Below are 56,612 nucleotides of genomic sequence, written 5' to 3' on the forward strand. Positions count from 1 at the left end.
GTATCCCCAACAACCTGGTGCCCTTCATCGCCCAGGTGGCCGTGGGACGCCGCGACAAGCTCATGGTGTTCGGCGGGGACTACGAAACCCCTGACGGCACCTGCCTGCGGGACTACATCCACGTCGTCGACCTCGCCGAAGGCCACGTGGCAGCCCTCAACCACGTCGCGGACCGCTCAGGCGTCTACCGCTGGAACCTTGGCTCCGGGAAGGGCTCCTCCGTGCTGGAGGTCCTGCGGTCCTTCGAGAAGGCCGTGGGCCAGCCCATCCCGTACGAGATCACCGGACGCCGCGCGGGAGACCTTCCGGCGTTCTGGGCCGACGCCACCTCCGCCCTGGCCGACCTGAGCTGGTCCACCACCAAGACGGTGGACCAGATGTGCGAGGACCACTGGCGCTGGCAGAAGAACAACCCCCTGGGTTACAAGTCTTAGCATCGATTGCTCCGTAACGGCCCTTTAGGACGCTCAAAACGGCCGTTACGGAGCAATCGATGAGAGTACGACGGCGGCCGGTCACCTTCGCGGAGAAGGTGACCGGCCGCCGTCGTTATTCAGGGAGAGCCGGTGGGGATCTAGCGGACCGGGTAATCGCGCTCGGGCTCGCCGATGTACAGCTGGCGCGGGCGGCCGATCTTGGTGTTCGGGTCGCTGATCATTTCACGCCACTGGGCGATCCAGCCCGGCAGGCGGCCGATCGCGAACAGCACGGTGAACATCTTCTCCGGGAAGCCCATAGCCTTGTAAATCAGGCCGGTGTAGAAGTCCACGTTCGGGTAGAGCTTGCGCTGGATGAAGTAGTCATCGTTCAGCGCTTTCTCTTCCAGGCGCATGGCGATCTCGAGCAGTTCGTCGTTGCCGCCGAGCTTGCTGAGGATCTCGTGGGCCGTGGCCTTGACGATCTTCGCGCGCGGATCGTAGTTCTTGTAGACGCGGTGTCCGAAGCCCATGAGGCGGACGCCGTCTTCCTTGTTCTTGACCTTCTCCATGTAGTCCTCGGGCTTGGTGCCGTCGGCCTGGATCTGGCGGAGCATCTTCAGCACTGCCTCGTTGGCGCCGCCGTGGGCGGGGCCGAAGAGGGCGTTGATGCCGGCCGACACGGATGCGAAGAGGTTGGCGTTGGAGGAGCCCACCAGGCGCACGGTGGAGGTGGAACAGTTCTGCTCGTGGTCGGCGTGCAGGATCAGGAGGAGATCCAGCGCCTTGGCGATGACCGGGTCCACTTCGTACTGCTCGGCGGGAAGGCCGAAGCTCAGGCGCAGGAAGTTCTCCACGAGGTTGTGGGAGTTGTCTGGGTACAGCATGGGCTGGCCGATGCTCTTCTTCAGGGCGTAGGCGGCGATGACCGGCATCTTGGCGAGCAGCCGGTACGTGGAGACCTCGACCTGCTCGGCGTTGAAGGGGTCCAGCGAGTCCTGGTAGAACGTGGACAGCGCCGACACGGCCGAGGACAGCACGGGCATCGGGTGGGCGTCACGCGGGAAGCCGCTGAAGAAGCCCTTGAGCTCCTCGTGCAGCAGGGTGTGGTGACGGATGCGCTGGTCGAAGGCTTCCAGCTCGGTGGGGCTGGGCAGGTTGCCGTAGATCAGCAGGTACGAAACCTCGAGGAAGCTGGAGTGCTGTGCCAGCTGCTCGATGGGGTACCCGCGGTAACGCAGGATGCCCGCATCACCGTCGATGTAGGTGATAGCGGAAGTGGTTGCTGCGGTGTTCATGAAGCCGGGGTCAAAGGTGACTGCGCCCGTCTGCTTGAGCAGCTTGGAAACGTCGTAGCCTTCGTTTCCTTCAACAACCTGGATGCGCGGGAGCTTGAGCTCGCCTCCTGCATGGTGCAGGGTTGCGCTGTTGGTCTCAGTCATGGAGTCCCCTTCATGAGGCGCGTGGGCCTCTGTCGAAAGCTTGATCCAACATCCGGTGAGCCGTGGCAGTGACCCTGTTCATCCAGGAATCCAACACCCGGGCTGCCTTCTTGTAGAAAGCCACCATTGATAGTCACTTAAAAAGTACCGCCCGATTGCGGGTGTCACTAATCGGAGGCGTGCGAAACCCCCGTAAAATGCCGCCTTTGTGGTGCGAGTCACATGATTGTTACGGCGTCGTGGCCAGTCTGGCCACTGCGGCGTCAATCCGTTCATCCGTGCCCGTCAATGCGACACGCACAAACCCGTTGCCGGCCTCGCCGTAAAAGACGCCCGGCCCCACAACGATGCCTCGCTCAGCAAGCCGGGCCACGGTGTCCCAGGTGCTCTCTCCGGCGGTGGACCAAAGGTACAGTCCGGCGTCGGAATCCCTAATCTCCAGCCCAAAGCCCTGCAAAGCCGGCACCAAGCGCTCCCGGCGTCCGCGGTACAGGTCCTTCTGGGCCTGGACGTGGGTGCCGTCGCCCAACGCAACCCGCATTGCTTCCTGCACCGGGTAGGGGACGATCATGCCGGCATGCTTGCGGCTGTTGACGAGGTTGGCCATGATGGCCGGGTCACCGGCCACAAACGCTGCGCGGTAACCTGCCACGTTGGACTGCTTGCTCAGCGAGTACACGGCCAGAAGGCCCTCGTGGGACCCGCCGGAAACGCGCGGATCCAGGATGCTGGGCACGGGCTCGCCGCCGCGCTGTGCGTCCCACGCGCCCCACCCGAGTTCGGCGTAGCACTCGTCCGAGGCCACCACGGCGCCCAGTTCGCGGGCCTGCGCCACAATCGCTTTGAGGGACTCAACATCCCTGACGCTTCCCGTGGGGTTGCCCGGGGAGTTTACCCAGATCAGCCGCACGCGTGCGCGGGTGGCATCGTCCAACTCGTCGAGGTGGTCGGTAGCGACAGAGGTGACGCCGGCGAAAGTAGCCCCGATGTCATAGGTGGGGTAGGCAACCTTGGGGCGGACGACGACGTCGCCCGGCTTCAGCCCGAGCAGGAGCGGCAGCCACGCCACCAGTTCCTTGGAGCCCACGGTGGGCATAACGTTCTTAGGGTCCAGGCCGGGGACACCGCGGCGCCGCTCGAACCACGCCACAATGGCTTCCCGCAACGGAACGGTGCCGTGGACCGTGGGGTATCCCGGGGCGTCCGCGGCGGCCCTGAGGGCATCCTGGATCACAGCGGGAGTGGGGTCGACGGGCGTGCCGATCGACAGGTTCACGGCCCCGCCAGGGTGCTCAGAGGCTTTGGCCAGGTACGGTGCCATGGCCTCCCACGGGTAGTCGGGCAGGCTCAGGCCAAAGCTGTTCACGGCTGCGGTCAACGCGATGCCCGGCTCAGCGGTCTTGGTTCTGCAGCGGCAGGGCGGCGATCATCGGGTGGTCCTTGCCCGTGTTGCCCACCTTGGCGGCGCCACCGGGCGAGCCCAGGTCATCGAAGAATTCGACGTTGGCCTTGTAGTAGTCAGCCCACTCTTCGGGAGTGTCATCCTCGTAGTAGATGGCCTCCACCGGGCATACCGGCTCGCAGGCACCACAGTCGACACACTCATCGGGGTGGATGTACAAGGAACGCTCACCCTCATAGATGCAGTCAACGGGGCATTCCTCGATACATGCCTTGTCCTTGACATCTACACACGGCTGCGCGATTACGTACGTCACGTCCCTTGCCTCTCCACGATATTTCCCGGCAGTGGCCGGCACTTGAATCCGGCACCGGCCGGACTATTGACTTCTGAGCCTATTATCTCCCAGCCCGTCCACGCGAACCTAGCCGGCCGCCTTAGTATGAACTGGTGAGTCCCGCCCAGCCTACGCCCCGAGAATTTCTGGCCACCGCCGCGCCCGGAACACGGGTTGTAGTCCGTTACCGGATCGACGGCGGCCTGACGGACGCCCTGGGGGATCTGGTGGCCACTGACGACGGCGGCTGCACAGTCCGCACGCGGAAGGCCGACGTCGTGATCCCCTTGGACTTAGTGGTGGCCGCCAAGGAAGTGCCACCGGCGCCGGAGCGGCGCCCCGCCCGCGTCCGCAACTGACGCTTTCCTGACACAAAAGAAACTGCCGGCACGACGGCGGGGTTCCCGCCTGCCGTACCGGCAGCTTCAGTGACGTGCTATTCAGGACTAGGCCTTGGCGCGTGCCCGTGTGGACTTGGCGCGTTCGCTGGCGTCCAGGATGAGCTTCCGGATCCGGATGGACTCCGGGGTCACCTCGACGCACTCGTCTTCGCGGGCGAATTCCAAGGATTCTTCCAGAGTCAGGTTGCGCGGCGGCGTCATGTTCTCGAAGGTGTCCGAGGACGCCGCACGCATGTTGGTGAGCTGCTTTTCCCTGGTGATGTTCACGTCCATGTCATCGGCGCGTGAGTTCTCGCCAACGATCATGCCTTCGTAAACCTCGGAGGTGGGCTGCACGAAGAATGACATGCGTTCCTGGAGCTTGATCATCGCGAACGGGGTGACCACGCCAGAGCGGTCGGCCACGATCGAACCGTTGGTGCGGTACTCGATGGGGCCGGCCCACGGCTCGTAGCCCTCGGCGATGGAGGAAGCAATGCCGGCACCGCGGGTGTCGGTGAGGAACTTGGTGCGGAAGCCGATCAGGCCACGGGCCGGAACGATGAACTCCATGCGGCACCAGCCGGTGCCGTGGTTGGCCATGTTGGTCATGCGGCCCTTGCGGGCTGCCATCAGCTGGGTGACGGCACCGAGGTACTCTTCCGGCACGTCGATGGTCATGTGTTCCATCGGCTCGTGGATCTTGCCGTCGACGGTCTTGGTGACAACCTGCGGCTTGCCGACAGTCAGTTCGAAGCCTTCACGTCGCATCTGCTCAACCAGGATGGCCAGCGCCAGCTCGCCACGGCCCTGGACTTCCCAGGCGTCGGGACGCTCGGTGGGAAGAACCTTGATGGAGACGTTACCGATCAGTTCCTTGTCCAGGCGGTCCTTGACCTGGCGGGCCGTGACCTTCGCACCCTTGACCCGGCCGGCCAGCGGCGAGGTGTTGATACCGATGGTCATGGAGATCGCGGGATCGTCCACGGTGATCAGCGGCAGCGGCTGCGGGTTGTCAACATCAGTCAGGGTCTCACCAATGGTGATTTCCTCGATACCGGCAACGGCGACGATTTCGCCCGGACCTGCAGACTCGGTGGGAACACGGTCCAGCGCCTTGGTGGCCAGCAGTTCGGTGATCTTGACGTTCTTGAGCTCTCCGTTGGCGCGGGCCCAGGCAACGGTCTGGCCCTTGCGCAGGGTGCCGTTGTAGATGCGCAGCAACGCGAGGCGGCCCAGGAACGGGGAGGCGTCCAGGTTGGTCACGTGTGCCTGGAGGACACCGTTCGGGTTGTACGTCGGGGCCGGGATGTGCTCGATGATGGTCTTGAACAGCGGCTCAAGGTCCTCGTTGTCCGGAGCGGAGCCGTCGGCGGGCTGGTCCAGGGACGCGCGGCCCACCCTCGCTGCTGCGTAGACAACCGGAACTTCAAGGATCTTGTCCAGGTCCAGGTCCGGAACTTCGTCGGCGAGGTCCGAGGCGAGGCCCAGGAGGAGGTCCATCGACTCGTGGACAACTTCCTCGATGCGGGCGTCGGGGCGGTCGGTCTTGTTGACGAGGAGGATCACCGGCAGGTGCGCGGCCAGGGCCTTGCGCAGCACGAAGCGGGTCTGGGGCAGCGGGCCCTCGGAGGCGTCAACGAGGAGTACAACGCCGTCCACCATGGACAGGCCGCGCTCTACTTCGCCGCCGAAGTCGGCGTGGCCGGGGGTGTCGATGACGTTGATGGTGATGGTTTCACCGTTGGAGGACGGTCCGTTGTAGGCCACGGTGGTGTTCTTGGCCAGGATGGTGATGCCCTTTTCGCGCTCCAGGTCACCAGAGTCCATGACGCGGTCTTCGAGGTGGTTGTGTTCGGCAAAGGAGTTGGTCTGCTTGAGCATGGCGTCGACCAGAGTGGTCTTGCCGTGGTCAACGTGGGCCACGATCGCGACGTTGCGGAGGTCACTGCGTGATGCAGTGGCTACCGCGGTGTTGGTGGTGGTTTCAGACATGCGTGATTGCTCGATTCAGTGGTGAAGTCAGCTGTTGTATCGCGACATTTCCAACCGGAACGCACGACGGATTAGCCCAATAACACAGGGCTCCTTCCCTCATTCTAAACGCTGAGCCTATTGTTGGCCTAAAAATCTTGGACCGACCCAGTCCCGCCGGGATGGAAATCCTGCGCGCCACAGCTTCAGAAGTGACCAAACTCACTGGATTTTTGTGACTTGATGCCCCATCATTGCTGTGATAAGCACAGCAAGCCCGGAGAACCACTGATGCGAAAAGCCTCGGCTCTGACCCGCTTTGTCGCCTCTGGAATCGCGGTAGCCGCGCTCTTGGGCGGCTGCGGACAGACCCCCCAAGCCAGCCCGGGTTCCGGCGTGCCATCCCCGGCGCAGGCGGCCGCGGCCGGTGCCTACCAGGCCCGCGGTGGCGATCCGATCGGCCTGCCTCCCGGTTCTGTGTACCGCAACCCGGCCAGCGGCCGTGACGAGGTGGTGGTGCCGGACATGCGGCACACTGCCCTCCTCATCGGCGATTCCCAATCCGAGCCCCCTGACGGCTGGCCGCGTCTTGGCCTTGCCGCCGTTGGGTACAAGGTCCACTTCTGCGGTCTCGGCGGAACGGGATTCGTGGCGTCCAACGGCAAGACGGGCAACTACATCGACGCCTTGCAGCGCGGTGACTGGAAGCTGCCGTACGGGACGCCCGCGCTGATCGTCATCCAGGGCGGCGGCAACGACGCCGCGCGCGGCGCTACCGATGCCCAGATCGTGGCCAACGCCGACCGGCTGATCGACGCACTGAAGGACCGCTACCCAGGCGCCAGGATGGCCATGATCGGCACCCTCGCCCGCGGCGCCAACTACGGCGGCGGGCGCAGGACGCAAGTGGACACGCTGCTGGGCACGGTGGCGGCCCGGCACGGCATGCCTTTTGTGGGCGTGGGCGACTGGCTGTCGAAATACAACCTCGCGAAGAACCTGGCAGATGCCGTCCACATGGATGCCGCAGGCCGCAGGTCACTGGGCGGGCTGCTTGAAGCCAGGCTTAGGCAGCTGGGGCTCGAAAGCCCCCCGCTGGGCGTCACAGTCCCGGTGGCAGCCTCCGCACCCACCCCAGCGGACTGATCAGTCTCTTAAAGGATGGAGCCGGCGCCCTGAAGGCACCGGCTCCATCCTTAGCCCGGGATACAGCGGTCTGATCAGGCCACTTCGGGCGGAAGCATCAGCTTCGCACCGGGAATGGCATTGAGCAGCGCTTTGGTGTACTCCTGCTGAGGGGACTCGAAGACATCGTCCGTGGAACCGGTCTCCACCAGCTTGCCCTTTTCCATCACACAGACGTGGTCGGCAATCTGCCGCACCACAGCCAGGTCATGGGTGATAAAGAGGTAGGTCAGCCCGAGGTTGGCCTGCAGGTCCGCGAGCAGGTTCAGCACCTGCGCCTGGACCAGCACGTCCAGCGCGGACACAGCTTCGTCGCAGATGATCACCTCGGGGTCCAGAGCCAGAGCACGCGCAATGGCGACGCGCTGCCGCTGGCCTCCGGAGAGCTCGTTCGGGAACCGCTGCATGCTTGACTGCGGCAGCGCCACCTGGTCGAGAAGCTCGCGGACCTTCTTCTCCCGGCTCGCTTTGTCGCCGATCCTGTGGACGCGCAACGGCTCCTCGATGGTACGGAAGATGTTGTACATCGGATCCAGCGAGCCGTAAGGATCCTGGAAAATGGGCTGCACCCGCCGTCTGAACTTGAAAAGTTCAGACGCCTTCAGCAACGACGTGTCGACGCCGTCGAAAAGGATCTTCCCATCGGTAGGCTTTTCGAGCTGAAGCACCATTTTTGCCACGGTGGACTTGCCCGAGCCGGACTCCCCCACGATAGCGGTGGTGGTACCCCTTTTGACATCGAAGCTCACCCCGTCAACGGCCGCGAAGTCCGTCGTTTTCCCCAGCCCCTGGCGGAGCTTGTAGACCTTGCGCAGGTCCTGGATCTGCAGGACGTTGTCCGCGGCAGCTGCCTCCGCAGCAGGTGCCAGCAGGTCTGACGCTTCGAGACCCTGCTCCTTGGCGACCTGGATCCTTCGGCTCGCCAATGACGGCGCAGACTCAACCAGCCGCTTGGTATACGGGTGCTGGGGGTTCTGGAGCAACGCCAGCGAAGGACCAGCCTCCACCACCTGCCCCCGGTACATCACCACAACTTTGTCCGCCCGTTCTGCGGCCAGCCCCAGGTCATGGGTGATCAGCAGGACTGCTGTACCCAGGTCCGTGGTCATGGTGTCCAGATGATCCAGGATCTGCCGCTGGACCGTGACGTCCAGTGCCGACGTCGGCTCATCCGCGATCAGCAGGCGCGGCTGGCAGGACAGCCCGATGGCAATGAGGGCGCGCTGGCGCATACCGCCGGAGAACTCATGCGGATACTGCTTGGCGCGCCGGTGGGCATCCGGCAGTCCCGCCTCGGACAGCACTTGGGCGATATCATCCGGTCCACTGGGCCGGCCGTTGGCGCGGAGGGTTTCCTTGACCTGGTAGCCGATTTTCCAGACCGGGTTCAGGTTGGACATCGGGTCCTGCGGGACCATGCCGATCGTATTGCCCCGCAGCTCGATCATCCGCTGCTCCGTGGCGTGGGCAATGTCCTCGCCGTCGAGCAGGATCTGCCCGGCGGAAACGCGGCCGTTGTTGGGCAGCAGGCCGATGGCAGCGAGTGCCGTCGTCGACTTGCCCGAGCCCGACTCCCCCACGATAGCCACTGTTTCGCCCGGCATGATGGTGAGGTGCGCGTTGCGGACGGCCTGGACTTCACCGCTGCCGGTGGTGAACGTGATGGCCAGGTCACGGATTTCCAGCAGCGGCTTCACTCCCGCATGCCCGGCCTCATCGATGTGGATTTCTGGAGTAGTCATCTCTTTCTCTCTCATCGCTGCCGGCTCTTGGGATCGAGGGCGTCACGTACCGCGTCGCCGAGCATAATGAAGCTCAGAACGGTAATGGAAAGCGCCGCCGCCGGATAGAGCATGATTTCCGGCCTGGTTCGAATGGAAGCCTGTGCACCTGCGATGTCGTTGCCCCAGGACATGATGCTCTGCGGCAGGCCGATGCCCAGGAAGGACAGGGTGGCTTCTGCGACGATGAAGACGCCCAGTTCCAGGGTGGCCAGGACGATAATCGGGGCCAGGGCGTTAGGGAGGACGTGGCGGACCAGCGCCCCAAACTTCGAAACGCCCAGTGAGCGGGCGGCCGTCACAAAGTCGGCATTGCGCACTTCAATGACCGCGCCGCGCGTGATGCGTGCCATCTGCGGCCATGCCAGCAGCGAAATGACAAACACGACGCTCCAAACGCTCTTGTTTTCACGGAAAAAGGGCAACTGGGTGATCACCAGTGCACCAAGAATCAGGGGCAGCGCAAAGAAGACGTCGCCAAGGCGGGCAAGCACGGCATCGATCCAGCCGCCGTAGTAGCCCGCAAGGGCTCCAACGGTCACACCGATAACCAGGACGCAGAGCACGGAGAGCAGACCCACTGAAAGCGAAGCCTGGGTTCCGTGGACGACGCGGGAATAGATGTCGCAGCCCTGGAAAGTGAATCCGAAGGGATGCCCGTCCGTGGGCCCGCCTTCCGAGTTGGCCAGTACGCAGCCGTCGTTCGGAGCGACTGAGGAAAAAAGGCCCGGGAACAGCGCCACCACAGCAAGTGCCACGATGAGCAGCGCCGAAATAATGAACAGCGGGCGACGGCGAAGCTTGCGCCAGGCGTCCGACCAAAGACTCAGCGGTGCCTGGTCAGTCTTGACGGTGTCGGTTGCCAGCAACGGAGTTTCGTCGATGGGCGCCACAAAGTGGCTGTTATTACTGGTCATAACGGATCCTCGGGTCAAGCCAGGCATACAGGAGATCAACGAGCAGGTTGGCCACCACGAAGACCAGCACCAGGACACTGACGATGGAGACGATAGTGGGGCCTTCGCTGCGCAGGACGGCCTGGTAGAGCTTGTTGCCGACTCCGGGGACGTTGAAGATGCCCTCGGTCACGATCGCACCGCCCATCAGACCGCCAAGGTTTGCGCCCAGGTACGTCACCACCGGAATCAACGAGTTACGCAGGATGTGTGCAATGACCACCCGCGGCCGTGACAGGCCTTTCGCGGTGGCAGTTCGCACGTAGTCGGCATTCATGTTTTCGCTGACCGAGGCGCGGGTCAGGCGGAGAACATAGGCAAACGACACCAGGCCCAGGACCACTGCCGGAAGCAGCAGGCTGCCCCAATCGGCGTTGGCGCCAACGGTGGGTTTCGCCCACCCGAGTTGTACGCCAAAGACGAGCTGAAAAACGAAACCCAGAACGAACGTGGGGACCGCTATGACAACCAGCGAAACTACCAGGACGGTGGAGTCAAACCAGCCGCCACGGCGGAGACCGGCGAAGACGCCGAAGGCTACGCCGAAGATTGCCTGGATGGCCAGTGCTTCAACGGCAAGCATTGCCGTCACTGGGAAGACCCTCGCCAAGCTTGCCGCGATGGGCTGGCCGGTGAAGTCGTTGCCGAGGTTGAAGGTGAAGAGGTTCCGCAGGAAGAGTCCGTACTGGACCCAGAAAGGTTCGTCCAGGTGGTATTGGCTGCGCAGGGTGTCGATGACTGCCTGCGGGGGCTGACGGTCTCCGAAGAGCGCCGCAATGGGATCGCCGGGAAGGGCGAAGACCATGTAATAGACCAAAAGAGTGGTGCCAATGAAGACGGGGATCACTTGGAGGAGTCGTCGCAGAATGAAGCGGACCACCGGATCACCAGCCTTCCGGATGCGAAGAGAGGTGTTTCATTTGTGCCTTCCTGCCGTGCAGGACAATGGGGGCCCGGCGTTGTGCCGGACCCCCATTCGCCTGGCGGCAAGTTAGATCCTGGAGACTACTTGGCCGTGATGTTGTAGTAGAGGATTCCGCCATTCCAGCCGGTTTCGGCCTTCACAACGTTTTCGCTCCACACGATCGGCTTTGCCTGGTCCCAGAGCGGCAGTCCGGGCAGGTCCTCGAAGAGGATCTCCTGGGCCTGGTTGAACTTGTCGTTCGCCGCATCCGTGGTCTTGGCGGCAAGTCCTTCCTGGAGCAGCTTGTCGAACTCGGGGTTCGAGTACTTCTCGTAGTTGGAGGATGCGCCCGTTGCCCAGACCGGTCCGAGGAAGTTGTAGAGCGACGGGTAGTCGCCCTGCCAGCCGGCGCGGCTCAGGCCCGGGAGGGACTGGGACTTGCGCAGGTTCAGTACTTCCGCGAACTTGGCGAAGGGCTGGATTTCGGCCTGGATGCCGAGGTTGTTCTTGAAGCCGTTGGCCACGGCGTCGATCCATTCCTTGTTGCCACCATCGGTGTTGGAGGCAATCTGCAGCGGCTTGGAGGCGTCGTACGGCTGGATCTTGTCAGCCTGGGCCCACAGGTCCTTGGCCTTGGCAGCATCGAACGTGAGGATTTCGCTGCCCTTAAGGTCTTCCTTGAAGCCATCGATGACCGGCGGGGCGAAGGCCTTGGCCGGGGTGCGGGTGCCGTTGAAGACCACCTTGGCGATCTCTTCGCGGTTGATGGCGTAGGACAGTGCCTGGCGGCGCAGCTTACCGGCTTCACCCTGGAAGTTCGGGTTGTAACCCGGGATGTTCAGGGTGGAGTTGGTGGCCACGGCCTTGGTGGCGTTGCGGTCCTGGAAGTCCGTGACGTAGGTCTTCAGTGCGTTGGACGGCAGTACGTCGGTGACGTCCAGGTTGTTGCCCTGAAGGTCCGTGTATGCGGGGCCCGGATCGGTGTAGAACTTGAAGGTCACGCCGCCGTTCTTCGATTCGCGGGGACCGCTGTAGTCAGCGTTCTTGACGAGGGAGATCGACTGGTCGTGTACCCAGGAACCGGTCTTTTCGAACTTGTACGGACCGTTGCCTACCGGGTTTTCGCCGAAGGCCTTCGGATCCGCCAGCGCTGCGGACGGCAGCGGGAAGAAGGCTGAGTAGCCAAGGCGGAGCGACCAGTCGGCTTCCGGCTGTGCCAGCTTCACCGTGAGGGTCGAATCGTCTGTTGCCGTCAGACCTGACATCGTTTCGGCGGTGGGCGCCGGCGTGGTGGTGGTCTTGCCATCAGCCGCTTTTTCGGTGGTCACGGCCGAGACATCTGCATAGCCCGCGATGGACTCGAAGAAGAACCCGTTGTTCTGCAGGTTCTTGGAGTTCGCGGCGAAGTTCCAGGAATCAACGAACGTCTTGGCGGTGATCGCTTCGCCGTTCGTGAACTTCTGGCCCTGCTTGACCTTGATGGTCCAGTTCTGGGCGTCAGGCGACTCAATGGACTCTGCAAGCGAGTTGACCGGCTTGCCGTCGGCGTCGTAGCTGCGAAGGCCTTCGAAGAGCAGCTCGACAACGCGGCCGCCGTAAACTTCGTTCGTATTTGCCGGTAGCAAGGCGTTCTGTGGTTCGTTGCTGTACGCGGTGATCACCTTGTTGGGATCGCCGGCCGACTGGCTGGCACCATCATTGCTGCCGCCTCCAGCGCCGCAGCCTGTCAGGGCAAGGGCAGCGATCGCCACCATGCCGAGTGCTTTGGAAGTGCGCGTGAAACGCATTCCGCCTCCTATGAGTTGTGGGAGATATTCAGGGGAAATCTTTTGCTCCCCGGCAGGCTCGTCACAGGTTCTCACTGTGACGTGGCCTACATATACGAGTAGCCTAACCGCACAAAGTCCAAATACTGGTACTCCGTTGCCAAACCGTAACCAGTTAATCGTTAATAACTAGCCGGTACCCGGAAGTTGCGCAAGTCACATGTTACTCGCTGGTAGGGGATGCCGCGAATCAAGGACGGGGGCGGGCTCCCACAACGGCGACAAGCCCCCAGGAGGGCCTATTTCAGGCGCCACTCCCACACATTCCACCAAAGGCCCAAAGGGCCTGAGCTGGGCTTGATACCCGTCACGCGGCTGCTGAAAGCCACGGTTCCAGTGGTCTGGTAAAGCGGTAGGCCGTAGGCGCTTCCCCACACGCGTTTGTCGATGTCAGCCAACAGTTCGTCCTGCTTTGCAAGGTCCGTAGTGCCGGACAGTTGCTCCATGGCTTTGTCTGCGTCGCCGTCGGAAAATCCGTTGAAGTTGCTGCCGCCACCGGTTTTAAAGATCTGCGGGACGCGGCTGACGCCGACCCCGGGTCCGATGGAACCGAGGATGGCGGCGTCGTAGCTGCCGCCGCCGAGCGCTTTCGCCCAGTCCGAGCTGCCGAGGCCCGCATCTTCAACGGTGAATCCGGCGAGGCGGGCGGAGTCGCGGATCAGGGAGAAGGCCCGCACGCGGTTGGGGTTGTCCCGGTTGTACAGAATGCGGACCGTCGGGGCAGCATTCCGCAGTTTCGACTTCGCGCCTTGTATGTCCACGTCGGAGTATTCGGCCGAACCGTTGCTCTTCACGGCGTCCGGATACTTCGGATGGGGTGGCAGGAAGACGTGTGAATCCAGGGGTTTCGCGTCGGCGACAAATCCGCCCACCACGTCATCCACGATCTCCTGGCGCGGAACGGTCTTCAGAAACGCTTCCCGGACATCCTTGTCCGCGAACGGTCCCGAAAAGTTGAGATCTAGGTGGTCGTAGCCGGACTGGCTGAAGCGCTGGACGGTATTGCCCTGCTCCACCAGTCCGTCGAAGAGGCTTTCGGTGCCGGCAGAGGGCTGCGGCGCAATGATGTCCGCCTGGCCGTTCCTCAGCGCGGCAATGGCGGTAGAGGCGGCACCGGCGAACCGTACGGTGACGTCATCGAGGTAGGGCTCCGGGCCCCAGACATAGTCCCTGTTCCGGACCAGCCGGATCGAGGAGTCCGGAACGATGTCCCGGACGATGTAGGGGCCGCTGGAAAGGTACATGGCCGGGTCATCCGGAAGCGTCTTGGTGTCGAAACCTGAGTTCCAGAAGTCGCTGACCCGCTTCAGCGGGGCGTTGACCGAGGGCCGGGCGGTGTCGCCCCGGGGAGAGTCCTTGATCAGGTCCACGAGGTCGTTTTCGTCATTGAGGCCGCTTTTGGCGGCGACAACATGGGCGGGGAGCCCAACGTCGAACGCCACTTCCCAATCAGCGTATGGCGAGGCGTATTCCAGCGTGATGGAACGCCCGTCACTGCCGGTCTCCGGAAGTGCGGTGGCCGCCAGGCCGCTCTTGTCAGCTGCAGTCGAAAAATACGTAGTCCCGGTCCCCGCCTGGGGTTCAGCGTTGTCGAAGTAGCCCGAGCCGGCGGCCCAGGACAGGAGGAGGTCGCCGACGTCGATGGCTTCGCCGTCGGACCATTTCACACCCTCATTGACGGTGTACTTCACCTTCAGCGGCTTGTCGGAGATCTTCTCGATCCGGCCAAATTTCTCGTTCCGGACCACCTTCTCGGTGTCATCCACGTAGTAGAACCCGGAATGGGTGATGTGGCCGATCTTGGTGTTGATGTCCGTGTTTCCGTCGGCACTGAACGGGTTGAAGGACGTGAAGGCATTCACCTCGGCCACGGTTACGCTGCCGCCGCGGTTCGTCTCACCAACCACCACCGGAGGCGCTCCCCCCGAAGCGGAGCACCCCGAGATAACCAGCGCCGCAGCGACGGCCCCGGTGATGACCTGAATCAGACGCATCAGGGGCATGCCGTCTCCTTTGCCTGTCGGGAATCAGACGTTGAAGCGGAACTCCACTACATCGCCGTCAGCCATCACGTACTCTTTGCCTTCGATGCGTACCTTGCCACGGGACTTGGCTTCAGCCATGGAACCGGCCTCGATGAGGTCATGGAAGGAAACCACTTCAGCCTTGATGAAGCCACGCTGGAAGTCGCTGTGGATGACGCCTGCTGCCTGCGGCGCGGTGTCGCCCTGGTGGATGGTCCAGGCGCGTGTTTCCTTCGGACCGGCCGTGAGGTACGTCTGGAGGCCCAGGGTGTGGAAGCCGACGCGTGCCAGTTGGTCGAGGCCGGACTCGTCCTGGCCGTTCATTTCCAGCATTTCGCGCGCTTCCTCCTCGTCCAGCTCCACAAGGTCGGATTCGAGCTTCGCGTCCAGGAAGATGGCGTCCGCCGGGGCCACCATGGCCCGCAGCTCGTCCTGCTTCTCCGGGCTGCCCAGGATGCCTTCGTCGGAATTGAAGACGTAGATGAACGGCTTCGCGGTCAGGAGGCTGAGCTCCTTGAGGTACTCCATCTCCAGCTTGTCGCTCTTGATCGAGGAGAAGACCGTGTCCCCGCGTTCCAGGACCGCCTGCGCAGCCTTGATGGCTGCCAGTTCGGCAGCTTCCCGCTTCTTGATCTTGACTTCTTTTTCGATCCGGGGAATGGCATTTTCGATGGTCTGAAGGTCAGCCAGGATCAGCTCGGTGTTGATGGTTTCCATGTCCGAGCGCGGATCCACTTTGCCGTCGACGTGGATGACGTCGGGATCATCAAACACCCGGACCACCTGGGCAATGGCCTCGGCCTCACGGATGTTGGCAAGGAACTTGTTGCCCAGACCTTCGCCCTCCGATGCACCCTTCACGATGCCGGCGATGTCCACGAAGGACACCGGAGCGGGCAGGAGGCGCTGCGAGCCAAAGATGTCAGCGAGCTGCTGGAGCCGGGGATCCGGCAAGTTCACGACGCCGACATTGGGTTCGATGGTAGCGAACGGATAGTTCGCAGCCAGCACCTGGTTCCGGGTCAGTGCGTTGAAAAGAGTTGATTTGCCGACGTTGGGCAGTCCGACGATGCCAATAGTAAGAGCCACGAGCATTGATTCTACCGGTTGCCGGACGCTTGGGCCCCAGGCGGTCCCCCGCAGTGTCGGCACATGCTGGAACGCCTGGTCGAATATGTCGGTTCCGTAAATTGTCACAGGGTCATGCCACAGTGTGGATATGGATGCTTTAGCCCTGATTCTTGCCCTGTTGATGCTGCTGGTGGGTGCCGTCGCCGGCGCCGCCGCCACCTACTTTTCCCTTCGCCGGCACAGTCGTGCCCTGGAGGAGGACTTCGACGCCGTCTCGTCGCGGCTTTCCGAGGTCAGCGCCCAGTTCGCCGCCGCGGACGCAGAGCGCCGCCTGCTCTCCCTGCAGAACCGGGAGCTCGGCGAGTCCCGCAACCAGGACGGGAGCGTCCTCCGGGCACTCGCCCCGGTGGCGGAGAAGCTGACCGCGGTGCAGCAGCAGGTGGCACTTCTGGAACGCGACCGCCTGGAACAGTACGGCCAGCTGGCGCAACAACTCCAGGAGGCCAGGCTGTCTGACGCGCAGCTGATCCGGTCCACGCACGCCCTCGAGTCAGCGTTGCGCTCCAACAGTGCTCGTGGACAGTGGGGCGAAGTTCAATTGCGCCGCGTGGTTGAGGCATCGGGCATGCTCAAGCACGTGGATTTCCTGGAGCAGGTCCACAGTGCCGGGGCCGACTCAGCGGTTCGTCCCGACCTCGTCGTCCAGCTGCCGGGCCAGAAGCAGCTGGTGGTGGACGCAAAGGTTCCGTTGTCCTCTTACCTGGAGGCCCAGGAGCTGGGTGCGCGTCAGGACTCGGGTACAACCGGGAGTCCCGGCAGCCAGCAATCCCTGCTGACCGCCCACGCCAAGGCGCTGCGGGCCCACGTGGACTCGCTCAGCAACAAGAAGTACTGGGACATCCCCGGAAACTCCCCCGAGCTGGTGATCTGCTTCCTGCCAGCCGAATCGATCCTGGCCGCCGCCCTGACGGCCGATGCGACCCTGTTGGACCACGCGCTTTCCAGGAATGTGGTTCTTGCCTCGCCCAGTACGCTGCTCGCAGTGCTCAAATCGGTGGCTTTCACGTGGCGCCAGGATGTGCTGACGGACAGCGCGCGGGAACTGTTCGACCTCGCCCGCCAGCTGTACGAACGCATGGGAACGCTCGGCGAAAACGTGGGCAAGCTGGGTTCGTCCCTGAAGTCCTCGGTGGACCGGTATAACGCCCTGATCGGCACCCTGGAAGCGCGGATCCTGCCCACCGCACGGAAGCTCAATGCCATGGATGAATCCGGGCTGCTCACCCCGCCGGCACTCGAGGTCACGCCGCGTACGCTGGCGGCCCCGGAGTTTCAGCAGGACGAAGCCGCCGCCTGACTTTGCCGGAGACTGGTCATTTGCGGGAGCGGCGGCCGCCGAGCGCCCGGCTGACGTCTCCGGCTTCCTTCAGGGTTGCGCGGAGTTCCTTAGGCAACGAGAAAAGGAGGTCTTCTTCGGCCGTGACAACTTCTTCCACGGAGCCATAGCCGTAGTCGGCCAGCAGGCGCAGGACGTCCGTGACCAAGATCTCCGGCACAGAAGCCCCTGATGTGACTCCGACCGTTGCCACGCCTTCAAACCACGCCTCGTCCACTTCGTTGGCGAAGTCCACGCGGTAGGAGGCCTTGGCACCGTACTCCAGCGCGACTTCCACCAGGCGGACCGAGTTCGAGGAGTTGGCCGATCCCACCACAATGACCAGGTCAGCCTGGGGGGAGATCTTCTTGATGGCCACCTGACGGTTGGTGGTGGCGTAGCAGATGTCGTCGCTGGGCGGATCCTGCAGGGTGGGGAATCGATCCTTCAGCAGGCGGACTGTTTCCATGGTCTCGTCCACGCTGAGGGTGGTCTGGGACAGCCAGATGACCTTCTCCGGATCCCTGACGGTTACCTTGTCCACTTCATGGGGACCGTTAATGATCTGGATGTGCTCCGGGGCCTCGCCTGCGGTCCCTTCAACCTCTTCGTGACCGTCGTGGCCGATCAGCAGGATGTCGAAGTCGTCCTTGGCGAACCTCACGGCTTCCTTATGAACCTTCGTCACCAACGGGCAGGTGGCATCAATGGTGCGCAGCCCGCGGTCTTCGGCTGACTGGACAACGGCCGGGGATACGCCGTGGGCGGAAAAGATCACCAGGGCGCCTTCCGGGACCTCATCCGTCTCATCGACGAAGATGGCTCCCTGTGCCTCCAGCGAGCTCACCACGTGGACGTTGTGCACGATCTGCTTCCGGACGTAAACCGGCGGACCGTAGTGTTCCAAGGCCTTCTCGACGGCGATCACGGCTCGGTCCACACCGGCGCAATAGCCGCGGGGCGCAGCCAGGAGTACCTTTTTGGGACCGGTCACCGGAGCCGCGGCGGCTACGTCCTCAGGCGAGCGCCGCCTGCGCGGGACAGTTGGCATCGAGAGGGACACAGCTGAGGGAGTCATCCCTCCATGCTACCGGGTTGGGGCCGCCGCCCCGGCGAGGCGATCCGGATCACAAGGGCCGCCGCAACCAGCACACCGCCGGTTATCGCTGCACCACCTACCCAGGATTGGAAGCTGCTGGAAGCGGCCTCCACAAACGCATCTTTGAACATATCCGAAAGCCCATTGCCGCTCGCCGCCCCCACAACGGCATCCCTCGCGAGTTGCGAGCCGGCAGACCACAGACCGGCCAGTACCAGCGCCGCAAGTCCCACAGCGAAAACCACTGACCAGCGTCGGCGGGCGGAAACCAGGGCCAACGCAAAGGCGATTCCCGCTCCGATGGCAAGGGAGTAGCCGAGCGGCGCGTAGGCGGACACCCTCTCGACCATTTGGCGCTGCTCAGGCTCTCCGACGTTGACCAGCGTGTGCTCCGGCGCAGTCAGCGGGAGTCCGGTGGTGCGTGCTAGCTCCTCCGTCGCCAGCGCCACCAGAGGTGCCACGTCCAACGTAAGCGACGACGGGGAGTCAGGTTCGGCGGGAACCGATGCGGGTGCGGCGAAGCTGAGCCGGTGGCTCTTCCGCAACGTTTCCTCCCAGGCCGCCGGGTAGCCGGGCAAGGCTGTGAGTGAACCGGCAGCCGCCTCAAGCACTGGCGTGACCAGACCTGCCAGGGCGTCCGGGATGGCCCCTGTATCGATGGTGCCCACAGCGGCCGCGGCGAGCCGCTGCTGGAATTCTGCGTCCTGCCCCAGGGGAGCGGCCAGGGCCACAAAGCCATCCTCCTGAACCACGTTGCGGTCAAGCCAGATGGCGGGTACGGCCAGGGCGGACAGCAGAACTCCCACGACGACGGCGATGGCTGAAACGAAGGTGCGCAAAACAGGTCCTCACGGGTTGGCGGCAGCACAGCCATCATAGGGCTGGTGTCTGGACAAAGAATGTCAGTCTCGGGTGATACAGCTTATGGATAAGGTTGAATGGCAACCGCCAGTTCACTGACAGCACTCCTTTGACTGACGGCCGCCATTCAAGCACGAACCGCTACCTCCCGAACAAAGGACCACCATGCCGCCACCCACAGCTTCCCGGGGCAGCGGACATGTCTGAACCGGCAGCTCTGCCAGGAACTGCTGCCACCACGTTGCCTGCCACGGCCGCTGAGACCAGCCCGGACAATCCATGGCCGCTGCAGTTGTTGTCCCAGAAACTCAAAGCCCACATCGATCGCACCCCGTCCGCATGGGTCGAAGGCCAGGTCATCGAAATGAACCGCCGCGGCGGTAACGCGTATCTCACCCTCCGGGACGTGGACGCGGAAGTTTCCCTGCCGGCGTCGGTTTGGACCAAGGTTCTAGACCGACAGAACATGCCCCTGCAGCGTGGCTCCCGCGTGGTGGCCTTGCTCAAGCCGGAGTTCTGGCTGAAGACCGGGCGGCTCAACATGCAGGTTCGGGACATCAGGCCTGTAGGGCTTGGCGATCTGCTGGCGCGGATCGAACGGTTGCGCCAGGCCCTCTCCGCCGAGGGGCTGTTTGCCGATTCACGGAAGAAACCACTGCCGCTGCTCCCGCACCGTATCGGCCTGATTACCGGACGGAACTCCGACGCCAAAAAAGACGTCGTCCAAAACGCCGCACTGCGCTGGCCCGCAGTTGAATTCGAGATCCGGGAAGTGGCGGTCCAGGGCAACACCGCGGTCTCGCAAATTATCCGCGCCCTGCAGGAACTGGACAGCCGCCCCGACGTGGACGTCATTGTCATCGCCCGGGGCGGCGGAGCCTTGGAGGACCTGCTGCCTTTCAACAGCGAGGAACTGATCCGGGCTGTCGCGGCCACGGCCACACCTGTGGTCAGCGCCATCGGACATGAGGCGGACCGTCCCCTTCTCGACGACGTGGCGGACCTGCGCGCGTCCACGCCCACTGATGCGGCCAAGCGGATCGTGCCTGACGTTGCCGAGGAACTGGCGGGCGTGCGGCAGGCACGGGAGCACCTGCGCAGGAGCATCGGCAGGCTCGTGGACAGGGAATCGGACCGGTTGTCCGCACTCCATTCCCGGCCTGTTCTGGCCACCCCGGAAGCCATGGTCACCGGACGCGCGGAGGAAATCGAACGCCTCCTGCGGAGATCATCGGCCGCTGTCAGTTCAACCGTAGTACGGGCGGCTGACCAGCTGGTTCACCTGCAGGCCCAGGTCCGTGCCCTGTCACCACAAAAGACGCTGGACCGCGGCTATGCCGTGGTCGAACTGGCCAACGGCCGGCCGGCCCGTACCACTGAAGCTGCTGGCCACGCTGTGGTCCGAGACCCGTCGGAGGCGCCGTCGGGAACTGCGTTGTCCATACGCGTGGCCCATGGCCTGTTCGGCGCCACTTCCACTGGGGAACTTCAACAAGGAGAAGCACATGCCCGAAACAAAGCCTGACCCGGAAATCCAAGCACTGAGCTATGAGGAAGCCCGCGAACAGCTGGTGCAGGTGGTGGCGAAGCTTGAGGCGGGCGGCGCCAGCCTCGAGGAATCCCTGGCACTCTGGGAACGCGGCGAAGCCCTGGCAAAGCGCTGCGAAGAGTGGCTGGAGGGCGCCCGCAAGCGGCTCGCTGCCGCCCGCGACCAGCCACTCTGACCGACCCTCTGACCAGCCCTCTGACCAGCCCGCGCGGGCCTACCCCTCGGAACAACCCGCCCCCAGGTCAGGACCGTTCAACCAGTTCCCGTTCGATGGGGACATCGAACTCAGCTTCCGGCCATTCCAGCTTCATGTCAGACAGCGCGCCCAGCACCAACTGCTGCACCGCGATCCTGGCGTACCATTTTTTGTTGGCCGGAACCACATGCCAGGGTGCCGCTTCCGTGTTGGTCTCTTCGAAGGCAGCCTGGTAGGCGCCCATGTAGTCGCCCCAGAACGCCCGTTCCTTGAGGTCACCGCTGCTGTATTTCCAGTGCTTGGCGGGGTTGTCCAGCCGGGCAAGGAGCCGGGTCTTCTGTTCATCCTTGCTGATATTGAGCATCACCTTAATGATTTTTGTTCCGGCCTCGGTCTGGCGTGCCTCGAACTCATTGATGGCCCGGTAGCGGCGCCTAAGTTCGTCAGGCGTCGCCCAATTATGGACCCGGTGGATCAGGACATCCTCATAGTGGGAGCGGTCGAAGATGCCCACCATGCCCGCTCCGGGCACCTCCTTCTCGATCCGCCAGAGGAAGTCATAGGACTTTTCCTCCTCGGTGGGTGCCTTGAAAGCCTTGAACTGGACGCCCTGCGGATCCATGGTGGCCATGACATGCTTGACGATTCCGCCCTTGCCCGCGGTGTCCATGGCCTGCAGGATCAGCAGAAGCCGTTTTCTCCCGCCGAAGCGCGACTCCGCGAACAGCTTTTCCTGAAGTTCCGCCAACGCGCCGTCCAGTTCAGCCAGAATTGTCTGGCCATCGGCCTTGTTGCCCTTGTAACCGGGCGTCGCGTCAGGGTCGGCGTCGGCCAGGGAGAAACCTTTCCCCACCTTCAGCGTTTGGGACGGGTGCTGCTTGAACTCAACCAAGTCGGCCATCGGGGTCCTTTCCCAAGGTTCCACGCGCCGGAAGGCGCGTCACCACAGGCTAGTTCCCTTGGTACCGGCTAAGGAAGTCCCCCATGCGTCCGATCGCTTCTTCAATGTCCTTGACGTTCGGCAACGTGACCATGCGGAAGTGGTCGGGCCGGACCCAGTTGAACGCCCGCCCGTGTGACACCAGGATCTTCTGCTCCTTCAGCAGGTCCAGGACAAATTTCTCGTCATCACGGATGTGGAAGACCTCCGGATCCAGGCGCGGGAACAGGTACAGCGCGCCACGGGCCTGCTGCGTGCTCACACCGGGGATGGCGTTGAGCATGTCGTATGCCTTGTTCCGCTGTTCCAGCAGCCGCCCGCCGGGGAGGATGAGGTCATTGATGCTCTGGTAGCCGCCGAGCGCGGTCTGGATGGCGTGCTGGGCGGGTACGTTGGCACAGAGGCGCATGTTGGCCAGGAGGCTGATGCCCTCCAGATAATCGGAGGCATCCTTCTTCGGGCCCGAGATGGCCATCCAGCCGGCACGGTAGCCGCAGACGCGGTAGGCCTTGGACAGCCCACTGAAAGTGAGGCAAAGGACGTCGTCGCCCGTCAGCGCGGCCATGTTGATGTGCACGGCGTCCTCGTACAGGATCTTTTCGTAGATTTCATCGGCGAAAAGGATCAGGCCGTGCTTCTCGGCCAGCGCCACGATCTTCTTCAGGGTCTCTTCCGGATAGACCGCGCCCGTGGGGTTGTTGGGGTTGATCACCACGATGCCCTTGGTGCGGGGCGTGATCTTGGCTTCAAGATCCTCAAGGTCCGGCTGCCAGCCTGATTCCTCATCGCAGAGGTAGTGCACGGGCTTCCCGCTCGCCAGGGCAACGGAAGCGGTCCACAGCGGGTAGTCCGGTGTGGGGATCAGCACCTCGTCGCCGTCGTTGAGCAGCGCCATGAGCGACATGGTAATCAGTTCGCTGACGCCGTTGCCCAGGTAGATGTCGTCCACATGGATGTTCTGGATGCCGCGGGTCTGGTAGTACTGGGAGACCGCGGTCCGGGCCGAGAAGATGCCCCGGGAGTCGCTGTAACCCTGGGCATGGGGCAGATGGCGGATCATGTCCACCAGGATCGCGTCCGGGGCTTCAAATCCAAACGGCGCAGGGTTTCCGATGTTCAGTTTGAGGATCCGGTGACCCTCCGCCTCCATCTGCTGGGCGGCCTGAAGGATCGGTCCACGGATGTCGTATAGGACGTTGTGAAGCTTGGTGGACTGCTTGAATTCTGCCATTCATCAAATATGCCATAGGACGGATGTACTTCCGTTGAGACCTCAGACACAGACGTGTGGAGAGCGGACGACGGCGGCTGCCGGCCCGTGTGGGTCCGGCAGCCGCCGTCGTGATTGCGTTGTGGAGTCAGGTGTTACTTGACGATGCCCTTGTCCTTGAGCCACGTGGCGGCGGCGTCTTTGGCATTTTGCTTCTGGCTGCCGCTGACTGCGCGGTTGAGGTTGACCAGGTCGTCGGTGGTGAGGATCTTCGACACGGCATTGAGCGCGTCCTTGGCCTTGTCGGTCATTTTTGCCTTGTTGTACAGAGGCAGGACCTGCTGGGCCTTGAAGTTGTTCTTGGGATCCTCCAGGACCACCAGGTCGTTGTCCGCGATGGACGGTGTGGTGGTGTAGATGTCAGCCACCTGGACGTCGTCGGTCAGCAGTGCCTGCAGGGTCAGGTTGCCGCCGCCGTCGCTGAAGGGCTTCAGTGACTTGAGTTCGCAGCCGTAGTTCTTTTTGAGTCCCGGGAAGCCATAGGCGCGGGTCTCGAACGTGGCCGGCGCCGCCATGGTCAGGTCCTTGCAGACCTTGGCGAGGTCCTCAATGGACGTCAGCTGGTACTTCTCCGCGGTGGCCTTGGTGACCACCATGGCGTCCTTGGACTCGGCCTTGGATGCCTCCAGGACTGCCAAACCCTCGGGGAGCTTGCCCGGCAGCGCCTTGTAGATGTCGTCGGCCGAGACCTCGGCAGCTTCAGGATCCACATGCGAGAGCAGGTTGCCGGAGTAATCCGGGACAAGGTCAACCGAGCCGTCCTGGACCGCTTTGAAGTAGATTTCGCGGGCACCGATGTTGGGCTTGGTGGTTGCCGTGACCCCTGCAGCAGTCAGCGCGCCGGCGTAGATCTCAGCGACGATCTGGCTCTCCGGGAAGTCAGCCGAGCCGACCACCAACGAGCCGCCGCCGGCGCCTCCGGCGCTGGTGCTGGGGGTGGCCAACGGGTCACTCCCGCCGCAGGCCGTCAGCGCGACGGCCAGGCCGACGCCGGCAGCCATGCCAGCCAGTCCCCCTCGGGTAAGGATTATCCTGGTGTTGTCTTTCATGGGGTACCTCCTTGAAGAGCAGCTGGCGCAGGCGCGGCAGCTGGGAGATCAGCGGAGGCCTTTTGGCCACCGTGCAGATCGGTCTTGAGGCCGGGCGAAAGAAGGGCTCTTTGCACCGCGGCCAGGATGAGGTCAACAGCGATGGCCAGCCCTGCAATCAGCAGCGACCCGGCAAGCATCCGCGGGAAGTCCTGCAGCGCCAGGCCGTCAAAAAGGTAGCGGCCCAGCCCGCCCAAGGGCAGGTAGGCAACCACCGACACCGTGGCGATGACCTGCAGCACGGCGGTTCGGACACCGCCGAACATGACCTGCAGCCCGTTGGGCAGCTCAACCCGGAACAGGATCTGCAGCTCGGTCATGCCCATGGCCCGGGCAGCATCCACGACGGTCCTGTCCACACTCGAAATACCTGCGTATGTTCCGGCAAGGAGCGGCGGCACGGTCAGGATGACCAGTGCCCACACCGGCGGCATGAGGCTGCTTCCCGCCAGGAGCGCGAAGAGGACCAGCAGGCCCAGCGTGGGCAGAGCCCGCAGCGCACCTGCCACCGCTACAGCCACCACGCGTCCGCGGCCCGTGTGCCCGATGTAGAGCCCTGCCGGGACCGCGATGGCAGCGGCAATCACGAGGACCAGCCCGCTGTACTGAAGATGTTCGAGGAGCCGGACGGGGATGCCGGAACTGCCAGTCCAGTGCAGGGGATCGGCTATCCAGGCGAGGGTGTCAACAAAAATGTTGCTCATGGCGCGGCCCCTGTGTGGATGTTGGCGTCGGCCAGGTAGCTGGCGGCGGAAGGCGCCGCGGGGCCCGAGGCTTTAGCGGCGCGGGTCCAAGGCGTCAGCAGCCTTTCCAGGACGACCAGTACAGCATCCATCAGCAGCGCGAGCACCAGGATGGCGATGATTCCCACCACCACTTCCGTGACGAAGTTCCGTTGCAGTCCATCGGTAAACAGCATGCCCAGGTTCCCCACGCCCAGGAGTGCCGCGACGCTAACCAGCGAGATGTTGCTGACGGAGACCACCCGCAGCCCGGCGAACATCACCGGAAGGGACAGTGGCAGGTCGATCTGGACAAAGCGGGGCCACGGCTTGTACCCCATGGCTATCGCAGCCTGCCGGAGGTCCTCCTCCACGGAGTCAAAAGCATCTAGGGCGGCCCGGACCAGCAGCGCCACAGCGTAGATGGTCAGGGCCACAATGACGTTGAGCGGGTCCAGGATCCGGGTTGCGAGAATCGAGGGCAGGATGATGAACAGCGCCAGCGACGGGACGGTGTACAGCAAGGAACTGGCGGTCACCACCACCGACCGCAGCGCCGGGTGGGTCCGTGCCAACTGCGCCAGCGGAATGGAAATAACCAGCCCCAGGACCATCGGGATCAGGGCCAGGACCAGGTGCTGGCCCGCCAGTCCCATGACCATGCCGCTGTTTGCCAGGAACCACTCCATCAGAGCGCAGCCTGCCTGACCTGGCGGGCTTCCTCAATGACACTTAGGACGTCCTGTGCCCTGACGGTCCCCAGGACTTTACCGTCGCCGTCCACCGCCACACCTTGGCCGGACGGGGACGAAAGGGCCGAGTCCAGTGCCCGCCGCAGAGTCTCGCCGGGGCGGAAGAGTGACCCGCCCGGGATCAGCTCTGAGTCCGTCCCCGGCCTCGCCCAGCCCAGCGGGCGCAGTTCCGGATCCACCACGAGCTGCCAGTCGGTCACCGCAGCGGGATCGCCGGCGAACTGGCCGGCACTCATCACGAGCGTGGGCACCGGGTGGATGGTCACGGCGTCGGACGTGGTGAACCCGAGGTGGCGGAAGCCGCGGTCCCGCCCCACGAAGGACGCCACAAAATCATTGGCCGGTGCCCGGAGGATTTCCTCAGGGGTGGCGTACTGGGCCAGCCGGCCGCCGACGGCGAAAACGGCCACCTTGTCGCCGAGAATGGTGGCCTCGTCGATGTCGTGCGTGACGAAAACGATAGTTTTTGCGAGGTCCTTCTGCAGTCTCAGGAGTTCCTGCTGCAGTTCGTCACGCACCACTGGGTCAACGGCGCTGAACGGTTCGTCCATCAGCAGGACAGGTGGATCGGCTGCGAGCGCCCGGGCTACACCGACGCGCTGCTGCTGGCCGCCGGAGAGCTGGGACGGGTACCGTTTCCCGAGCGCGGAAGCCAGCCCGACGACGTCGAGCAGTTCCGTTGCGCGCTTGCGGGCCTCAGCCTTGGAAACGCCGTTGAGCCGGGGCACGGTGGCGATGTTGTCCAGCACGGAACGGTGCGGCATCAGCCCGGAGGACTGCATAACGTAGCCCATGGAACGTCTCAGCTCCGCGGCAGGAACCGAGGTCACGTCCCGCCCGTCCACGGTGATCACGCCGGACGTCGGTTCCACCATGCGGTTGATCATCCGCAGCGAGGTGGTCTTGCCGCAGCCGGACGGCCCTACAAAAACGGTGATGGAGCCCCTGTCGATGGACATGGTGAGCTGGTCCACAGCGGGCTGCCCGCCCTGATACTGCTTGGTGACGCTCTGGAACTCAATCATGGCTTGGTCCATTCCCGGACTTACCTGTTCTGTTGGACGGCATCGGACAGTGTTGGGTCATAAGCTCACTGATATTTACGGTAACGCAATCCGTTGCCAGCGTAACCGGATCAGCAGGCAATCCGGGCAAGAGAATCCCTACTGTAATCATTCGTAGGACAACCGCCCGCGGATGGGTCCTCGATCACGGCGGGCCGTGCTGCGCTTACGCCTGACTCCGCCCCGGCTGTAAGCGGCACCCCTGGAATTCAAGTTCGCGGCAGTGGTTTTGACCAGTGGCTGCAAGTGTTTTGAACAGCAGTAGCCACCGGTGTGGCTTGGCGTGCTGGGATTCCCTTGTCCATTCCCTCGTGTCGATACGGGGAGAGCCCCTTCCTTCCGCGGTGAAACGGCGATGCCAATCGTCTGTATTGGGTGGCTTGTGAAAAAGTGAAATATCCGACGCTAAGGTTTTGCCGGTCGTCGTAGTGGCCTGTATTTGCCGGGTTTGATGTGGTTGGCGCGGGGCTAGGTGTAGTCGCCGGTGAGGTTGATGTGTTCCCATCCCAGGGGTGAGAGGAACCGCAGGAGGTCCGGGTCGATGTGATCGCCGTTGCTGGTCAGGGTGGTGATGGTGCGGTCGAGGTAGACCGTGTTCCAAAGGACGATGGCTGCGGTCAGAAGGTTCAGCCCGCTGGCGCGGTAGCGCTGCTGCTCGAAGGAACGGTCACGGATTTCGCCGAGCCGGTTGAAGAAAACGGCGCGGGCGAGGGTGTTCCGGGCTTCGCCCTTGTTCAGGCCGGCACTGACTTTGCGGCGCAGGCCGGGGTCTTGGAGCCAGTCCAGCAGGAAGAGGGTCCGTTCCATTCTGCCCAGTTCCCGCAGTGCGTGGGCGAGCCCGTTTTGGCGGGGGTAGGGGCCGAGTCTTGCGCATCATCAGGGACGCGGTCACGGTGCCGGTTTTGATGGACGCGGCGAGCCGGAGGATTTCATCCCAGTGCAAGGCGATTGTTCTTGTGTTGATCGTTCCGCCGATCAGCGGCGCCAGGGTCGGGAGTCCCGGATCGTTGGTAGGTGTGTAGAGGGGTGTGTCGCCGATGTTGCGGATCCGTGGTGCGAACCGGTAGCCGAGCAGGTGCATGAGGGCGAAGAGATGGTCGGTGAATCCGGCCGTGTCGGTGTGGTTCATGGATCGCCAGGTCGGACTCGTGATAGAGCAGCCCGTCCAAAACATAGGTCGCGTCGCGGTCACCAACGTTGACGAGTTTGCTGTGGAAGGGCGAGTACTGGTCCGAGACGTGCGGGTAGATCAGCCGGCCGGGCTCGACACCGTGCTTGGGGTTCACATGCCTGGTAGATTCGGCTTTGCTGCCGGCCCGGAAACGCTGCCCGGAAAAACCAGTGCCAACACTCGCCTGCACTATCCCGCAAACGCGCGGCCCGCTGTGCAGTCGGGTACTGAAAATGACACCTCTTAAATATGCCTTGAATTGCCTTGCAAACGATCGTTACCGTTCGGCGACAGGGGGTACGGCTTAGCGCCAGTTTTCCGCGGGATGGTCCCCGCCCCCCTGTTCGTACCGTGCCCGTCGGGACAAGACCGTGGGATGCGAGGCGCCCGTTGCGGCCACGATGGGCGTGTTTGCGGTCCCGTCGGCCGCCAGCAGCAGGATTCGCGCCCGCTGGACCAGCCTGGCACGCATCGACGTTGACCGGCGACCACCGGGTCAGGATCTCGAAATCACCATCACGCAGAATAAGTGCCGGGGCAGGAGGATGAGCGGAACGTGTGGAACCGCAGCGTTTATGATGCACCGGCCGGCATTGACGGAGCACCATCGCTGTTGCCCGTCGGGCGCAGGACCCCCATAAGCTGGTCGATCACCCCTGCGTCCTCGATGGTGGAGGGGATGACGTACTCTTCGCCGTCGGCGATCTGACGCATTGTCTTGCGCAGGATCTTCCCCGACCTCGTCTTGGGCAGCGCGTCCACAACGGTGACGTTCTTGAAGTCCGCCACGGGACCGATGTCCCGGCGGACCAGGGCGATCAGCTCCTGGGCGAGCACGGTGTCTGCCATCTGGACGCCTGATTTCAACACAACGTAGCCGCTGGCGTGTTGGCCTTTCAGTGGATCCGAGACGCCGATGACGGCGCATTCGGCCACAGCGGGGTGCTGGCCGATCACCTGTTCCATCGATCCGGTGGACAGCCGGTGTCCGGCGACGTTGATGATGTCGTCGGTCCGGCCCATGACGAAAAGATACCCGTCGTCGTCGCGGTAGCCGGAGTCGCCGGTGGCGTAGACGCCGTCGAAGGCCTGGAGATAGGAGGAGACGTAGCGGTCATCGTTCCGCCACAGTGTGGTGAGCGTGCCGGGCGGCAGTGGAAGTCCCAGGACGATGTTGCCTTCTTCTCCGCCTGCAACCTCCTCGCCGGCGCCGTCCACAATCCGGAGATCAAAGCCGGGCATGGGCACCGAGGGGGAACCGGCCTTGATGGGCAAAGGCTCCAGCCCCCGGGGGTTGGCGCAGATTGCCCAGCCCGTTTCCGTCTGCCACCAGTGGTCCACCACGGGGACACCCAGGGTTCCGGCCGCCCAATGGTAGGTGTCGGTGTCGAGCCGCTCCCCCGCGGCGAAGAGGGTCTTCAGGCTGGACGTATCGTAGCCCGCCAGCAGTTTCGCCTCGGGATCTGCCCTCCGGATGGCACGCAGCGCCGTGGGCGCCGTGAACAGGACATTGACCTTGTGGTCCTGGATGACCCGCCAGAACGCACCCGCATCCGGGGTGCCCACGGGCTTGCCCTCGTAGAGAACCGTGGTGGCGCCTGCAATGAGAGGCCCGTAGACGATGTAGGAGTGCCCCACTACCCACCCGACATCCGAGGCGGTCCACATGACGTCCCCCGGGCCGACGTCGTAGATGTTTTCCATGGACCAGGCGAGTGCAACGGCGTGACCGCCGTTGTCCCGGACAACTCCCTTGGGGGCTCCCGTGGTGCCGGAGGTGTAGAGAATGTAGAGGGGATCCGTGGCGCTGACGTCCACCGGCCCGGCGGGAATGGCCGTGGCCATCTCGGTGTCCCAGTCCAGCCAGCCACGGAAGTCGGCGGCGCTGGCCGCAAAACCCTCCCGGTCCTTGACCAGGACAGGGGTGTCCGGAACACCGGCAAGCTCCAGGGCTTCCGCGACCGCAGGCAGGTATTCCACGCGGCGGGACGGCTCGATGCCCCCGGACGCCGTGACCACTGCAACGGGAGCTGCGTCCCTGATGCGGGCGGCCAGCTCCTTGGGCGCAAAGCCGCCGAAGACCACGGAGTGGACTGCCCCCAGCCGTGCTGCCGCCAGCATGGCCACAACCGCCTCCGGGATCATGGGCATGTAGATCACCACGCGGTCCCCTTTGCCCACGCCCTGTTGGCGGAGCACACCTGCGAACCGGGCTACCAGCTCCGTGAGTTCCGCATACGTGTACCGACGCTGGGAGCCCAGCATGGCGGAGTCGTAGATCAGGGCTTCCTGCTCGCCGCGACCCGCCAACACATGGCGGTCCAGGGCGTTGAACGAGGTGTTCAGGACGGCGTCCGGGAACCAGCCGTAGAGCGGCGCCCTGCCGGAGTCCAACGCCTTCTCCGGAGCCGAGGACCAGGTGACCCGGTTCGCCGCCTCCAGCCAGAATTCGGCCGGCTGCTTCAGGCTGCGTCCATAGGCATCCCGGTAAGTGGTGGTAACCATAAGTGCTTCCTTCTCCACGACGTTGTGATGTGGCCCCATGCTAGCTGTTCGCCCTGCCCCAGACAAGGGGGTTGTATACAAAAACAGCCGTATTTGCCAAATTACACCTCAAAAAATGGGTAATTCCCGAATCTGTGTATACACTGATCATGCCAAACCACCGAAGGGGGCAGCATGCGAGCCAGCGAAAAAGCCTACGTCTCCCTTCGCGAAGACATTATTGAATGGCGGCTGCTCCCCGGCACGGTCCTTGCCGAGGTGGAGCAGTCCGAACGGCTGGGCATCTCGCGCACGCCCCTTCGGGAGGCGCTGAGCCGGCTCACGGCGGAAGGGCTGACGACGGCGGCGGGCGGCCGCGGCGTCGTCGTCACCGATATCTCGCTGGAGGACATCGACGAACTCTTCGAGCTCCGCGAAACGCTCGAAGGTCGGGCGGCTGCCCTGGCGGCAGAACGGGGCGATCCCGCCACTTTCCTGCAGCTCCAGGACGAACTGCTGGGAGCGCCTGCCCTGATCAACGGCACGGACCCGGCCCGCCACGACTACTACCATTTGGTGGGACGCCTCGACGCGGCAATCGACGCAGCCATCACCAATTCCTACCTGGCCCAGGCCATGCGCAGCCTCCGCGTGCACCTCGTGCGGGTCCGCAGGCTCGCCGCCGATGACGCCGCCCGCCTGACGGCCGCCGCCGCCGAACACGCGGCCATTGCCGAAGCGATCGCCGCAGGCACCCCGCGCCTGGCGGAAGCCGCCACCACTGTCCACCTGCACCGCAGTCTTTCCCACGTCAAAGCTACCCACCCACAGCACTAAGAAGGAGCACCATGGTTAAGGAACACCACGTCCGCGTCTACAAGAGCGACGAGAACCTCGCCCGTGAAGACCAGCTCGCACACAAGATCGCCACCGTCGCCGCCGACCCCGTCGAGGTCACGCCCGAGGTCACCGAGATGGTCATCAACCGCATCATCGACAATGCCTCCGTGGCTATCGCCTCCCTGAACCGCGGCCCGATCGTGGCTGCCCGCGCCCCTACGTCCACGCCGACATCACCATCAAGGAGAAAGCCCTAGCCCTGACCACGCCTGCATCCGCGCGCCCCGGCCGGTACCACCCACCAGACAAGATCCTTGCGTTCCTCGAGAGCCTGTAACTATGCCGAGCCGCGGCCTCGCTGACTGGGCAGAATGGGCGGTGGCCTCGGCATAGTTGCGGGCTCGGCAAGGTCAATCTATGCGGATGTCGGCATAGATCGACGAACTCGGTTACATGGAACTGGACAAACTCGGCGCTGAACTTCTCTTCCAGGTGCTCACCGAACGCGAAGAAAAAGCATCCGTGGCCATCGCCACCAACGAATCTTTCTCCGGCTGGACCAAAACCTTCACCGACCCACGTCTGTGCGCCGCGATTGTGGACCGGCTGACCTTCAGACCATCATCGAAACCGGCACCGACTCCTACCGGCTCGCGCACACGGTGGCCCAGCAAGCGGCTAGCTAAATCGCTAAGAACGCGACGATACGTCGGTGTCTCCAATCGGACTGCGGCCTGAGCCGTCCGGAAGTCGGGACTATTCCACTACGAGATTCTGATGTCCGTCCATTAGCTCTCGGACGATGTCGAGGTGGCCCGCGTGGACGGAAGTCTCAGCGAGCACGCGAAACAGGACCTCACGCCCATTGGACATCGGCGGTGCGTGGAAGACGCTGGTTGGAGGCCACCAGCGGGGAGGGGCATCTAAATCGATCTTCGCAAGGACCTCATCATTTCCAGTGATTTCACGCTTGTAGATGTTGATGGCCTCGGCTCCGGTCATCGGTTCGGACTTCCAACCGTTGTGAAGTTCGGCGATTGCCCTGTCATCACCACCGAGAACGGCCGATATCCAGAACATCTCGTCGTCGAAGGCCAGGTGGTTGAGCAGCTGCGTCATTGTCCAGCCGGATGGGCCTAAAGGTCGACGCATCGCATCGTTCTCGAGGCCGTCGACTGTTCGAAGAACATGTCTTCGCTCACTCGCCAGCTGGGCAAGCAATTGGTTGTCGCTCATGTCGCGGGCTCATATCCGACAAGCCAGTGAAGTCCATGACGATCTATGACTTGGCCGTCGGAGGCGCCCCATGGCTTTGACGAGAGTGGATCGAGCACCGACCCGTCAATGGAGAGTTTCTCGAACCACTCATGGAGGACTGCCGGTTCGGCGGTTCCCAACAGCGAGAGCATGATGCCTTCGAGCCGGACCGTTGCCTGGCCTTCCGCTGCGTCCGATCCTGCCAGAGCAACGACGCCGTTGAGCACTCCATGAGCTACGGCTTCTGGTGGGCCGTCGCTCCTGCCGAAGGCCTCGTACGTGTGTAGGGACAGCTCACCGCCGAAGATATCCGCATAAAAGTTCAAGGCTTCCCGCGCCGTTCCCGGAAAGAAGACATAGATCTGGGGCCCGGCCATGCGCCCATTGGTCACTGTGGTCATGGCGGTGCTGTCCTTGACCCGGTCAATGGTGGCGCCCCAGCCCTCCCGGGTACCTCCCAGCATGAGCTTCCGCACCTCTTCGATGTCGAGTTGCTCGGAGAACTGAACTGTGAGGACGAGCTCCGTTTCCTTGCCCAAGTCGTTCAGCTGCACCGTGACTACAGGGGCAGTCATTTCGTTCTCGCCGTCGAGTTCGGGCCAGCCTCCGACTGCTCCCCAGCGGAAGACGAGTCGTTCGTCGGGAACGATCTCCAGGTAAATTCCCCCAGTGGGGTAGCTGAGGTCTTCATTGACGATCATTTGTTGCTTCCATGTTCCCCCAACGCGAAGGTCGACCTCGATGGGTGTGGCGGGTGTGGGCATGTCGGGGTTGTAGAACCAGGCAAGGTGTTCAGGGTCAGTCCAAGCTGTGAACACGGCATGCCGCGATGCAGCCAAAGTTCGGGTAAGGGTGAAGCTTCGATCTTGTGTCGGCAAGTCGGTCATCATCTATCCTCCAGTTCAGTGAGAGCATCGGGGCGATCGGGGTTTATGGCGAGCTGTGCGTCAAGGCGATCCAGCCGTGTGCTCAGGAAATCGCGGTATGGGCGCATCCATTCCTCAACCTTTTGTAGCGGCGCAGGTTGAAGCCGGCAGTTCCTCCACTGGGCCGATTTGGACTTAGTGATCAGCCCGGCCTGCTCGAGCACTTTCAGGTGGCGCGATACGGAGGGCACGCTAATCGAGTGCGGAACGGCTAGTTCGGTCACCGTCGCCTCGCCCTGCTGCAGTTGCGCCAGCAGAGCACGGCGGGTGGGATCCGCCAGCGCAAGGAAAATCGTACTCAGTTCATCCATTTGCGCCCCAGCCTAATTACGCATCAGCGCAAATACAAGACTGGGTGGTCGCTGATGCTGTCAATTTCGTTGGATTTGTGATCCCAATGCGAAGGACCGCCAATCTTTTCCCACGGCTAGTGGACCCAAATGGGCCTGCAATCCCAAGGTCAAGTGGACCCAAATCAGATTGACATTCTCACCATGTCTTTCCGGACATCACCCTCCCCCAAGAGCAGATCGTCTACAGCTTCTCAGGCATCCGTCCACTGCCCCGCCAGGACTCCGAGCACACCGGGTCTATTTCCCGCTCCTACCGCATCGAACGCGACACGCGTAAGATCGCCGGAAAGCAAGTGCCAGTCCTGAGCCTGGTAGGTGACAAATGGACGACCTTCCGTGCTCTCTCAGAGCTCATGACTAATGACGTTCTGGCACTTCTCCAACGCCCCCGGACGGCATCTACTGCCCGGCTGCCGATTGGAGGCGGAAAAGATTACCCACGCACGGAAGTTGCACTTCAGTCCTGGATCACCTCACGGGTCTCCGGAAAATTCGATACCTTCCGCGTACGGGATTTGCTGGAGCGCTATGGCACCCGCGCTGACGAAGTCATGGCCTTCCTCGCAGCCGGGGAGGACCACCCGTTGCACTGCACGGCAGAACTAAGCAGCCGAGAGCTGGAGTTCATGGTCCAAAACGAGCAGGTCGGCCACCTGGTGGATGTGCTTATCCGCCGGACATCCCTGGCCTTCCGAGGGCTGGTCACCGTCGAGATGCTCGACGAAATCACCCAACACCTGTCTGTCCTTCTTGGATGGGACGACACCCGGGCGCTATGGGAAATCCAGCACACCCGGAATACCCTGCTGCGTTTCACCCCGTGACCGTAGCTGCGCAGGCCAACAGCAGCACCGGCCCCCGGCCCAAATAGCAGGCTTGGTCACTGCGCTACCGGGCAGCCGACCAACCCTGCTGATCACTAACGCCCTCGGAAAGCTTCAACGGCTAGGAACAACTATGCAGCAGTAAGTCATTGCCATCGACCGAGGCACCTCCAGCAGTCGCGCTATCGTCTTTGACCACACCGGCAGCATTGTTTCTAAGAGCCAAAAAGAGCACAAACAAATCCTTCCCCAGCCAGGATGGATCGAACACGACCCAGAGGAGATTTGGGATAACGTTCAGCATGTCATCGCGACAGCCCTCGAGAACGCGCGTCTGACCCCTAATGACATTGTTGCCATAGGCGTTACCAACCAGCGGGAAAGCGCTGTGGTCTGGGACAAAAGAACAGGAACACCGGTCTACAACGTCATCGTATGGCAGGACACCCGTACGCAAGACACCGTAGACGAACTCGCCGCTTTCGGGGGCACCGATCGATACAAGGACCGCGTCGGCCTGCCTCTCGCCACCTACTTCTCGGGGACCAAAATCAAGTGGATTTTGATCATGTCGAAGGCGCCCGGGACAAGGCTGAAGCGGGCGAACGTCTGTTCGGAACCATAGATAGCTGGCTGGTCTGGAACCTCACCGGTGGTGCCGCAAACAGCGGAGTCCACGTCACCGATGTTACCAACGCCTCCAGAACTCTATTCATGGACCTGGGCAGCCTCCAATGGGACATCAGGATCCTGGAGGAATTTGACGTCCCATCGAGCATGATGCCGGAAATTAGATCCTCTTCAGAGATTTACGGAACGGTAGATTCAACTCAGCTGCTAGTGCTCGACGGCGGGCTGACGCTGGACGGGCAGGAGGTCCCGCCCGGGCCGCTGGGCTACCTGGGCGCGGGGCGTTCGGCGCTGGAGTTCCAGGCCCTGCCCGGCACACGGTTCCTCCTGATCGGCGGGGAGCCGTTCCAGGAGGAACTGCTGATGTGGTGAAACTTCATGGGCCGCACGCACGACGAAGTGGAGCAGGCCCGTGCGGACTGGGAAGCCCAAGCCGCACTGCCTGACGCTGCTGCCCGCGGAGCCCGCTACGGGCTGGTTGAAGGGCACGGCCCGGATGCGGGCGCCGAAGCCGGACGCATCCCCGCCCCCATCATGCCGGCCGTCAGGCTGGCACCCCGGAAGCGGTCAGTGGGCCCCTGACCCTTCCGAGACCAGCTTCAGGACGCCAAACACAGGGTCCTGGTCCAGGACACGGACATCGGTGACGCCGACGGCGGCCAGGTGGCTCCGGAAAGAGTCCTGCAGCGGAATCACGTTCATGCCCAGCCCGCTGCCGAGAATTACCGGGCCGTCGATTCCAAGCTTCCGCAGGGCCTGCGCGGCCAGGCCGGCAAGATCCTTGCCGGCCTGGTCCAGCAGCTCCTGACTGACCGTATGGCCCGCCGCTGCCGCGTCCACCACCAGGCGTGCCTGCTGGGCCCAGAACCGGCGGCCGGTGTCCGGGGAATGGAAGAGGGCAATCAGCCTGTTGGGGTGGTCCACTCCGCAGGCGGTAAGCAGCGCAGCGGTCAGCTGGTCCGCCGGGAGTCCCTGGTTCATCCGGCGCAGGCTGTGCCGGACCGCCTCCCGGCCCAGCCAGTAGCCGCTGCCTTCGTCCCCAAGCAGGTAGCCCCAGCCGCCGGCCCGGGCCTCGTCGCCGGCAGCGTTCCTTCCCCAGGCTGCGGAGCCGGTTCCTGCGATCACGGCCACGCCGGTGCTGGCGCCGCCCGCGGCCAGCAGCAGCCGTGAATCGTGGACCACCGTGACTTTGGCTCCCGGAACATGGGGTTCGATCAGCGCGGCAAGGGCTGCAGCGTCGTCGTCGGTATCTATGCCACCGGCCCCGGCGTACACCCGGGCCACCTGGCCGCCGCCGATCCGGGAGAAGAGATCTGCGAGGTTCAGTGCCGCCTGTTCGCGGCTGACGTTCTGGACGTTGGAGCTGCCGGCGGACTCGTCGGCCACGGCAACCCCGTCCTCAAACCTGACGCCGCGGGTCTTTGTACCGCCGATGTCCAGGCCGATGATGACCCCCGCGAGGGGACCCGGGGCGGCCGCGGACGTGGCGCCGCCCAGCGGGTGGTTTCCGGAAGTTGTGGTTTGGGGGTGTTCGCTGTCAGTCACGTCCCCCAGCCTACTGAAACGCTGGCGGCGAATCGCTGCCGGGCCGCGGGACGCCGTCGTGTCTCAACGCCGTGGCGCCCTATCCGCTCCCTGAACGGGCGGCCACCAGCCCCTCCAGTAACCGGGGACCCTCTTGCAGGACCATCTCCCGGAAGAAGCGGACAGGATCGGGCTCGGCGTCGGGGCCGGGTTTCCGCAGGCGCCAGCCCAGCCCGATTTCGCGGAACGCCAGGCCGGATTCCAAGGCAAGTTCAACCCAGCCCAGGTTGCCTGTTTCCGGGCTGATGTGGCGCCCCGGGGCATTGCCTCCGGGCGGCAGGATGCTGACGCCAAGGCCCGCGGCGACCAATCCGCGGGCGGTGTGGGTGTCCTGGCTTTCGAAGGCGATCCGCGGCCGGAAGCCTGCCTCGCGGAACAGCGCATCTGTCAGTGACCGCATGCCGTACCCCGGCTCCAGCGCCACGAAGGGGTCCCGGCGGATGTCCTGCATCCTGACGCTGTCCCGTCCGGCCAGCGGGTGGCCGTGGTGAACCACCAGTCGGAGCGGCTCACGGTAGAGCGGCGCCGAGGAGATGGTGCTGCTTGCCGCCGGAACAGGGGCGGTCAACGCCAGGTCCGCCTGGCCCGAGGCGAGCTCCGAGAGACAGGTGTCCCGCGCCCCTTGTCTGAGGATGAAGCCGGCCTCCGGGTGGCGGCTTCGGAAGGCACTGATGAGCAGGGGCAGGGTGGCCTCTCCGAACGTGTGCTGAAAGGAGAGTGACACTTTTCCCCGCACCACATCCGACTCGTGCCGGACCAGATCCAGTCCGGCCTGGAATTCGGTCAGGGCCGACTCGATGTACGGCAGCAGAGTCCGGGCGGCCGCTGTGAGGCGGATGCCCCGTCCGTCCCGGATCAGCAGTTCGGTTCCGACGACGGCGCTGGCCCGGGACAGTGCCCTGCTCACCGTGGACTGGGGTACTCCAAGGAGCTCGGCCGTTTCCGTGACGTGCTGGGTCCGGCCCAGTTCAGCCAGGATGGGGAACAGCGGCAGGAGCTTCACCAGTTGCTTGTGGTCGGCGTGCATTGGCTCAACTCTTCCAAACGTTGCATTCTTGATATGAATTGTAGCTAAAACATGCATTGGAAGCATATATTCCAGAAGCCTACCCTTGAGCTATGCCACAGGATGCCGCAGCCCCAGGAACCTTCAGTCCTCCGCAGGGTGACTGGGCGGGACATCCCAAAGGCTCCGCCGCCTACAACAAGATCCTGGCCGGCCTGGCCTTCGCGGGCGTGGCAACGTTCGCCCAGCTGTACTCCACCCAGGCGGTCTTGCCGCTCCTGGCTGCAGACCTGAAGGTGACCGCGGCAGAGGCCGCGTTGACCATTTCGCTGGCCACCGTGGGCCTGGCCATCACCGTCATTCCGTGGTCCTTCCTCGCGGACAGGATCGGCAGGGTCAAGGCCATGGCATGGGGAATCTCCGCCGCCACTATCCTGGGCTTGCTGGTACCGCTCGCCCCCACTTTCGGCGCCCTGCTTGCCTTGCGGCTGCTTGAGGGAATGGCACTGGGCGGGATCCCGGCCATCGCCATCGCCTACCTGAACGAGGAAGTGAACAGGGCCCATGCGGCCATGGCCGCAGGCAGCTACGTTGCCGGCACACGCTGGGCGGGCTGGCCGGCCGGCTGGTGGCAGGCCCGGCAGGTGAGTTGTGGGGCTGGCGCACAGCCGCACTGGCGGTTTCCCTACTGGCAACAGGCGCCGCTGTGCTCTTCCTGGTCCTGGTCCCGAAGGCGAAAGGGTTCACCGCCGCCAAGGCCGCCGGGCTGCGCGGTGCCACGGCGACGCTCGGCGGGCATGTGCGCAATCCCCGGCTGCTGGCGCTCTACATCAAGGCCTTCCTGATGATGGGCGGGTTTGTGGCCGTCTACAACTACCTCGGCTTCCGGCTGTCCGCTGAGCCTTTCACGCTGCCTGCCACCCTGATTAGCCTGATCTTCCTGGCGTACCTTTCCGGAACGTTCTCTTCCCGCTGGGCCGGCGGGTTGACGGCCAGGTTTGGCCGCAGGAATGTGCTGCTAGCTGGCATCGTCCTGATGGTGGCCGGGCTGGCCCTGACGCTTACGCAGCTGCTCGCCCTGATCCTTGCCGGCCTGGTCATCTTCACCGGCGGCTTCTTCGCGGCCCACAGCATCGGTGCAGGCTGGACCGGAAGCATCGCCACCACCGGCCGCGCCCAGGCATCGTCGCTCTACAATCTGGCCTATTACCTGGGTTCGAGCGTCATCGGCTGGGCCGGCGGACTGGTGTTCCAATCCCTGGGCTGGACGGCGCTTGCCGTGGCAATCATGTCCCTGGCGTGCATCACGGCGGTGACAGTCGCAGTCGTACATCCCCGGGGGAACGACGAAACCGCACGCGCCGCCACACAAGGGCGGGCGGAAGCCGCGGGGCCGTAAAACTATCCGCCATTAAATGGCAAGTGTGTCTGGCGATTGTTCGGCAGGGATGGTTGCGTTCCGGGGTGATCAACAGGAATCCGGCGTCTAGGATGAACTGACGGACATTCAAGGAGATTCCATGAGCAGCAACCCAAAAAGCATCCGGCCGGCCAGCCACTTTGAGCCGCTGGATGCCATCGATGAACGGCTTCTGGCCGCCTTGGTGGACGATGCACGGATCTCCAACAAGCAGTTGGCAGAACTCGTGGGCATTGCACCGTCCACCGCGCTCATGCGGACCCGCGCATTATCCGAACGTGGCATTGTTCAGGGATTTGAGGCGAAGCTCAGCCTCTCGGCCATCGGCAGGTCCGTCCAGGCGCTCGTAGCCGTCCGGTTGCGGGCCCACGACAGGGACCAGATCGACCGCTTTACAGCCCGCGTTCCGCACTTGCCCGCGGTCCTCTCCACCTTCCACACGTCAGGCTCCGTGGACTACCTGCTGCACATCGCCGTTGCCAGCACCGAGGACCTGCGTGACTGGGTCCTGGACAATCTCGCCACCGATCCCGTGGTGGGCCACACCGAGACCACCCTCGTCTTTGATCACATCCAAGGGAACCACGGCCCGCTGCCGGACTAGGCTGTCCGCTGCAGCGCTGTCCGAAGCGTGACGGCGGACAGCGCCAGTGCGGCGGCGCTGCACAACACTACGAAGCCCGTGACCGCCGTCGGCAGCCCGAACACCCCTGTGGCCCAGCCCAGTCCAATGACCGGCACGGCGCTGCCCAGGTACGTGATGACATAAACGGTGCTGATGACCTGGGCGTGCTGTGACGATTCCACCTTGGCGGCCACATCATTAAAGACCGTGCGGAAGGTGACCCCCTGGCCCAGCCCCGCGCAGACGCTGGCGGCGGCCAGCAGCAGCGGACTGCTCCAGGCGGCCGCTGCAGCCAGGAGCAGCACCGAGGCTCCCAGGACCGCCAGCCCCGCGGGCACCACAAAGCGTCCCCGCACGGACAGTACCTGGCTCAGCGCGGAGGCGGCGAGCGTCATCCCGGCCAGGGCGCCGATCAACGGCCGTGAATCGGTCTGAATGATCGGGGCGAAATAGGCCGGTGCCAGCGACAGGCAAAATCCAAAGACGGAGAAGCTGAGGAATCCGACGGCGGCCGCAAGCCAGAAAGCGCCCCGTGCCTCGGTGGACACCGAAGGCCGGCGGGGAGCCAGGACCAAGACGGGCCGACGGCCGACCGGAGGCTTGATGGCCGGCCGGGCCTGAAGCAGGTACAGCGGCACCAGCATTGCCGCCAGGACGAGCGAGTGAACATAGTACGGGGCGGTGGTGGGTCCGGGCAGCAGCGACAGCAGGCCGCCGATGACCGGACCGGCAGCCACGCCTCCCGCCGTCGCCAGCAGGGTGAAACGGGTGGCCCACTCCGGCCGGGTTGGAAGCAGTTCCCGCAGTGCGGCGGCGCTGGCACCCGTGGCCAGGGCAACGGCCACACCCTGAAGGGCCCGTCCGGCAGAGAGCGCCACCAGGTTTTCTGCCTGCGAGAAGACCCAACTGCCCGCCAGTCCGGCGAGTACAGCCAGGATGAGCGCCGCCCGCCGGCCGATGTGGTCCGACCAGTGGCCGGCCAGCATCAGCGTTGCCACCAGGGCCAGGACATAGCTGGCAAAGGCCGCCGTGACACCGAGTGGCGAGAGGCCCAGGTTTGCCTGGAGCAGCGGATACAGGGGCGTGGCCAGGTTCGCACCGACCAGCAGGGTGAAGATGACGGTACCGGCCATCACCAGCCGTGCGGTGGTGGATGCATCCCAGCCCTGACGCCCGGCGGTGGCCGGACGCATGCGGAGTTCATTGAAGACTGTCATTGGTGCTGCCTTGGCGTCGACCGGGGAGGGAGGGCCTTGTGGGAGGCCGCCCCGGGTGGGAATTGATACCTACAGAATGCTTCAGGGCTGACTGATCGGGCGTTAGTTCGTGGAACAATTGAGCAAAATACGCAATTCTTGGTGTCTCCAATAACTGAAAGTGACAGTTTGCCTACCCTTGATCCCACTGACCTGAAGATCCTGCTGGAACTCATCCGCGATCCCCGCGTCCAGATCGGCGAACTGGCCGAGATGCTGGGGATTGCGCGCAACACAGCGCAGACGCGTGTGCGGCGCCTGCTGCGTGCCGGGGTACTCCACGACGGCGGCCGCGAGATCGACCTCGAGGCGGTGGGGTACGATGTCGTCGCTTTCGTCACGATTGAAGTGACGCATCGGGAACTGGACGGAGTTGTGGGCGCCCTCCGGCTGCTCCCCCAGGTCCTGGAGGTCCATGAAATCTCCGGGCGGGGTGATGTCTGGTGCCGGGTGGTGGCCACCGATACGCACAATCTGCAGTCCGCCCTCCGCCAGATCCTCCGCATCAAGGGCGTCATCCGGACCGAAACAGTCCTGGCGCTTCACACCCACATTCCGTACCGGACCGAACCCCTGATCAGCCGCCTCGCACAGGCCGTGCCCGGCACCCCAACACGGCCCACGTAATTGTCCGGGCGCGGCGGCGGGCCCCCTCAAGGCAGTTAGGATTCGAGCATGGATTGGCTTTCACATATTTCACAGATCAACTGGCTCGCCGTGGCGCTGGCCTTCATCTCGAGCATGGCTATCGGCTTTGTCTGGTACATGCCGGCCGTGTTGGGCAAGCGGTGGATGGCCGCCATCGGAAAGACTGAAGAGGACCTCAAGAACATTGGCGGCGGCGCGGGAATCTGGGTTCCCATGATGATTGCGGCCGCCCTGACAGCCGTCCTGCTGGCGGTCCTGATCAGCAAACTGAGCCTCGACAACGCAGCGGCGGGCGGCGGGTTCGCCCTGGTGCTCGCGCTGGTGTTCCGCGCCGGCGGGCATGTCATCCATAACGGGTTCGCCGGCCGCCCCACGGCTGTCACCCTGATCGATTCCGGACACGACCTGCTCGCCATAACGGTGGCCGGCGCGATCATCGGGGCCATGTCCTGACGTGACCATCATCGACAATGCCGTTTACGTGGACGGCGTCCGCAGCGCGGAGCCGGAGAGCCTGGAGCAGACTTTCGAAACCCTCTCGGAGCACGGGGGCATGGCCTGGATCGGACTGTACCGGCCCACAGCGGCGGAAATGACCGCTGTGGCCACCGAATTCGGGCTGCATCCGCTGGCGGTGGAGGACGCCATTTCGGCGCACCAGCGTCCCAAGCTGGAGCGGTACGAGGACAGCCTTTTTACGGTGCTGCGCCCGGCGCGGTACCTGGATGCCACCGAGACAGTGGAGTTCGGCGAGCTGCACATCTTCACCGGCCGGAATTTTGTGGTTACCATCCGCCATGCCGAAATGGCCGGCGTTGCCCGGGTGAGGCGGCGTCTGGAGGGCCGCCCCGACCTGCTCCGGCACGGCCCGGAATCGATTCTGTACGCGCTGCTGGACCTGGTGGTGGACGACTACGCGCCGGTGGTGGCCGGGCTGGAAAACGACATTGACGAGATCGAGGACCAGCTCTTCAGCGGGGACACCAACGTCTCCCGCCGCATCTATGAACTGGCCCGCGAAGTCATCCAGTTCCAGCGCGCCATCCATCCCCTGCCGGATATGATGCAGCAGCTCAAGCGGGGCTTTGAAAAGTACGGCGTGGATTCTGAACTGCAGCACAGCCTGCGGGACGTCGAGGACCATGTGGAACGGGTCATCTCGCGCGCGGATTCCTTCCGTGACCTGTTGCAGAACGCCCTCACGCTGGACGGAACGCTGACCGCCAACCGGCAGAACCAGGCCAGCGCCGAACAGAACGAACAGGTCAAGAAGATCTCCTCATGGGCGGCGATTTTCTTTGCACCTTCCTTCGTGGCCGGGGTCTACGGGATGAACTTCGACCACATGCCCGAACTCCACTGGACCATCGGCTACCCGATGGCCATCGCACTGATGGCAGCCACCGCAACCCTGATGTATGCCATTTTCAAGAGGAAAGGCTGGCTGTAGTGCTTTAGGGCTGGCGCCGCTGCGGCAGCCTCAGGCGGCGCTGGGCCTCAGGCCACCTGCAGGTCAACACTCCCGTGGCCCGAGTCCGCGGCGCTGAATACCAGCCGGCGGTTGGCAATCTTGTCGGTGAAGAATCGGTCGTGACTGACCACAACCACTGCCCCCGGGAAATGCAGCAGGGCGCGTTCCATAACCTGGGTACTGGAGAGGTCTAAGTGGTTGGTGGGCTCATCCAACAGCAGCACCGAGGCGCCCGAGAGGAGGCATTGGGCCATGGCCACACGGGCGCGTTGGCCGCCTGAGAGGTTGCCGATCTTTTGCTTGAGATCAGCTTCGGAGAACTGGAACATGGCAAGGAACCTGTTCACCGACTTCTTCGTCGCAGTCAGGGCCAGGCTGTCAGGCATCGCGTTGACCGCGTGCGTGACCGTGTCGTCGTCGTCCAATTCCTCCAAGACCTGGTTGTAGGAGACCATTCCGGCGCCCTTGGCCCAGGCCACGCTGCCTGAATCGGCCGGCTCTTCGCCGGTGAGCGCCCGGAGCAGCGTGGTCTTGCCGCTGCCGTTGGACCCGACGACGGCGATGCGGTTTCCGCGCCCGATCTCGAAACTGAGTCCGCTGAACAGCGTCCGGCCGCCGTAGGCCTTGCTCAGGGATTCCACCCGACACAGGACATCCTTGACGTACAGACCGCCGTATATCTCCGTGATGATCTGGTCCACTGGCCGGGGTGCCCGGGACTTCTTGATCCTGGCCAGCTGGTTTGCCAGTCCCTTGCCGGCCGCCTTGGCCGCTTCCCGCCGGTCGGAGATACCTTCGGCCTCGAAGGCGAGCAGCTCGGACTCATGGACGAACTGGCTCTCCAGGCTCTTGAGCTTGAACTGCTTCGCCACCACGTATTCGGCGAAGTTGCCCGGGTATTCGTGGAGGTGGAAGTTCTCCACTTCGATGATCCGGCTGACAACGGAGTCCAGGAACTTCCGGTCGTGCGAGACGATGATCGCAGCGCCTTTGAAGGTCCGGAACCAGCCTTCGAGCCATTCGACGCCGGCCACATCAAGGTAGTTGGTGGGTTCATCAAGCAGGAGGACGTCCGGGGTTTCCAGCAGGATCTTCGCCAGGGCTGCCCGGTTCCGCCAGCCGCCGGAGAGCTCGTCGATGGCGCAGGTGCGGTGGTGGTCGCTGAAGCCGAGGGTGGTGAGTACTTTGTCGATGCTGCGCTGATAGTCCCAGCCATCCAGCCGGTCCATCGCCTCAAAGAGCTCGGACTGGCGGTGGATCAGTTCATCCAGCCGTGCTGCGTCCGAGGAATCGGCGGCGATGGCCGCATCGATGCCGGCCAGCTCGGCTTCGATCTCTTTCACGTGGGCGAAGAGCCCGTCCAGGACCTCCGCAATAGTGGATTCGCCGTTCAGCTCTGAGAACTGGGAGAAGTAGGCGGCCTTGGTTCCGAGCTCGACGGCGACGGTCCCGGAATCGGGAGCCACCTGGCCCTGGATCAGCTTCAGGATAGTGGACTTGCCCGACCCGTTCTTGCCGATCAGGCCAACCCTGTCCCCGGCTTCAAGCTTGAAAAAGGCTTCGCGGAGAACCTGGGTTTTGTCAAAGCTCACGTTGACGTCGTTCAGCCGGATCAAACTCATTGATGGTGTCCAATCCAGTGCTAGCTAGCTGCGGGCCCGGGAAACACGGTTCTGGCCAGACAGATGATGTGTGGAGCTAAGGAGATTCGAACTCCTGACCTCTTCTCAGAGGACAGTCTATTTCATTGGTTGCCAAGGGTTTGTGCTGTGTTGATAATCCGCTGGATCTAGACGTTTTCTCGGACCCTCAGCTGTTCGAGTAGGCCTTCCGCTGCCAGAGCATGACGGAACAGATCCAGCGCCGGGCCGCTGTGCCAGCCCTTCGGAGCGGCCTTGCGGGAGGGCAGAGTCTTGACCCAGGTTCTTCTGAACGTCGTCGCTTCTCTGCACTTTCAAGTGCGCGTGACTGGCATGCCGAGGTTTGTTGGGCCAAGCCGGGCGAGTCGTTGTGCGTCGGCCCGCTTGTCCTGGAGGAATCGGAGGGTGAGGTCGATGCCTTCGAGCTCTCCGACCCAACCTTGGTGATGCGCCCCATTCGCAGGCGAGAGCCTGAACCACGGCTCGCCCACAACTCTTTGGCACCGGGGCGGGGGGGCTGGGCCGCTTAGGTCGGTCGGGTTTGCGGTTAGCAGGTGTTGGTGCCGGTGAATGCCGTTCCCGTCCAGGTGCCTACGAGGGCTTGGATGGTGAAGGTGTAGGTTCCTCGGCGGGTGGAGGTTTGGGTGAGGGTGAGGGTGTCGCTGGTGATGGTCTGTGGAGTGGAGGTGGTGCCGTCCGGGGCGGTGATGATGACACGGTAGGAGTCGGCTTTGCTGACCTTTCCGTACCCGGTGAGGTTCAGGGTGTAGCTGCGCCCGTTGCCTGAACAGCTGTGGGTCCATGTGGCGGTGGCCGGGGCCGGGATGGCGTAGGTTCCGATGGACATCGGCGAGGTGGTGGCGGCTTTGAACGCGGCCTGGGCGATGGCGGGCGTGAGGACGAGCACCAGTGCGGCGATCGCTGTGGCCAAGGCGCGGGCGGCAAAGGTCGTCAGGGCGTGGGGCAGCCTTTGGGTATGTTGCTTCGAATGACGTGCCACTGCCTGACCCTTTCCGATTCAATTGCCGACGTGCCGCTTCTATTGTGTGGCTGAGACCTCAAGGTCATCGGTGGGCGGGATCCGGTGATTTCCTCAACCCGGTACCGGGCAGGTCCGTGTTTCTGGACCAGGTGTCGGGCTGGTCCGTGCCGGTGTGGCCGAGCAGTTTGGTGATCTCCTGGGTGAGGGCCGCCGTGTGGCTGTCCAGTGTCAGGCTCGTGTGTCGGGCCCCGGCCAGGTTGACGGCATTGAATTCGCACCCGATGCTGCGGCAGTGCCGTGCGATTTGGTGTGCTCCGACCATGGAGGCCGAGGAGGCCAGGCTCCGCACGGCGGTCAAGGCGGCTTCCGGGTCGTTGTCTGCGAGTGCGTGTTTGATTCTGGCCACGCGTGCCGGGAGCATCTGCAGGAATTGCGTGATGAATTGCAGGGCCGTGGCACGGGAGTCCAGTTCCTCGGCCAGGGCCTCGAGCCGGGTCCGGTCCAGGACCGGCTCAGTGCTGGTCATCACGGCCCCTGTTCCGGTCATCTGGGTCCGCTGCGGGGCTTGGGGTTTTGCGCCAGATGGAGGTGAGCAGGGCGATCACCAGCAGGGCCGGTGCCCCGTAGAGCAGCACGGTGCGGACGGTGGGTTGGCTTAGTGCCCGGATGGCGTCTCCCAGGTGGGGAATCACCGCGACGGTGGTGTGGACGTAGTCGTCGTTGAGGGTGGCGGTCCAGGGATCGGCGCCGTTGTTGGCGTCGCCCTTGGTCCGGACGGCGATCGTGCCGTCCGGGTTGGTGATCACGTCCGTGACGCGGTGGGTTTCGATCCTGTGGTCATCGACGGGGATGGCGTAGGTGATGATGTCCCCGGCCTTGACCTGAGCAGTGGGAGTTTTGATGCTGACGACGACGTCACCGGGATTGATCAGCGGGGACATGCTGCCGGTGAGCATGGTGGAGGTCTGGTATCCGCCGAACCGGGGTCCGACGGCCAGGAACAGGAACACGGCCGCGGTGATGATCAGCAGCGCCGTGGTGAGGACGCGCGCACCGGTGCCGGCGATCCGGCGCAGGACCCGCCGGCCCTGCGTCTGTCCCGGGGGCCGGGCCGGTGTCTGTTCTTCCGGCGTCTTTTCCGTGGTGGCCCGGTCGGCAGCAGTGCCGGGGGCCGGTCCGCGGCGGGCGGGGAGGGTGTCGAGGTTACTCACGGTGTCTGCTCCCAGGATCGGCGTCGGTGGTGGTCCGGCGGTTGTGTCTGTGGTTGTTTCGGAGGTGCCGTCTGCCCGCCCCGGTTTCCGGGACGGGCAGACGATGCATGGGGCTTACTTGTTGGTGGCGGAGCGCTGTGTGCCGGTGAAGGTGAAGTCCACGACGCTGCTCTTGCCCTGGAACGCGTTGCCAGCGGCGGCCGGAAGCGTCGCGGTCACCCGCAGGTTATCGGTGCTGCCGGCGGTGATGGTGGCCAGGTTGGTCAGGGGCAGGTCCGCTCCGATGACCGGCCGGGCGGCCAGGACCGTGGTGGTCGTGCCGGAGCAAGTGTAGGTATAGGCGGGTGCCGTGCCAGCTTCGGTCCACGCAACGGAGCACTTGTCGATGGCCACCTGCAGGCCGTTCAGGACGTCGGTGTCCAGGACGGAGGATGTGGTGGCCGCCGTTGTCAGGGTGACCGCGGCCAGGTCCTGGCTGCCGGAGTTTGTCAGGGCGGCGGTGCGCTGGACGGTGTCACCGGCGACGAGTCCGGTGGAGGCGACGGCGAGACGGTTCGCCGCGGTGCTGGCGGCGCCCAGGGCGATGTTGACCGTTCCGGAACTGACCGACGCCGTCGCTGCCGTGGTGGAGGTAAACGCGCCGTACGTGCCCAGGCCGGCCACGCTCGCTGCGGCGGCGACAAGGGCAGCGGAGGCCAGGAGCTTGCCGGAGGTGGACTTGAGGTTGAGACCCATGGTGTTTTTCCGTTCTTGTGGCCGGCCGTTCTATGGGCCGATCGAGGATTATTCGGACTGTCAAGCCCCCCGGCCTGACAACACCAACGATGCCCGTCAAGTCTCAAGGGAAGCCCCGGCAACCTCCAAAGACTGGGTCAAGACTCCCTCAAGACCAGCCGCCCAACAGCGGTGTCAGGCAAAACCGGCCTACTCCGGGGGCCTGTCGCCCTCCTCCCCGCCGAAATGATCCCGTAAACCGGTCCCCACCGGAACACCAGGCGATCCTTCCCTCCAATGCCCGCTTCTAGCCGCAAAACGTCGGGTTGGCCCCAAAACGGGGAAAGAGAAAGCCCTCCAACCCAACGTTTCCGCAGGTCAGAGGGCCTTCTTTGTGGAGCTAAGGAGATTCGAACTCCTGACCTCTTCGATGCGAACGAAGCGCTCTACCAACTGAGCTATAGCCCCGGAACAGTCCGCGTCCCCGGGAAGGAACCGCGGTACCGGTGACCTTAGGCTACAAATTTTCGTCCCGCATTGCGAATTGACACTCCGCGCCCGCACTGACGACCGGGGCTGGGGCTGCTTGGGCGAACCTGGTGACTTATCAGGCGCGGCGGCGCTGCAGGACGTCGTCGAGGTTGCTCAGCGCGCTCTGCGCCTTGGTGAGGGGCTTGGCGGCAGGCGCGGCGGGCGCGGTTGTGGGAACCCCCTGTTTCAGGGACGGCTTGCCGACGGCTTTGGGCGCCTCGGGAAGATCAAGCGGCTGGGGAGCCGGGCGCTCGGCCTTGGCGGCCTCAACGTAGACCGGCTTCGGCACGTCCACCGGTTCCCAGGTTGTGTCGGCCGGCGCCAGCGACGCGGCGGCGGCGCTGGCATCTCCGGCGGCTACCGCGACGGCCAGTGCGGCTTCCCGGAGCTCCATCGCGGTCAGGGGCTTTGGCTTCTGCTTGGGCTGGTGGGCCTCGGCGTCAAAGAGCCGGCTTTCCGGCCAGGCGGCGGGACGGGCTGCAGTGTCCGTGGCGGCAGATCCCTGGCGTCGCACGGGGGCGCTCATCGCCGAGCGGAACGCGGCGTTCACTTTGGCTTTGCGGTCACGCACAGCCAAAAAGCGCAGCACGAAGACAGCTGCAACGGTGATGCCAAGACCGGCGACCGGCAGCAGCACGCTTCCGATTCCGAACGGCAGAAGAACACCCGAAACAAAGGCGGTCAGCAACGCCAGGACACCAACGAGGGCGATCCCTGTCCTGCCATAGCGGATCCGGAACGCGCCGCGCGTCGTCGCGTTGCCGAACGTTTCCGTGGCGGTTTCGGGGCTCTTCCTGATCTCCATGGCTTTCTCCTGCTGGGCGGCGATGTTCATTACCGTCCCGGCTCTCGGGTCCGATGATTCAATGGCTGGTACTTCCGCCAGGAAGTCGCCAGCGGCCTGGGCCTGGTGCCGGCGGTTCCGCAGAACGTAGGGCGCAACCCATACGATCCAGAGCACAACGGCAACCACAAGGATCACTGAGCTGCTTAGGGGGAAGTCCACAATCAAAACGGTATGAGCATTAGGGCAGCCGCCCCCGCATTAGCCACGGTGTGTCGCCGGCAACGTGGCAATTCATTGGATTTATGACCTTGGAAGTACCCATGGCCGGTTCAGGTCCGGCGGGTCAGGACCGGGACGCGAGCCACGGGGCGAGCAGCCCCTCCGGGACCTCGTCAGCGGTCAGCGCGAAGGACCGGTGGTCCGCCCACTCCCCGTTGATGTGAAGGAAGCGTGGACGGTATCCTTCGTCGCGGAAGCCCAGCTTCTCAACCACGCGCAGGCTGGGGCCATTCTCGGGCCGGATGTTGATCTCCATCCGGTGCAGGCCCATTGCTTGGAAACAATGGTCAGTGGCCATGGCCACCGCCGTGGGCGCGATGCCGTGACCGGCGCGCGCCTGGTCAACCCAGTACCCCAGCGTGGCCATCATGGCCGAACCCCACACAATCGAGGACACAGTCAGCTGGCCAACGATGACCGGGGCGGCCAACCTGGGCGTACGCTCAGTGATCAGGAACGGCAAGGCCGTCCCCTGGGCGGCCTGGATTTTCAAGGAGCGCACCATCTGCCGGTAGTCAGGCAGCGCACCGCCGGGTGCCGGGTTGGATGCTTCCCAGGGCGCTAGCCACTCGCTGTTGCGCCCACGGACCTGGGTCCATTCCTTCTTGTCCCGATATCGAATGGGGCGCAGGATCAGGTCGCCGCATTCGAGTGTTACGGGCCAGATGGGTCCGGGGCGCACGGCAGTTATTTAGCGAGGCCGGCCGTGAAGCCCGGCAGCCATTCCCGCAGGCCTGGGCCGAGGTCGTCGCTGTCAATGGCGAGCTGGACGCAGGCCTTGAGGTAGCTGAGCTTGTCGCCAGTGTCGTAGCGGCGGCCGCGGAAGACCACGCCATAAACTCCGTAGCCGTCACCGTCGCCGGCTGCCAGTTCCTGCAGGGCGTCGGTCAGCTGGATTTCCCCGCCCCGGCCGGGGCCCGTGTGCTCGAGTACGTCAAAAACTGCGGGGTGGAGGACGTAGCGGCCGATGACGGCCAGGTTTGAGGGCGCCTCGTCCACGCTGGGCTTTTCGACGAGCTTATTGATCCTGACGTAGCCTTCACCGTCGATCTCCTGCACGTCGGCACAACCGTAGGCACTGATCTGAGAGGGCTCCACCTCGATGAGGGCCACCACGGATCCGCCGGTCTTGGACTGGACTTCGATCATGGTGCTGAGGAGTTCGTCCCGGGCATCGATCAGGTCATCGCCGAGGAGGACGGCAAACGGTTCGTTGCCGACGTGCTGCTTTGCACGCAATACTGCGTGGCCCAGGCCGTTGGGGTCACCCTGGCGGACGTAGTGGATGTCACCGAGGTTGCTGGCTGCCTGGATGGACTCAAGTTTGGCCAGGTCGCCTTTGGCTTCCAGGGTGTCCTCCAACGAAGGAACCCTGTCGAAGTGGTCCTCCAGGGCACGCTTGTTGCGTCCCGTGATCATCAGGATGTCGTTGAGGCCAACGTTGACAGCCTCTTCAACCACGTACTGGATGGCCGGCTTGTCCACCACCGGGAGCATTTCCTTGGGCATGGCCTTTGTGGCCGGCAGGAACCTGGTGCCGAGGCCGGCAGCGGGAATAACGGCCTTGCGTACTGTCTGCTGAGTGGTAGTCACTGGACTAATCTAACGGAGGGGCCGACCATTCAGTAATTATTGGTGGCTCCTGGGCCAGCGCGGCGCAGACGCTGCAACGGCCACCCTGAACGGCAAAGAAGGAGCGGCATGTCCCAAGGCAGCAGCGAAGCCAAGGCGGACATCCGCGCACGCCATCGTGCGCGCCGCGCCGCGGCGGACCCCAGGCAACGCGACGCGGCAGGCGCCGCCCTGGCCGTCTACGGCGTTGCCTGGGCTGAACAGCTCACCGGGGGGACGCCGTCGACCTTTTGCGCGTACCTGGGCGTGGTACCAGAACCGCCCACGCTGCCCCTGATCAGCGAACTTCACATGCGTGGCCACACCGTCCTGCTCCCTGTCTGCGAGCCCGGCCGCAGGCTGAGCTGGACGTACTGGACCCCCGGCGTCGAGTTTGTCCGCAGCCGCTATGCCCCGGTGCTGGAACCTGCCGGACCGCGCCTTGACCTCGGCATCATGGCGTCCGTTACTGCCCTCTTCATCCCCGCCACGGCCGTGGACAGGGACGGCAACCGTATTGGCCAGGGCGGCGGCTACTACGACGTCCTGCTGGGCTCCCTGGCCGGGGACGGCCTTGAGATCCCTTTTGCGGCGGTCGTCTTCGATTCCGAACTGCTCCCGGCCGGAAGCATTCCGACCGAAGGCTTCGACCGGAGGGTTCCGGCGGCCCTGACACCCTCAGGTTTGATCCGGCTGCCGGACCCGGCCTGAAGGAGGGCTACTTTCCGGGGGTGATAGAATTGGCACTCAGGCCCTGCGACTGCTAATGGACGGTTTTCCGTTCAGCGCGGCACAGGACCTCTCGTTTGCCCCCGAGGAGGATCACCAGTGCCCACTTATGCTTACGCCTGCAAGGATTGCGGCCACGCCTTCGACGTTTTCCAGTCGTTTACCGACAGCACCCTGACTTCATGCCCGGAGTGCCAGGGCGCCTTGCGCAAGAAGTTCAACAGCGTGGGTGTGGTCTTCAAAGGCTCCGGTTTCTACCGGACCGACTCCCGGGATGCCAAGGGAAGCACCGTTTCGGCTGCCGCCCCCGCGGCCGCGCCGGCGCCGGCACCTGCACCTGCCACCGCCGCTGCCGCCAGCTGACCTCCGGCCTAAAAAGACGTAAGACTCCGGCAGCGCGGTTGTCCACATAGGCACCACTGCTTCTGTCCGGTTTGGTTGCCGCTACGTAGCGTGGTTCCCATGCCCGCTACCCTCTTTCGTTCCAGCCGCGGATCCGCCCCGCCGGGACGCCCGGTCCGCCGCCCGCTCCCGTCAGCACGCACCCGGGGCGCGCGCGGCCACAGGCTGTTGTCTTGGCTGGGCCGGAACCGGCGCCTCGCAATAGCGCTCCTGCTCTGCCTTGCTGCCGGGATCACGGTCCATCAGCTCACTCCCCCGCCCGCCGACACGGTCTCGGTGTTGGCGGCGGCGCGTGATCTCCCCGCAGGCACGGCCTTGACAGCCACGGACCTGACGGCAACGAAGATCCCGCCGGGGATGCTCACTGCCGGGTCCATGTCCGACACCAGTGACGCCGCGGGAAAGCAACTGGCAGCCCCGATGCGGAAGGGCCAACTGATGACGGACTCCCTGCTGCTGGGTCCCGGCCTCCTGACCGGAACGCCTCCGGGCTCCGCAGCCGTGCCCTTGAGGATGGCCGATCCTTCCTCCATCCAGCTGGTATCGCCCGGGCAACTGGTCAACGTGGTGCTGACCGGGGCGAACGGCTACGACCAGCAATCCCCCTCAGAGGTGCTGGCTTCATCCGTTCCCGTCCTGTGGACGTCAGGACAAGGCGGCAAGACGGGTCAGTGGTTGGGCACCGGCGAGACCGACGGGCTGATCGTCGTAGCAGCAGCCCCGGAGCAGGCTGCTAGGCTGGCGGGGGCCTCCACACAGGGCAAGCTGTTTTTTGTCCTGGTGGGACCCGAGGGCGGGGCCGGGTGACGCCGTTGCAGCCTGAAGGTCAGCCCCAGTGCGGCGGCTTGTTTTCCTTCAGCCATGCGTCGTGATCGTTGTCGGGGCCATCGCCCCAGCGCTTCGGGTCATCCTCCGCAGCCTTGTTGGGCAGGATGCCCGCAGTCCCTGGCAGCTGGCGGTCCGGCACACCGGCCCTCCCGTTTCCTGCGTCATCTGCCTGGTCGTTACCGTGTGTGTCGGCCTGATCGGCGTTCCGTGGGGTCACAACAACCGCCTCCTCACTGGCCAGGCGTCCGGCCTGGTCTTCATTCCTGTCGTTTCCTACGTTCCCCAGCGCGAGCGGGTCCATGTCCTCGTCAAAGAATCCGCCCGAGGCCGTGCCCCGTCCAGGCGGCAGAACATTCTCAAGGCCCAAGTAACCCGCGATCCGGTCCGCGCAGGCGGACGGGTCCGTGAAGACTTCGATGGTCCACAGCGGCATGTACCGCCAGCCCATCCGTTCCAGCAGCTGCGGACGGAGCCGGCTCCGCTCACGGACACTCATGGTGCGGTACTGCTCCGTGCCATCCGATTCGATGGCCACCGGCCGCGGAATCTCGGCGTCGTCCTGACCCATGGTGCTGAGCGGGTCTGCTGCGGCCACTACGTCAATCACGCCGTCGTACTGGTGCCAGACGCGGGCGCCGCGGGCACGCAGCCGATCACCAAGATCGGCGACGAGGGGATCGGCTCCAAGCGCCTGCTCACTAGCGGCGGCACGCGAGGCCGGGGTGCCGAGGTCGGTTTTTCCCGCAATTTCGCGGTTGAGGAGCTCATAGAAGTCCACCGCGCCGTAGGACAGCCGCGTGTGATCGAGGTCTTCGGGCTGGAAACACGTCAGGACGTGGAGCGAACGCCGGGCACGTGTCATGGCCAAAGCGAATTTTTCCCGCCCGCCCTCAGCGGACAGGGGTCCGAAGTTGTGCAGCGCCCGGCCGTGCGGAGTGCGGCCGAACCCGGGTGAGAAGATCACGTGGTCACGGACCAGGCCCTGCGCCCGCTCAAGGTCAACCACCCGGAACGACTCGGACCCTGCGCTGAAGAAGCTGGCCAGCCCCGGGTGGTTCGGGAGCTGAAGACGAATGGACTCACCGATCCGGGCAGCATGGCGCAGGCTGGCGGTGACCACTGCCAGCGATGTGCGCGGCCGCGTCCGGGCGTGCTCAAAGACCAGCTGCACCACGCGGTTAACCTCGGCCACCACGGATTCGACGCCTTCGTGGTCGGCGCTGGGCAGCCCGGTGCCGTCGGGCAGGTACTCCACCAGGAGCGCCCTGTCCAGCCCCGTGGCCGACTGTCCCTCCGGGAGCCTGCGGAGGGCGCCATCGTAAGAGTTCTTGCTCAGCTGCAGGACCAGGTCCTCGTCAACCGCGCGGTAGACAAAATTCAACCGCCAGACAGGCAGGATCGCGGACAGCGCCGAATACGAGCTTTCGACGCGCTGGTGGGTGGCTTCACCGGCCGCCAGCCGCTCGACACCCACAGTGAAAGTCCGGGGGCTGGCAATCTTGGCATCACCGAAAGCTATGACCTGCCGGGCGCGGGCGATGGCGGGCAGGACGGCCTGCAGCGACGTCGCTTCGGCGTCCAGGATGACCACTGCGTCGAAGCGCTGTTCGGCCGGCAGGAGCCCGGTCATGAGGTAGGGGCTGACCGACCAGACCGGCACCAACATGGGGACCAGCTCGGCGGCCTGGGCCGTCAACGCAGCGAGTGTGACCCGGCCGTCCTTGAGCAGGCTCCTGAGGAGCTGGGCCTGGCGCGGGTGTTCCGCAAGCGCGGCCCGCCACCGTTCGGACAGGTCCCAGCGCAGGCGCGCCGCGCCGCTGGCAATATGGGCGTTGTCCGCGAGCCGGTATTCGGCCTCCAGCTGCCGGAGTGCGTCCCCGTCAGACATGGCCAGGTAATCGTCGCCGCTGATCATGGCTTCCAGCGCGGACTGCCACCAGGCCAGCTCAAGCTCGGCTGCGACGGACTCTGCGGGAACCTCCCGCTCCGCAAGATCGGCCAGGAGCTCCCCCAGGCCGTGCTCGCGCATGTTTTCGACGAGCAACGTGCGCTCGGGCAGCGTTTTCAGCGTGTGGGTGTCGGCCACGAGCCGCTTCAGCCGCTCCATGAGTTCCTCATAGCGGGCCGTTGCCAGCGAGCCGCCGGCCTGCGTGTGCCGGAGCGCTTCCCCCAACTGGGTCAGCTCCCCGTCCAGCGACCGGTACATCACGTTCATTTCGGCAAGGCCCGAGGGGACGGCCGGGTGGCGCTGCGAGGTGGCGTACCCGGCCCAGAGGGCGCGCTGGTCCTGCACCAGCACCAGCGAACTGTGGAGATCGGTGATGTGGACGCCCGGGCGGACGTACTCCTTGGCGACGCGGCGCAGGCGGGAACGCTGCATGGAGGCCATGTCGACGTTGCGTTCCCGGCGCCAGGCGGAGGACGCCGTGGCGGAGATGAGATCGTTGACCGGCCTGTCGAAGATGTCCGGTGTGAACTTATCGAGGCTTTCGCGGACAGCCATGAGGAGTTCGAGCTGCTCCCCCCACTCCGAGAAAGACGTGCCAAGCCGGATTTCGGCATGTTCGGCCACGCTGTTCATCCGGTCGCGCAGGACAGGCAGGTTCTTCGCCACCGACCGGGCGAGTTCCTGGGCCTCCTCGGTCTCCTTGCGGGTGAGCAACCGGGCGCCGTGCCACGGGCTGGTGGTGGAGGCGCGGCTGAAGCTGCCAAGCTCGGCAGCACGGCGAAGCCTGCCGGCGAGCTCGTTGCGGTCACGGATGCTGTCCAGCACACTGCGCTTGAGCCGCACGGTGGTAGCGGGGGCGGGGTGGATGGAGGTCAGCTCGGCCAGTGACTGCATGGCCTGATACGGCGAGCAGCCCCAGCGCTGGCGCACGTTATGCAGGGACGCCACGTGGTCCATCAGCGCATGCCGGTGCTCGGTGAGGGTCCGGTGGAGGTTCCCCAGCTGCGGTTCGAGTGATTTTTCGTTCCGTACGATGGCCCGCACCAGCTGGGCCTTGAGCTGCTGTGGTGTGGCTGTGCCGGAGAGCTGGAACAGGATGGATTCAAGGCCAAGCGATTCCAGTTGCGCCGATACTTCGTTCAGGCTGGCCCGGCGGTCACCCACCACCAGGACTGACCGCCCAGCGTCCACCAAGGCACCGATGGTGTTGATGGCCGTCTGCGTCTGCCCCGTGCCCGGCGGGCTGCTGACCACCAGCGACTCTCCTGCACGGGCGGCATCAATGACGTACTGCTGATCCGGATCGGCGTCGAGGAGGAGGAGTTCGTCGTCCGGGTGGCGCGCGTCCACACTCGGGAAACGGGAGGGGTCCGGCGCGGGTACCTCTATGACTTCACCGCCGGCCGCCTTGGCCAGGGCGGCCACCAGCGGGTTGCCCTCATTGATCCAGGGATCTTCCAGGTTGCCGGAGAGGTCAGCAAAAGTGGAGACCAGCAGATTGTGCTGTGCTTCGGCGCCGTGGATGGGCCGGATGAGAGTTGCGAGCTTGTCCAGGACAGGCTGGGGATCGAAGCGTGCGGTGCTGTACGCGAGGCGTGTCACGGCGTTGACGTCAAAAACAATGCCATGGATGGTCTTAAGGTGCCGGACCAGGGCCGGGTTGATATTGGCCTGCTCGGTGAGCTGCAGTTCGTAGTCGTCCTCACCCGGGCGGACCGTGAGCGAGATTGCCGTGAGCATCACCGGCGCGGAAACCCGCTGGGGTTTGCCGCCAACAGCGGAGGTCCACACAACGGTGCCTGCGGAAAGGTAACCGGCATCTATGCCACGGTCATTTCCGA

Annotated in this window: 51 protein-coding genes, 1 tRNA gene and 7 pseudogenes (2 of these 59 cut by a window edge); 21 read left to right on the forward strand and 38 right to left on the reverse strand. The window is 64.2% G+C overall.

The features are described from left to right. Positions 1-434, forward strand: partial view of a UDP-glucose 4-epimerase GalE gene (gene galE, locus NG701_RS11200; RefSeq protein ID WP_252567439.1) — the 3' end only. 580 nt of this gene lie to the left of the window's left edge; 434 of the gene's 1,014 nt are visible here — the last part of the coding sequence; the start codon falls outside the window, past its left edge; its stop codon occupies positions 432-434. A gap of 140 nt (positions 435-574) precedes the next feature. On the opposite strand, the gene NG701_RS11205 is transcribed toward galE, so the two are convergent. The 3 genes from NG701_RS11205 to fdxA all read right to left on the reverse strand — a co-directional run bounded on the left by NG701_RS11205 (position 575) and on the right by fdxA (position 3,576). Further along, positions 575-1,858, reverse strand: coding sequence for a citrate synthase (locus tag NG701_RS11205; RefSeq protein WP_252567441.1), 1,284 nt, complete (start codon positions 1,856-1,858; stop codon positions 575-577). Positions 1,859-2,087: 229 nt separating this feature from the next. After that, on the reverse strand, positions 2,088-3,236 hold the full coding sequence (gene dapC, locus NG701_RS11210; RefSeq protein WP_256472356.1) for a succinyldiaminopimelate transaminase: 1,149 nt from the start codon (positions 3,234-3,236) through the stop codon (positions 2,088-2,090). 13 nt (positions 3,237-3,249) lie between these two features. Further along, on the reverse strand, positions 3,250-3,576 hold the full coding sequence (gene fdxA, locus NG701_RS11215; protein ID WP_252567443.1) for a ferredoxin: 327 nt from the start codon (positions 3,574-3,576) through the stop codon (positions 3,250-3,252). A gap of 134 nt (positions 3,577-3,710) precedes the next feature. Here fdxA and NG701_RS11220 point away from each other — a divergent pair, with 134 nt between their 5' ends. After that, positions 3,711-3,956, forward strand: coding sequence for a putative acetyltransferase (locus NG701_RS11220; protein WP_252567445.1), 246 nt, complete (start codon positions 3,711-3,713; stop codon positions 3,954-3,956). Positions 3,957-4,043: 87 nt separating this feature from the next. Here the strand turns inward: NG701_RS11220 and typA are convergent, their stop codons facing one another. Continuing rightward, on the reverse strand, positions 4,044-5,972 hold the full coding sequence (gene typA / locus NG701_RS11225) for a translational GTPase TypA (protein ID WP_104062125.1): 1,929 nt from the start codon (positions 5,970-5,972) through the stop codon (positions 4,044-4,046). Between the two features lie 270 nt (positions 5,973-6,242). Here typA and NG701_RS11230 point away from each other — a divergent pair, with 270 nt between their 5' ends. Beyond that, on the forward strand, positions 6,243-7,097 hold the full coding sequence (locus tag NG701_RS11230; protein WP_252567447.1) for an SGNH/GDSL hydrolase family protein: 855 nt from the start codon (positions 6,243-6,245) through the stop codon (positions 7,095-7,097). Positions 7,098-7,171: 74 nt separating this feature from the next. On the opposite strand, the gene NG701_RS11235 is transcribed toward NG701_RS11230, so the two are convergent. The 6 genes from NG701_RS11235 to ychF all read right to left on the reverse strand — a co-directional run bounded on the left by NG701_RS11235 (position 7,172) and on the right by ychF (position 15,716). Then, complete coding sequence (locus NG701_RS11235) at positions 7,172-8,878, reverse strand: dipeptide ABC transporter ATP-binding protein (protein ID WP_252567449.1); 1,707 nt, start codon at positions 8,876-8,878, stop codon at positions 7,172-7,174. Between the two features lie 11 nt (positions 8,879-8,889). Next, positions 8,890-9,834: an ABC transporter permease gene (locus NG701_RS11240; RefSeq protein WP_252567451.1), complete on the reverse strand. Its 945-nt coding sequence runs from the start codon at positions 9,832-9,834 to the stop codon at positions 8,890-8,892. After that, positions 9,824-10,753: an ABC transporter permease gene (locus NG701_RS11245; protein ID WP_252567453.1), complete on the reverse strand. Its 930-nt coding sequence runs from the start codon at positions 10,751-10,753 to the stop codon at positions 9,824-9,826. The genes NG701_RS11240 and NG701_RS11245 overlap by 11 nt, the downstream gene beginning before the upstream one ends. 125 nt (positions 10,754-10,878) lie before the next feature. Further along, the gene (locus tag NG701_RS11250; protein ID WP_252567455.1) at positions 10,879-12,564 is read right to left on the reverse strand and encodes a peptide ABC transporter substrate-binding protein; all 1,686 of its coding nucleotides are present in this window, start codon (positions 12,562-12,564) and stop codon (positions 10,879-10,881) included. Between the two features lie 278 nt (positions 12,565-12,842). Beyond that, a complete protein-coding gene (locus tag NG701_RS11255) occupies positions 12,843-14,606 on the reverse strand; it encodes an ABC transporter family substrate-binding protein (RefSeq protein WP_252567458.1) in 1,764 nt (587 codons plus the stop codon). A 24-nt stretch (positions 14,607-14,630) separates the two neighbouring features. Further along, complete coding sequence (ychF, locus tag NG701_RS11260; protein WP_104062221.1) at positions 14,631-15,716, reverse strand: redox-regulated ATPase YchF; 1,086 nt, start codon at positions 15,714-15,716, stop codon at positions 14,631-14,633. A 130-nt stretch (positions 15,717-15,846) separates the two neighbouring features. Between ychF and NG701_RS11265 the strand changes: the two genes are divergently transcribed. Further along, complete coding sequence (locus NG701_RS11265; RefSeq protein WP_252567460.1) at positions 15,847-17,055, forward strand: DNA recombination protein RmuC; 1,209 nt, start codon at positions 15,847-15,849, stop codon at positions 17,053-17,055. A 16-nt stretch (positions 17,056-17,071) separates the two neighbouring features. On the opposite strand, the gene NG701_RS11270 is transcribed toward NG701_RS11265, so the two are convergent. Beyond that, positions 17,072-18,151 carry a 4-hydroxy-3-methylbut-2-enyl diphosphate reductase gene (locus NG701_RS11270; RefSeq protein ID WP_252567462.1) on the reverse strand — a complete coding sequence of 360 codons (1,080 nt, stop codon included), beginning with the start codon at positions 18,149-18,151 and terminating at the stop codon, positions 17,072-17,074. Beyond that, positions 18,148-19,011, reverse strand: coding sequence for a folate/biopterin family MFS transporter (locus NG701_RS11275; protein ID WP_252567464.1), 864 nt, complete (start codon positions 19,009-19,011; stop codon positions 18,148-18,150). Before NG701_RS11275 ends, NG701_RS11270 begins: the two co-directional genes overlap by 4 nt. A 221-nt stretch (positions 19,012-19,232) precedes the next feature. Here NG701_RS11275 and xseA point away from each other — a divergent pair, with 221 nt between their 5' ends. Both xseA and NG701_RS11285 read left to right on the forward strand, forming a co-directional pair. Then, on the forward strand, positions 19,233-20,558 hold the full coding sequence (gene xseA, locus NG701_RS11280; RefSeq protein ID WP_252567466.1) for an exodeoxyribonuclease VII large subunit: 1,326 nt from the start codon (positions 19,233-19,235) through the stop codon (positions 20,556-20,558). Next, positions 20,539-20,757, forward strand: a complete 219-nt coding sequence (locus NG701_RS11285) for an exodeoxyribonuclease VII small subunit (RefSeq protein WP_252567468.1) — start codon at positions 20,539-20,541, stop codon at positions 20,755-20,757. Before xseA ends, NG701_RS11285 begins: the two co-directional genes overlap by 20 nt. Before the next feature lie 67 nt (positions 20,758-20,824). Here NG701_RS11285 and NG701_RS11290 read toward each other — a convergent pair whose 3' ends face one another. The 9 genes and pseudogenes from NG701_RS11290 to NG701_RS11325 all read right to left on the reverse strand — a co-directional run bounded on the left by NG701_RS11290 (position 20,825) and on the right by NG701_RS11325 (position 30,290). Continuing rightward, on the reverse strand, positions 20,825-21,679 hold the full coding sequence (locus NG701_RS11290) for a polyphosphate kinase 2 family protein (RefSeq protein WP_252567470.1): 855 nt from the start codon (positions 21,677-21,679) through the stop codon (positions 20,825-20,827). A 49-nt stretch (positions 21,680-21,728) separates the two neighbouring features. Beyond that, positions 21,729-22,949: a pyridoxal phosphate-dependent aminotransferase gene (locus NG701_RS11295; protein WP_058931824.1), complete on the reverse strand. Its 1,221-nt coding sequence runs from the start codon at positions 22,947-22,949 to the stop codon at positions 21,729-21,731. Positions 22,950-23,083: 134 nt separating this feature from the next. Next, complete coding sequence (locus NG701_RS11300) at positions 23,084-24,037, reverse strand: ABC transporter substrate-binding protein (RefSeq protein WP_252567472.1); 954 nt, start codon at positions 24,035-24,037, stop codon at positions 23,084-23,086. Beyond that, positions 24,034-24,780 carry an ABC transporter permease gene (locus NG701_RS11305; protein ID WP_252567474.1) on the reverse strand — a complete coding sequence of 249 codons (747 nt, stop codon included), beginning with the start codon at positions 24,778-24,780 and terminating at the stop codon, positions 24,034-24,036. Before NG701_RS11305 ends, NG701_RS11300 begins: the two co-directional genes overlap by 4 nt. After that, a complete protein-coding gene (locus NG701_RS11310; protein ID WP_252567476.1) occupies positions 24,777-25,487 on the reverse strand; it encodes an ABC transporter permease in 711 nt (236 codons plus the stop codon). Before NG701_RS11310 ends, NG701_RS11305 begins: the two co-directional genes overlap by 4 nt. Further along, a complete protein-coding gene (locus NG701_RS11315; RefSeq protein WP_305884421.1) occupies positions 25,487-26,587 on the reverse strand; it encodes an ABC transporter ATP-binding protein in 1,101 nt (366 codons plus the stop codon). Before NG701_RS11315 ends, NG701_RS11310 begins: the two co-directional genes overlap by 1 nt. Positions 26,588-27,019: 432 nt before the next feature. Next, positions 27,020-27,945: pseudogene (locus NG701_RS11320) on the reverse strand (Tn3 family transposase); the annotation flags it as partial. Positions 27,946-28,089: 144 nt separating this feature from the next. Beyond that, positions 28,090-28,257 carry a helix-turn-helix domain-containing protein gene (locus NG701_RS21380; protein ID WP_374208682.1) on the reverse strand — a complete coding sequence of 56 codons (168 nt, stop codon included), beginning with the start codon at positions 28,255-28,257 and terminating at the stop codon, positions 28,090-28,092. A gap of 101 nt (positions 28,258-28,358) precedes the next feature. Then, positions 28,359-30,290: an AMP-binding protein gene (locus NG701_RS11325; RefSeq protein WP_252567479.1), complete on the reverse strand. Its 1,932-nt coding sequence runs from the start codon at positions 30,288-30,290 to the stop codon at positions 28,359-28,361. 174 nt (positions 30,291-30,464) lie between these two features. On the opposite strand from NG701_RS11325, the pseudogene NG701_RS11330 reads away from it, so the two are divergent. The 3 pseudogenes from NG701_RS11330 to NG701_RS11340 form a co-directional block, all read left to right on the forward strand. Then, a pseudogene (locus NG701_RS11330) lies at positions 30,465-31,125 on the forward strand (GntR family transcriptional regulator). Continuing rightward, a pseudogene (locus NG701_RS11335) lies at positions 31,118-31,336 on the forward strand (MmgE/PrpD family protein); the annotation flags it as partial. The pseudogenes NG701_RS11330 and NG701_RS11335, both read left to right, overlap by 8 nt. A gap of 208 nt (positions 31,337-31,544) precedes the next feature. Further along, a pseudogene (locus NG701_RS11340) lies at positions 31,545-31,795 on the forward strand (ATP-binding protein); the annotation flags it as partial. Between the two features lie 70 nt (positions 31,796-31,865). On the opposite strand, the gene NG701_RS11345 reads toward NG701_RS11340, so the two are convergent. From NG701_RS11345 to NG701_RS11360, 4 genes and pseudogenes are all read right to left on the reverse strand, one after another. Next, entirely contained in the window at positions 31,866-32,345 is a 480-nt protein-coding gene (locus tag NG701_RS11345; RefSeq protein WP_252567483.1) for a mycothiol transferase, read from the reverse strand. Then, a complete protein-coding gene (locus tag NG701_RS11350; protein WP_252567663.1) occupies positions 32,342-32,743 on the reverse strand; it encodes a VOC family protein in 402 nt (133 codons plus the stop codon). Before NG701_RS11350 ends, NG701_RS11345 begins: the two co-directional genes overlap by 4 nt. Positions 32,744-32,791: 48 nt before the next feature. Continuing rightward, positions 32,792-33,256, reverse strand: a pseudogene (locus tag NG701_RS11355) (SRPBCC family protein); the annotation flags it as partial. Beyond that, on the reverse strand, positions 33,253-33,603 hold the full coding sequence (locus NG701_RS11360) for an ArsR/SmtB family transcription factor (protein ID WP_252567485.1): 351 nt from the start codon (positions 33,601-33,603) through the stop codon (positions 33,253-33,255). The gene NG701_RS11360 and the pseudogene NG701_RS11355, both read right to left, overlap by 4 nt. 395 nt (positions 33,604-33,998) lie before the next feature. Between NG701_RS11360 and NG701_RS11365 the strand changes: the two genes are divergently transcribed. The 3 genes and pseudogenes from NG701_RS11365 to NG701_RS11375 all read left to right on the forward strand — a co-directional run. After that, positions 33,999-34,469, forward strand: a complete 471-nt coding sequence (locus tag NG701_RS11365; RefSeq protein ID WP_252567486.1) for a glycerol-3-phosphate dehydrogenase C-terminal domain-containing protein — start codon at positions 33,999-34,001, stop codon at positions 34,467-34,469. Positions 34,470-34,617: 148 nt separating this feature from the next. After that, positions 34,618-35,309, forward strand: a pseudogene (locus NG701_RS11370) (FGGY family carbohydrate kinase); the annotation flags it as partial. Further along, positions 35,304-35,681 (forward strand): annotated as a pseudogene (locus NG701_RS11375) (pirin-like C-terminal cupin domain-containing protein); the annotation flags it as partial. The pseudogenes NG701_RS11370 and NG701_RS11375, both read left to right, overlap by 6 nt. On the opposite strand, the gene NG701_RS11380 reads toward NG701_RS11375, so the two are convergent. Together NG701_RS11380 and NG701_RS11385 are read right to left on the reverse strand one after the other, a co-directional pair. Beyond that, positions 35,667-36,596, reverse strand: coding sequence for an N-acetylglucosamine kinase (locus NG701_RS11380; RefSeq protein WP_252567665.1), 930 nt, complete (start codon positions 36,594-36,596; stop codon positions 35,667-35,669). The pseudogene NG701_RS11375 and the gene NG701_RS11380 overlap by 15 nt on opposite strands. A gap of 127 nt (positions 36,597-36,723) precedes the next feature. After that, the gene (locus NG701_RS11385) at positions 36,724-37,710 is read right to left on the reverse strand and encodes a LysR family transcriptional regulator (RefSeq protein ID WP_252567488.1); all 987 of its coding nucleotides are present in this window, start codon (positions 37,708-37,710) and stop codon (positions 36,724-36,726) included. Between the two features lie 92 nt (positions 37,711-37,802). Here NG701_RS11385 and NG701_RS11390 point away from each other — a divergent pair, with 92 nt between their 5' ends. From NG701_RS11390 to NG701_RS11400, 3 genes are all read left to right on the forward strand, one after another. Then, on the forward strand, positions 37,803-38,534 hold the full coding sequence (locus tag NG701_RS11390) for an MFS transporter (RefSeq protein ID WP_252567490.1): 732 nt from the start codon (positions 37,803-37,805) through the stop codon (positions 38,532-38,534). Beyond that, positions 38,489-39,088 carry an MFS transporter gene (locus NG701_RS11395; protein ID WP_252567492.1) on the forward strand — a complete coding sequence of 200 codons (600 nt, stop codon included), beginning with the start codon at positions 38,489-38,491 and terminating at the stop codon, positions 39,086-39,088. Before NG701_RS11390 ends, NG701_RS11395 begins: the two co-directional genes overlap by 46 nt. A 121-nt stretch (positions 39,089-39,209) precedes the next feature. Continuing rightward, positions 39,210-39,713: an Lrp/AsnC family transcriptional regulator gene (locus NG701_RS11400; protein ID WP_252567494.1), complete on the forward strand. Its 504-nt coding sequence runs from the start codon at positions 39,210-39,212 to the stop codon at positions 39,711-39,713. Here NG701_RS11400 and NG701_RS11405 read toward each other — a convergent pair. Further along, complete coding sequence (locus NG701_RS11405; RefSeq protein WP_252567496.1) at positions 39,710-40,951, reverse strand: MFS transporter; 1,242 nt, start codon at positions 40,949-40,951, stop codon at positions 39,710-39,712. The two genes, NG701_RS11400 and NG701_RS11405, sit on opposite strands and share 4 nt — an antisense overlap. A gap of 168 nt (positions 40,952-41,119) precedes the next feature. On the opposite strand from NG701_RS11405, the gene NG701_RS11410 reads away from it, so the two are divergent. The 3 genes from NG701_RS11410 to corA are packed head-to-tail and all read left to right on the forward strand — an operon-like array spanning position 41,120 to position 43,088. After that, a complete protein-coding gene (locus NG701_RS11410; RefSeq protein ID WP_252567498.1) occupies positions 41,120-41,617 on the forward strand; it encodes an Lrp/AsnC family transcriptional regulator in 498 nt (165 codons plus the stop codon). A gap of 48 nt (positions 41,618-41,665) precedes the next feature. Next, positions 41,666-42,091 (forward strand): DUF1761 domain-containing protein, encoded by a 426-nt coding sequence (locus tag NG701_RS11415; RefSeq protein ID WP_252567501.1) that lies wholly within the window; start codon positions 41,666-41,668, stop codon positions 42,089-42,091. A gap of 1 nt (position 42,092) precedes the next feature. Beyond that, the gene (gene corA, locus NG701_RS11420) at positions 42,093-43,088 is read left to right on the forward strand and encodes a magnesium/cobalt transporter CorA (protein WP_252567503.1); all 996 of its coding nucleotides are present in this window, start codon (positions 42,093-42,095) and stop codon (positions 43,086-43,088) included. A 47-nt stretch (positions 43,089-43,135) separates the two neighbouring features. Here the strand turns inward: corA and NG701_RS11425 are convergent, their stop codons facing one another. From NG701_RS11425 to galU, 9 genes are all read right to left on the reverse strand, one after another. Continuing rightward, positions 43,136-44,731: an ABC-F family ATP-binding cassette domain-containing protein gene (locus NG701_RS11425; RefSeq protein WP_252567505.1), complete on the reverse strand. Its 1,596-nt coding sequence runs from the start codon at positions 44,729-44,731 to the stop codon at positions 43,136-43,138. A 565-nt stretch (positions 44,732-45,296) separates the two neighbouring features. Beyond that, positions 45,297-45,749, reverse strand: coding sequence for a hypothetical protein (locus NG701_RS11430; protein WP_252567685.1), 453 nt, complete (start codon positions 45,747-45,749; stop codon positions 45,297-45,299). 64 nt (positions 45,750-45,813) lie between these two features. Further along, the gene (locus tag NG701_RS11435) at positions 45,814-46,257 is read right to left on the reverse strand and encodes an Hpt domain-containing protein (protein WP_252567507.1); all 444 of its coding nucleotides are present in this window, start codon (positions 46,255-46,257) and stop codon (positions 45,814-45,816) included. Next, positions 46,244-46,942, reverse strand: coding sequence for a signal peptidase I (locus NG701_RS11440; RefSeq protein WP_252567509.1), 699 nt, complete (start codon positions 46,940-46,942; stop codon positions 46,244-46,246). The genes NG701_RS11435 and NG701_RS11440 overlap by 14 nt, the downstream gene beginning before the upstream one ends. Positions 46,943-47,056: 114 nt before the next feature. Further along, entirely contained in the window at positions 47,057-47,677 is a 621-nt protein-coding gene (locus NG701_RS11445; RefSeq protein WP_252567511.1) for a TasA family protein, read from the reverse strand. A gap of 374 nt (positions 47,678-48,051) precedes the next feature. Beyond that, positions 48,052-48,124: transfer RNA gene (locus tag NG701_RS11450), tRNA-Ala, on the reverse strand. Between the two features lie 139 nt (positions 48,125-48,263). After that, the gene (locus NG701_RS11455) at positions 48,264-49,169 is read right to left on the reverse strand and encodes a hypothetical protein (protein ID WP_252567667.1); all 906 of its coding nucleotides are present in this window, start codon (positions 49,167-49,169) and stop codon (positions 48,264-48,266) included. A 148-nt stretch (positions 49,170-49,317) separates the two neighbouring features. Next, the gene (locus NG701_RS11460; RefSeq protein WP_252567513.1) at positions 49,318-49,935 is read right to left on the reverse strand and encodes a GNAT family N-acetyltransferase; all 618 of its coding nucleotides are present in this window, start codon (positions 49,933-49,935) and stop codon (positions 49,318-49,320) included. A 5-nt stretch (positions 49,936-49,940) separates the two neighbouring features. Continuing rightward, positions 49,941-50,846: a UTP--glucose-1-phosphate uridylyltransferase GalU gene (galU, locus tag NG701_RS11465; RefSeq protein WP_252567515.1), complete on the reverse strand. Its 906-nt coding sequence runs from the start codon at positions 50,844-50,846 to the stop codon at positions 49,941-49,943. 108 nt (positions 50,847-50,954) lie between these two features. On the opposite strand from galU, the gene NG701_RS11470 reads away from it, so the two are divergent. From NG701_RS11470 to cpaB, 3 genes are all read left to right on the forward strand, one after another. Next, a complete protein-coding gene (locus tag NG701_RS11470; protein ID WP_252567517.1) occupies positions 50,955-51,575 on the forward strand; it encodes a 5-formyltetrahydrofolate cyclo-ligase in 621 nt (206 codons plus the stop codon). 117 nt (positions 51,576-51,692) lie between these two features. Further along, complete coding sequence (locus NG701_RS11475; protein ID WP_252567519.1) at positions 51,693-51,956, forward strand: FmdB family zinc ribbon protein; 264 nt, start codon at positions 51,693-51,695, stop codon at positions 51,954-51,956. Between the two features lie 99 nt (positions 51,957-52,055). Further along, positions 52,056-52,802, forward strand: coding sequence for a Flp pilus assembly protein CpaB (gene cpaB, locus NG701_RS11480; RefSeq protein WP_252567520.1), 747 nt, complete (start codon positions 52,056-52,058; stop codon positions 52,800-52,802). 19 nt (positions 52,803-52,821) lie between these two features. Here the strand turns inward: cpaB and NG701_RS11485 are convergent, their stop codons facing one another. Next, positions 52,822-56,612, reverse strand: partial view of an AAA family ATPase gene (locus NG701_RS11485; protein ID WP_252567522.1) — the 3' portion only. The gene runs 316 nt beyond the window's last position; 3,791 of the gene's 4,107 nt are visible here — the last part of the coding sequence; the start codon falls outside the window, past its right edge; its stop codon occupies positions 52,822-52,824.

Origin of the sequence: Pseudarthrobacter cellobiosi (assembly GCF_023913815.1) — a bacterium.
GTDB classification, from domain to species: Bacteria; Actinomycetota; Actinomycetes; order Actinomycetales; family Micrococcaceae; genus Arthrobacter; species Arthrobacter cellobiosi.

What these genes read in the sequence shown, in the direction of transcription:
- NG701_RS11205 (WP_252567441.1), bottom strand. Translation starts at nt 1,858, where the DNA reads ATGACTGAGACCAACAGCGCAACCCTGCACCATGCAGGAGGCGAGCTC.
- typA (WP_104062125.1), bottom strand. Translation starts at nt 5,972, where the DNA reads ATGTCTGAAACCACCACCAACACCGCGGTAGCCACTGCATCACGCAGT.
- NG701_RS11230 (WP_252567447.1), top strand. Translation starts at nt 6,243, where the DNA reads ATGCGAAAAGCCTCGGCTCTGACCCGCTTTGTCGCCTCTGGAATCGCG.
- NG701_RS11235 (WP_252567449.1), bottom strand. Translation starts at nt 8,878, where the DNA reads ATGACTACTCCAGAAATCCACATCGATGAGGCCGGGCATGCGGGAGTG.
- NG701_RS11240 (WP_252567451.1), bottom strand. Translation starts at nt 9,834, where the DNA reads ATGACCAGTAATAACAGCCACTTTGTGGCGCCCATCGACGAAACTCCG.
- NG701_RS11250 (WP_252567455.1), bottom strand. Translation starts at nt 12,564, where the DNA reads ATGCGTTTCACGCGCACTTCCAAAGCACTCGGCATGGTGGCGATCGCT.
- NG701_RS11255 (WP_252567458.1), bottom strand. Translation starts at nt 14,606, where the DNA reads ATGCCCCTGATGCGTCTGATTCAGGTCATCACCGGGGCCGTCGCTGCG.
- NG701_RS11265 (WP_252567460.1), top strand. Translation starts at nt 15,847, where the DNA reads ATGGATGCTTTAGCCCTGATTCTTGCCCTGTTGATGCTGCTGGTGGGT.
- NG701_RS11270 (WP_252567462.1), bottom strand. Translation starts at nt 18,151, where the DNA reads ATGACTCCCTCAGCTGTGTCCCTCTCGATGCCAACTGTCCCGCGCAGG.
- xseA (WP_252567466.1), top strand. Translation starts at nt 19,233, where the DNA reads ATGTCTGAACCGGCAGCTCTGCCAGGAACTGCTGCCACCACGTTGCCT.
- NG701_RS11285 (WP_252567468.1), top strand. Translation starts at nt 20,539, where the DNA reads ATGCCCGAAACAAAGCCTGACCCGGAAATCCAAGCACTGAGCTATGAG.
- NG701_RS11290 (WP_252567470.1), bottom strand. Translation starts at nt 21,679, where the DNA reads ATGGCCGACTTGGTTGAGTTCAAGCAGCACCCGTCCCAAACGCTGAAG.
- NG701_RS11295 (WP_058931824.1), bottom strand. Translation starts at nt 22,949, where the DNA reads ATGGCAGAATTCAAGCAGTCCACCAAGCTTCACAACGTCCTATACGAC.
- NG701_RS11300 (WP_252567472.1), bottom strand. Translation starts at nt 24,037, where the DNA reads ATGAAAGACAACACCAGGATAATCCTTACCCGAGGGGGACTGGCTGGC.
- NG701_RS11305 (WP_252567474.1), bottom strand. Translation starts at nt 24,780, where the DNA reads ATGAGCAACATTTTTGTTGACACCCTCGCCTGGATAGCCGATCCCCTG.
- NG701_RS11310 (WP_252567476.1), bottom strand. Translation starts at nt 25,487, where the DNA reads ATGGAGTGGTTCCTGGCAAACAGCGGCATGGTCATGGGACTGGCGGGC.
- NG701_RS11315 (WP_305884421.1), bottom strand. Translation starts at nt 26,587, where the DNA reads ATGGACCAAGCCATGATTGAGTTCCAGAGCGTCACCAAGCAGTATCAG.
- NG701_RS21380 (WP_374208682.1), bottom strand. Translation starts at nt 28,257, where the DNA reads ATGCGTGCCAGGCTGGTCCAGCGGGCGCGAATCCTGCTGCTGGCGGCC.
- NG701_RS11325 (WP_252567479.1), bottom strand. Translation starts at nt 30,290, where the DNA reads ATGGTTACCACCACTTACCGGGATGCCTATGGACGCAGCCTGAAGCAG.
- NG701_RS11345 (WP_252567483.1), bottom strand. Translation starts at nt 32,345, where the DNA reads ATGAGCGACAACCAATTGCTTGCCCAGCTGGCGAGTGAGCGAAGACAT.
- NG701_RS11350 (WP_252567663.1), bottom strand. Translation starts at nt 32,743, where the DNA reads ATGGCCGGGCCCCAGATCTATGTCTTCTTTCCGGGAACGGCGCGGGAA.
- NG701_RS11360 (WP_252567485.1), bottom strand. Translation starts at nt 33,603, where the DNA reads ATGGATGAACTGAGTACGATTTTCCTTGCGCTGGCGGATCCCACCCGC.
- NG701_RS11365 (WP_252567486.1), top strand. Translation starts at nt 33,999, where the DNA reads ATGACTAATGACGTTCTGGCACTTCTCCAACGCCCCCGGACGGCATCT.
- NG701_RS11385 (WP_252567488.1), bottom strand. Translation starts at nt 37,710, where the DNA reads ATGCACGCCGACCACAAGCAACTGGTGAAGCTCCTGCCGCTGTTCCCC.
- NG701_RS11390 (WP_252567490.1), top strand. Translation starts at nt 37,803, where the DNA reads ATGCCACAGGATGCCGCAGCCCCAGGAACCTTCAGTCCTCCGCAGGGT.
- NG701_RS11400 (WP_252567494.1), top strand. Translation starts at nt 39,210, where the DNA reads ATGAGCAGCAACCCAAAAAGCATCCGGCCGGCCAGCCACTTTGAGCCG.
- NG701_RS11405 (WP_252567496.1), bottom strand. Translation starts at nt 40,951, where the DNA reads ATGACAGTCTTCAATGAACTCCGCATGCGTCCGGCCACCGCCGGGCGT.
- NG701_RS11415 (WP_252567501.1), top strand. Translation starts at nt 41,666, where the DNA reads ATGGATTGGCTTTCACATATTTCACAGATCAACTGGCTCGCCGTGGCG.
- NG701_RS11425 (WP_252567505.1), bottom strand. Translation starts at nt 44,731, where the DNA reads ATGAGTTTGATCCGGCTGAACGACGTCAACGTGAGCTTTGACAAAACC.
- NG701_RS11435 (WP_252567507.1), bottom strand. Translation starts at nt 46,257, where the DNA reads ATGACCAGCACTGAGCCGGTCCTGGACCGGACCCGGCTCGAGGCCCTG.
- NG701_RS11445 (WP_252567511.1), bottom strand. Translation starts at nt 47,677, where the DNA reads ATGGGTCTCAACCTCAAGTCCACCTCCGGCAAGCTCCTGGCCTCCGCT.
- NG701_RS11470 (WP_252567517.1), top strand. Translation starts at nt 50,955, where the DNA reads ATGTCCCAAGGCAGCAGCGAAGCCAAGGCGGACATCCGCGCACGCCAT.
- cpaB (WP_252567520.1), top strand. Translation starts at nt 52,056, where the DNA reads ATGCCCGCTACCCTCTTTCGTTCCAGCCGCGGATCCGCCCCGCCGGGA.